Below are 57,671 nucleotides of genomic sequence, written 5' to 3' on the forward strand. Positions count from 1 at the left end.
CGCGGGGTGCTGAAAGCCTATATATATGTAGTTTTCAAGGTTCAGTTGCGCGGATGGCTTTATGATAATCCATTTCAAGAAAAGTGTCAAGGAGTAAAATAGCTGAAACTCCTGCTGTGCAAGGTGCGCGGATGGGTGAACTCCATGAACTGCATGAAAAGCTTGTGTAGACATGATTTCAGGCATTTTTTGAGAAATTGAATTTTTTACACCCACCCCCCCGCGCATTAAGCGAAGAAAATCGTCTGATCACGGGGCTGTTCACCACCGATTCTTTCTATTTTACCAAAACAGCAAGCACAAAGGAAGTAAAAGCGAATGCTGTCGGTTTCAGGTTTTATGAGTTTATTGAGACGCGATAGCAATTTAGCATATTGAGTATCAGTTAACTCACATTCAAAAATACTATACTGCACCCATTGTCCATAGGATTTGAGGATACTATGGATTTTAGTACGGCGTTTATCCTCAGAAATATCGTAAGAAACAACAACATTCATAAACTGGTAATGGGTAATAGGTAATTGGTAATTGGTAATTGGTAATTGGTAATTGGTAATTGGTAATTGGTAATTGGTAATAGGTAATTGGTAATAGGTAATTGGTAATTGGTAAAAACTCTTTTCTGTCACCTGTCACCTGTAACCTGTCACCTAAATAGCTACTTCAAAAACAAAGGGGGATATTTATCAGTTGTTCCCATTAAATATTTAGCCAGTAATCTTGCTTGCAATTCAAAAGCCTCTCGATAACTACATTTACGCCCCATTACTGGATGTTTAAACTCCGATATTTTTTTCTTTTCGTACAAAGTTAAAAAAGTTTTACGTCCTTCTGGAGTCAGAGAAACAGCACCACTTAACGGTTCAGTTACAAAATCGGCTGGAGTTAATAATTGCTTATTCAAAATAGATAAAACCACCGCATCTACTACTAAAGGGCGAAACTCTTCCATTAAATCTAAAGCTAAAGAAGGACGATTATAGCGATCGAAATGTAGGTATCCTAAATATGGATCAAAACCGACAATATTCACAGCACTTTGCAGATCATGACGCAATAAAGAATAACCAAAACTTAACAATGAATTTACTGGATCTGTAGGTGGACGACGGACACGCTTAGTAAAAGAAAATTGAGAATTACGAATTAGACTATCAAAACAACCAAAATAAGCAGCACTACCAGAACCTTCTAAACCACGCAAGGAATTGATACTTTCAGTTGAATTAATTGCAGCAATTACCTGTTCAATGCGAGGAATACTTTCAGATAGATCAATATCATTAAATTCACGCTGATAACGCATCAAAGTTTGACGATAATTTTTTAATTTTCCCCTAACAAACCCTTGCACCAGATGAATAGATTGGGGGGTTTCTCCTGCTGCTTGCCATTGTGCCTTGCGAATGAAAATATTACCAGACATTTCCGGTTGTAATTGTCCTAAATAATGTCCCATTTCATCAATAAACGATAAAGGAATATGACGATTAATCAACTCATAAACAACAGCAGGAGAAAGTGTAGAACGACCTAAAACAACCACACCATCTAACTTAATAAATGGTACATCCATGATAATTTTCTTATCAAATTTGACATTAATTCTTTCATCAACTTTACCAATAAAAGAATCTGCCTGTGAAATGTAAAGAGTACCCATGATTAAATCCTCAAAATAGGTGACAGTTTTTAGGTGACAGGTAACAGGTGACAGGTGACAGTTTTTAGGTGACAGGTAACAGGTGACAGGTGACAGGTGACAGGTGACAGGTGACAGGTAACAGGTGACAGTAAATAATTAATTTACCAATTACCAATTACCAATTACCAATTACCAATTACCAATTACCAATAATTAATTTGCTTCTTGATAACGCCCCACCTTATCAGCAAGTTGTGGCAAACATCGAGAATAAAGACTACAACCATCACAGCGTTTTGTTTTTACAGCTTTTGGCATAGCACCTGTAAACAGTAACGTTTGGATAGCTTCAATAGTAGCGATCGTACTACCTCGTAATTCTGGGGTAATTTCTACTAGTTTCCGTTGATGAGTTTGAGCATAATAGATATAGCCAGTATTGATATTTTTTCCTGTCATTTCCTCCAAACACAAAGCTTGAGCGCAAACTTGCAATTCATCATTATCCCATTCTCCCCTGCGTCCTCTTTTGTATTCAATAGGGTAAAATCCGCCATTTTCAAACTCAATCAAATCAGATTTACCAATAAGTTTATATTGCTCTGATTTCAAATAAATAGCGCGTATTTGCCAAGTTTCCTCACGATTTTGTTCTCCAACTGTGTGAACTCGTTCATGTAAACTTGTACCTTCAATTGTGTATTGATTATCAATAAATTCCCCTGCACAATGAATCAACCAGCAACGGTGAGGACAATAGGAATATTGATTTAATGAGGCAATATTAACGTAATCATCATCAGAGGTGACAGGTGATTGGTAATAGGTGACAGGTGACAGGTTACAGGTGACAGTAGGAAGAGAGTTAGTTTGATTTTGTTTAGTCATAGTTAATTAAAAAAGTTGATAAGCTGTTACGCAGCTAAATTTGATAACCATAATTTACTTGAACTTTATAGTGCGGGCATCTTGCCCGCTAGAATTATACAAACTAAATGCACAACAGCTTAGATAACAGGTGACACTAGGAAGATAACTACCTATGAATTATTTAAGATTCGATGACGAAGAGAAGTGAGCATTTTACTAATTTCTATAATCAGCGATAATGTGGGATTTGCTTGTTCTGAAGTTAGATAATTTAACCTAACTGCAAGCATTAAAAAAGTTTCGGTTTCCATTAATGAACCCTTAGCTATAGATAAAAAATGTGCAAAATCGTTTTTAGTTGTTCCTCTTGCATGACCTTCGGCAATATTGGCTGGAACAGATGCAGCAGCACGAGTAATTTGTGAAGTAAGACGATAAATTTCTGTATTTGGAAATGCAGATGCTAATTGATAGATATTTACTACCATATCCATTGATTTTTGCCACACAATTAAATCTCGATGTGATTCAATCTTCATAAATAACTCCTCTTCCCTTATTTACTTTTGCCTCTAACCTATTAACTCTCCCTCTTACCTTCTTTCCTCTTCCCTGTCACCTGTCACCTGTTCCCTGTCACCTGTCACCTGTCACATTATTACTGTCACCTGTCACCTGTTCCCTGTTCCCTGTTCCCTGTCACCTGTCACCTGTTCCCTGTTCCCTGTCACCTGTCACCTGTCACCTTCTCCTAACCATTCCCATTCCCATTGTTGTTTTTCTGCCAATACCAGCATATAAAGCAAAGTCAGCTAAGGCGTTAATTTGTTTAATTGTCGTTGTTTCTACATTGCCAAGAATGCGATAACTGATTTCACCTAAACAACCAATAAATTTATTGTCATAGTTGCTAATAACTTCAGTCTTGATATTAAAAGCACTGGCATAAATTGATTCAAAAGAAATATTGGTTAATTCAATATCGCTATATTTATGCCACCGATTTAGTAGACTATTGAATACAGATTCTTTTGTTGGTAAAACATTATCAAATGCACCTTGACGAAAAGCTACAGGTGTAGAAAAAATGAAATTAAGATTGCGTTCTGTTTCGCTTGCTTGTTGATAAAGTTGGGAATAACTACAAGCATTTGCCCAAGGTTGATTAGATTGGGGTGTACCCTGAATGCTAGTAATATATAGGTTAGCTGAACCTAAATGCCAAGGTTGTTTGGGGTTTATATTTAACCATAAAGGTGTCAGTTGACTAAATAAATTGTCATTTAATAAAGAAATACGCCACCAACAAGAAGTACCAGCAGGAATAGGATTTTGATGGGCATATTGCAAACTATAAGATTGGGTTTTATGTTTGTTTTGTATCTGCAATGGTGAGAGCGTAAAGGCTTTATCGGCGTTTGATTCGTGTAAGTAGTCTCCTAATTTTCTATCAACAGAACTCACTAGGTTAAGAAATAAGGCGTGGTAATGTCTACCTGTGAGGAAATTGGGGTAAATTGGAGATTGGGGGATGATGTTGAGGATGAGACTATGGGGCATAATTAATAATTGAAAGTAGGGTGGGCATTGCCCACCAATTACATTTTAAGCACGAAATCTGTATTGCATTTGTTTAGGAATTTTTACATTTTTGACAGCATCAAAATAGTAATATTCTCCTTGCATTTGCACATTTTGAATCAGACTTACTGGGGGCATATTTACCACATCATAACTAATAACTTGATTAGTAAACATGACATCCAAAGGATTTAAAGGATGAGTACAAGTAAATAAATCAGTTTTGATTTTTGGTTGTGGTAATTTCTCAACCGTAATTTCTGCTTTGCTCATCCATTTACCTAAACGAATCCATTTAGGTAATTTAATCTCTTTTTGAGCAATTAGAAAAAACTCAAATTGACTTTCTGGTGCAATTTCCTTTGCTCTTCCAAAACTGGGAATATTCTTTTGGGTTTTTTCCATTTCTACATGATAGTTATTATTGGCATATTTCCATGTATTGAGAATAGATGAATGTCTCAGAGAACGAGCAGGAGTTATGTAAATTCCTTGTTCATTTAAAGGAGTTAAATGTGCTTCATATTTTGGCACTTGTTCGGGACAGAAATAGCGATAAGAATCCTCTTCTGCAACGGTTGTTGAGTAGATTTGACTATCAACTAAACCGAGTGCATAACAGAGGGCGTAGTTATGAACTATTGCCTCTGTTTCGTAAAGTCTGCCAATTTCACGGGTGGCAAAATAGAGGCTGTCGTGTAGTTCTAATTTGCAGCGATAGATAATGGTCATAGTGGTGATGATAGAGTATAGATCCCCGACTTCTCAAAGAAGTCGGGGATCTGAATATTCAACTACTTAGTTTTAGTGGCTGTTTTCTTCTTGATATGTTTACTGGCATATTCTTTAGCTTCTGTATTAGCTTTTTGCAAAATTGATTTAATTCCTTCTTCGTTATTTGTGAGATTTTTAACTTCATTAATTAGAGGTATAAAAGCATCACCAATTAAATCTGTATGCACAATAAATTCATCATTCATTAAACTCTCAATTGCACTTTTAGCAGATGTAATTACATCATCTTCATCTAAGGGATCTGGAGATTTGAGAGTATTATTAGCCTTCATTTGATCATATATTTCTTGAGTCCACCGCAGGTTACTGGTAATTTCTCCATCAGCAAAAATAACACCAATTAACTCATTTCTAACGCGACCTGTACGGGTTGTTTGTGCGCCATAGTGACGAGTTCTGAGGATGTTATTCAAAACATACAGAAAACTCGCTTCTGTGGGATCTTTCAGTGTTACAATACTGGGAAAGAAAACTTGTGGTCTAATGTGATCTTGTTGATTAATTCTGGCTGTAACTGTACCTATTTCACCATCTAACTTCCCATCTGATTTCTTTTCTCCTTTTGCAGCCATTGTTCCATTTTCATAGGGTGCATTGAGAGTGAATGTTTCATGAGATTCATCAAAAGCTGTAATTGAAAATGCCGTATCTACCACAACTTTTGATTTTTCTGAACCAGAATCACCAATAGCAAAACCATAAATAATACAATCAGGATTATCCATTGCAAAAGATACGTTATATTCACATTCTTCTGCTGTCATAAATTCGTATTTTCGTAATAATTCCCGACCTACTAATCTTTCTGGTGTGGACTGTTTACGTTTGAACATTGAAAGACGGCTAATGGTGTTTCTATCTTTAACTCCGGCTCTAACTCGTGCTTTATTTAGTTCGCTATCTGTTTGAAATAAAGGGTAAGATTCGGTAACACGAATGGTTAAAAAGTGGGCATATTTTCCCATTGGTTTGTAAGGAATTTCTGATTGAAATAATTTAGCGTCAACGGTTTTTAAAAGTGCCATGATTTTCTCCTTGAAATAAATTTTTAATGGCGATGAGAGCAAATTAAATGAGAGTTTGAACGAGAATCCGCATTAAGGGGTCTAAGTCATCAGGAACACGATAGCTATCAAGTCCTTGATTGATGTGTTTATTAGTGCGATCAAGTTGGGCAAATTCCCATATTTTACCAGTAGTAACTGAACCGATAAGATGAGTTTGTTGTTGATTTTCTTGCCATTTATCTAGGGCAATTAATTCTGCAAAAAGCTGAGTCATACCATAATCTAAATCCTCTTTTTTAGCTTCAATTACTAAGAGATTATTTCGATTTTTTATCAGATAATCAAAGTAACCTTGTAGTTGTTCGCTGACTTTAATTTGATATTCAATTCTCACGTCAGATTTAGTATAGTGAACTAAATCTAAAATTATTGGAGAAATTAATACTTCTCTGCGACTTGTCTCATTAGCTAAATCAAAGTATGGAAGAATTTCATCAAGTCGTTCTTGCAACTCTTTTAATCGATCTAGGTTCTCTTGATATTGGGGTAGATTTAAACGTTTTCGAGTGAATGTATAGCCAAATTCTTGAGCAAAATCTTGAGGAGAAATGTGCATCTCAAAATATTTGCTAAAAGTATAAGACTGAGACGGATCGAGAATAGTCATAATCTAATTTTCCTCAGGTTCAATCTCAGTAATTTCATTAGGTTCATCTTGGGGTCGTGCTTTACGTTCTTCATCATCTGCTAGACGATAAAGAAATTCACAAGTATCTCGAATTAGGTTTAATTGACGACCTGCTAAACGTGCGCGATCGCCAGCAAATGATTTTTCAAAAACTTCTACAACAAAGTATCTAGCAAAATCTAAAATTGCTTCTCTTTCCTCATCACGGTGAGCTATAACCCAACGCCCCTCTGCTGTTGAGTTCCGTACTCTCTCCATCAGTTTGAAAATTTTTGCTGCAACAGTATCAACTAATTGAAAACATTCTTTTTCAGCTTTGATAATAGTATCGGCTGCTTCATCAATTGGTTTCAAGATTGCATTTGATTTAATTGGTTTTCCTTTGCTAGATTTAGCTCGATAAAAACGGCGATAAAGTTCCGTTAATTTCTTTGGATGATTCAAAGTTGATTTTTCTTCCACAATTAATTTCTCCTCAATAGAATCAAATTTTGTATAAGGGTCAAAACACGGGTAAAAATGATAGGTATAAAGTTTAACCTTATTAATGCTTGGAGCATCAATTTTTTGCTTACGCACCCACTCATTCAAGTAAGCAAAAATATAAAGTGGACTTGTCTCAAAATCTTTTGCAAGTTCGGCAAATTTACCCCAGTTAGGATCATATCCCGTCTTTCCTTGTCTAGCATTCACATCTAAATGAATAGCGTAAGCTGATGTTAACAGATTTAATGGTGATGGATAATTCTGATTTGTGTCTTTGTCTTTCCAACCTTCTAAGATATAGTCAAGGCGAAAACGCTCCTCTTTCAATAAAACTCTAAATGCTTGCGGCGCACTGTCGAGAAATACGCTTTGTTCAAATTCTGCACCATCTGTAAAGGGTGGAATTGGAGATTCTGAAACTACTGTTTTTACATCCAGAATCATCGGAAATGCTAAAGATAACCAAGCTGGCATTATCCAAGACTCTGTATCTGTTGGTTTTTTATCTTTACCTCTCACTTCTGGGGGTAAAGCCATGAAATAAAATGTTAGAGGCTGTTTTTCTGGATAAGAAATTTTGAAAGTGCGATCATTTCTGTTTTCTTTGTTTTCATCAAGGTAGAATATATCAACATTTTGATAACGTTCCAGTTCAAAGTTAGCTGTCAAGTCTTTACTAATAAAGTGATTACGAACTCCAGTATCAAAGCGAGTTTGTTTGATATTGTCATAGGCTTTATGTAAAAATGTGTTAGTTTCTGGAGTACAGTAATAGGTAGGATAAAAGTATAGATATCTATATTTAGCATCCTCAAATCTACCTCCTGTGGCTTGGGTTTGACTCATTAAAATCTGACGTAACATGATTTCAATGCCAGCGATACTGGATATATTACGTTTTGCGTTAGAACCTCCTAACATTTGCTTATTAGTATAAACTTGAGGAGCAAATAAAACTGCTGATTCCATCTGTTCTGTCACGGTATATGAAGAGTGAGAAATAGAACAAATTAATTGTCTTCCTCTACCATTTTTCTTGGCTGCTTTATAAAATTCAAACTCATCTAAAAATTTGTTCGGTAGTAAGCAATTCTCTCCTGTTTCTGGTAGCATGACAACCTGTGTCACCCAAACTCGTAAATCATGCCAACCATCAGGTAATTCATATTGATTAGCAATAGGTTTAATAAGTTGAGCAATATGGATGATTACTTCTTCACACACTGGACTAATATCTTCAATACCAGGATGCTTTTGTAGGTATTTTGCAGCTAAAAAATACCATTCATAGGCAACACCACCTGTATTTCCTTTTAGTTTGTGTGCTTTTAAAGTTTCGTTAATTCTTTGAATTTCCCTAATTACTGGTATATATTCAGATAAATTCCAGAGTTCAGCAACTTTACAAATTAAATCTTCTGCTACTAAATCTATTGCTGATATTTCTGGTAATGTTTTATTTTTTTTACGTTCATTTTGTCTTTGTTTACGTGCATCCTCAATCTTTTTAACTTTTTCTCCCCAAATCTTACGACTAACTAAATCACCAAATTCAGCAATTTGATCTATCCGAATATCATCATTAAACTTAAAGTCATACGCAGGTGATAAAATATTTTGTTTCTGAAACTTGATTAAATTATCACTACGATCTTTAGAAACAGGTTTTTTACCATCTTTCAAGATCCGTTTAGTGGCTTTCAAGCCAACTTCCATTAATTCTGGGGTATCGAAAAATAAACTGTAGTAATCAGCATATTTCATACCTTTACCATCACGACTAAATCCTGTTTGTCTAGCTTTCAGTTCACCAGCACAAAGTGATTTTATCTTCTCAACAACTCTTTCTGGTATACTTTCAATTTTTACAGGTGGAGCATTACGATCTGTTAAGTAAATGACACCTGTTGGTAGATAAAGCAGTGGTTCATAATATCTATTATCTCCTGTATTAAAATCTGTATGTGCTTCAATCAATGCGTTATTTACAACATTAGTTAACACACCACGATTTTCTGCAATACTGTGATAACTCAGTTTTAATTGTCTATTACTAAGTTGACCAACTATATTATTAATACCTGATTTTAAGGCATCTTGTGGGTGTTTAATGATAGATGCTAACCTATCAGCAAGACAAGCTAAGGCAGCAAGACATACTAATTTATCACCTTTTAATCTTGGTTTTAAGTCACTATGTTCTGAAAAATTCCAGTTTGTATCCCATCTTCTTTGGGTGTTATAAGCAGTGCAGAGTATATCATCAAGATACTCTCGATATTTCTGGTTATCTTGAGGATTAATTAAATAGTCTAGTTTTAGTTCACGAATAATTACATCAATGATTTCCCGATGCTCTAATATTGATAAATCACGGATTTTCTGAGTTTTATCTTTCTGAGCATCTTTATACTTTTGTGGCATTTCGGGAAACCGATCATAATCAAATTTCTCAAAATCATGTAAAATAAAAGATGCAATTAATAAGCGTCTTTCTGTTTCATGAATTACTCGTTTAACTGTAGTATTTAACTTTTCTAGACATTGTTGAATTAAATTTGCAGGAAATAAACCATTGAGTAAGTGAGTATTGAGAGATTGATCACCTGCATTACGTCTGTCTAAAGTTTCTCCTTGTTCTGCTAGTTCCTGTTCTTTTTCGTCTATCCATTTACCGCCTTTAGCAGTGACACCAATAGCGACTCGCAACAAATTTGGTAAAACTTCGTTGGCAAAATCTGCCATGATTTCATCATTAGGATTTTGAGTTAAAATAGCCTCTCTTAAAAGCTTGAGTGTGAGTAATTCACGCCCAATAGTAATATCACGGCTAGAAGGGCTAAAGCCAAAACCTAAATCTTCATCTTCATCATCATTTTCAGGTTCTAAATAATCTTCATCTAATTCATCCTGTAAATCTCCTTCTTCTTCATAATTGAATAATTCCAGTTGTTCTGCATTTTTATTTTCACGTTTTTTAGCCATTTTCAAATTTCCATTAAATTAACTTCAATTGTTTGAATTTATGAAAAAAAGGGAAGCTTTGACAGAATTTATTGCTTTTATAACTAGCGGTGAGTTTAACAAGAGACTTAACCAGCCATTTCTGGGGGTTGAGACTACCTATGTCTGTACTTAACGCCGCAAGCTACTGATTAGCTTCCCTTCGTACCTGTGAGACTCTCATATATATAATTGGAGAGTCTCTATAAAGACTAGGCAGTTTGCTCTACTATCATTTGGTAGCGGTAAACGTTATGAGCAATCCGAATAGTTTTGATATCGTATCCATCGTCTTTGCGGAGTGAATCAATAACAGCATTGAATCTCCAAGTTATAGGTACGAGTTCTTCTGGTGAGTGAGGTTGTCCGTCTGCCAGAAGTTGGCGTATACGTTCTTTTTTACTCATTTGCTCCTCTTAATAGGGTATTTGTCCAACGCTAACACCTCTTTTGTTACTCAGTCAAGGGATCGCTTCTCAAAATGTAGTTCAGACTTATTTAACTGTCAAATCAGCCAAAACTTAATGGTAGGGTTTTGTGAGATGTGGTACTTTTATATGTGGACGGGAGTAAGACTTGCAAAACTTGCGAGCTTCTACAACCCCTATTAGGGATTGAAATAAATACGTCTGAACTTACTGGCGTAAGCTTCTCCTCCGTCCCATCAGTTACAATCCCTATCAGGGATGGCACTTTTAACAAATCCATGCTTCACCCCCTGAACTCTTGAGCCGATAAGCAAGGGTATCTAAAAGTAAAGCTGACTGACCAAAAGCTACAGAGTAAGCAGCAGCATCATCTCTACCAGCTTCATCAATGGGATAGATTTGAAAGTGCATTGGTAGCTGTAGACGTTTTTTTGCCTCGTCTACTTGCATCCGAATAACGTAGCTAACTAAACCTCTTTGCTTTAAACGCTTGTTGATTGCAAAAATCCAGCGTGTAGGAGGTTCTTGCATTACCTGAAGCCCTAATAAAACTTGTACTTTTGCTGAATCGGCGATCACTCCCAAGTCTCCTGAATACGTAAACCGCCAATTTAATCTTTCTTCCCTGTAATCTTTTAACTCCATAAATGCTAGACAGTGTTCAAATCTTCCCTTGGGAATTGGTTGATTTATGTGTTCTGCTGTTTCTCGCAACCGTCGCATAAACTCTGCTTCTGTCATTGGTTCAATGTCTAAATTGCTTAAAATTCCCGGTAATTCATAAGTTTTAAACCTGTCAGCAATATTTTTTTCTGTCAAATCATATAAACCACACTGGAAGCCACTAGAACCTCGAAAACTAGAAGCATCTTCAGCAATTGGATTTCCTGTTTTATTCCCAGAAAGTTCTTGCCATTCTTCCTTCCATTTTTTAATACAACCTCTGACTTTACCTAAGTTAGTTCCAAATACCTGTTGACAATCTTTTGTAAATGCTTCCCGACTAGCTGCATATTCTGATCTAATTGTTTTATGATTTAATCCTTGGCTGCTACTAAGTAGAACTGATTGCACACCTGCCCATCTTCGATAATAGGCTCGAAAATTATTAATCTGGCGATATTTATCTCGAATTTGGTTATGAAAATAAGGACGATCATATATGCCGTTATATTCTAATGCTGGCTTATCTCCCTTGAATAGTTTTTCTACTAAAAATTTAGGTGTTAAAGCATAAGCAGTAAATGTATCAAAACTAATTTTATTGCCATCTTTTTCATAGCCATCATGTCTTCCTAACCTACCTAATCTTTGAATAAAGCTTCCCGCATCTGCTGATTCAAATATGAGAAAATTAATTTTAAAATCAACACCTACATCAATTGTACTTGTTCCTAATACTAAATCAGCACTTAGAGATTTTTCTTTATCTGTCTTACCTGTTAAACTTGTATTTTCCTCAACTCTTTTAAAGGGCTGTAAAAAATCTCTAAATAATGGAGTGAGACGCTTAACTGCTGCAATAGAGTTAAGAATAATTGCACCTTTAGTATTGGGATATTTTTGAAAATGCTCTAGAATAATATGGCGATTATCCCAAAGCCAAGTTTCACAAGCTTTGTAAGTAGATTCTAATTCAATAAACATCAAATCAATTTGTCTTGATACTTGTCTCCATCCATCTTTTTGTAATTTTTGACTCTGCTCTAAAGTATCTGGAAACTGATATTTATTTTTTGCACAAGGATCAATAACTTTAGGGTTAAATCCTGCTTTCTCCAAAAGTTCAATTAGTTGTTCATCCGGTGTAGCTGAAAGGAAAAGAAACTTTTTACGCCGATTTGTGTGGCGAATCAATAGCATTGTATTAATAACGCTGGCAATCTGTGGAGCAGAGAAAACATGAAATTCATCAAATATAAATAAATCAAATTTCGTATCAAGAGGACTCCATAATTTGTTAGGGCTATCTTTAGGAGTTAGGTAGGCGTGTTGATGAAGATAGTGAAAAATATCAGGATTAGTTTGGATAATTTCAGATTCATGAATGCGAGTAGCGATTGCTTCCCACTTTTTAATTCCTTCACTTTCAGCATAAATTTCTAATTCTGCTCCACTTAGCCTTGAAATACGTGGTTCATTATTTGGCTGGAATTGCTCAATATATTTATTAACTTGTGCTTCTTGATCACGCGCCAGTTCATTAGTTGGATAGAGTGCAATTGTATAACAAAATCCTTCAGGTGTGTCTCCTTGCAATGATTGTAAGTAAGCAACTAAAGTTTTGCCATCACCCGTCATTGCAACATCAATTACCACATCAATATCTGGATTTTGTAAAGCTTTTAATGTTTCAACTTGATGCCAAACAAGATTAAATCCATCTGGTAATTCTACTCCTTCAGGCGTGGGGACTGTTTGAGAATAAACTGGTTTGAGTTGAATACTGTAGTTTTCTGACATACCCTTAATAACTCTTGTGAATTTATGGTTAATTTATGTAACTATTGACTAGTGGAAATTTTTTATTTATTTTTTAGTCTTTTAATATTCTTCATTAGCTATTTCCTTCCAACTTAATTAAATAAGAGTTGATTTGTCTAACATAAAGCGGATATTGCTGTAATGCAAAACTAATTGCCATGAAAACCTGATTCGGATCTATATCATCATATTCATGAACCAAACGATTTCTTAAACCTGATGATGGTGCAATCTGTTTTGCTAGTTCGGGAGTAAGAATTTGATATTTACCCAATTCAATGAAAGCCTCAAAATTAGTGTAAGATTTTCCAGGATTGAGTTTTGACAATATATGATCATTGATGTCTATTGCGGCTTGAGTCATTAATTGCAATAGTCTTTCTGTAATTAATTGCTGTTCAAAACTACTCAAATAATCATCTAAACTAATACCTTCAGATTTTTTGAGGTGATCAAGATAACGACCTATCAACTCCAGTCTAGTTTCAATAATCACAGGTTCTATATTTGTCATACTCCCCACCTTTGTAAAAAATTCTCAATGTTTTCTAATTTAGTTTTTTCAATCTTCTTAATTTCTGTATTACTCAATAACACTCTTTGTTGAAATTTATCAAACTCATCTCCTGGTTCTTCATATAATACCTTTCCATCACGAGCTACAAAATGTGCTATGAGTTTTGAACAATGATTAAGTTCTACAATATCAATTTTGTCAGAATTTATTTTGAATATTTCTCCTAAAATTCCAGGTATTGCAAATGCAGCTAATGGATTATTTTGAATATATAAATTATATTTTTCTTCATCATATAAAACAGCAAAATCCCAGTCACTATTGGCGTTAATGTTACCTGTTGCTCTAGAACCAAACAGAACTAACATTTTTAAGTAAGATATTTTTTCAGGAATTTGTGAGGATAACTTATGAAGTTCTGTAATTGTCGGAGTATAATTTTCCATTTGTTTTTACTCTAGCTATAATAGTTATTGTACTATCTCCAAGTTTATTCAATTCCTTCTAACAATCTAGCAACCTGTTCTGGTTCAGGCAACTGATTTTTAAACTCTTGTGGCAAAGTCGAGACAATCTTATAAATTCCTTTATCTGATTCTGGTATTGCATACTTAAGAATAGTTTCATTTCGAGAATGACACATAATAATCCCAATTGATGGATTTTCATCTGGTAGTTGAGATACATCATCTAAAGCTGGTAAATACAATTGCATTTTATTCAAAAAGTCAGGTACAAATTCTCCAATTTTTAAATCTATAGCCACTAAACACTTTAATTGACGATGATACAATAATAAATCAATAAAAAAATCTTCATTATTGACTTTTAAATGATACTGGGTATTAGTAAAAACCAACATTCCTCCCATGTCTTTTAAAAATGGAAAAAGTCTTTTTAAAACTTCTTTTTCAAGCGGTGTTGCATCCTGTTTATTTTCATTACCGTAAGCAATACAAGCTAAAATGTCATCTCTTTCTATACTGGGATATGCTTCTAAAATTGTCTCTATTGTTTCTCCACCTGCAAGTAAGTCTAAAATTAGTGATACCCAAATTCTATGACCTTTAATACAAGGTTTTCCAAAACAAATATTTGGATCAATGGAAATTCGAGATAGTAAATTATTGGTCATAGTTTTTGATCTCACTAGCTGCTATGTTCAAGTAGTGGGAGTAGGAGAAACTACCCCCAATATGTCAACCCCCAATATGTCAGAAATTCTCTTTAAGCGTTGCTTATGGTGAGGGAAGCGATCGCTTTTGACTCAATTACCAGTCTATACTCATGCTGTTGTCCTTGAATACGGCGCTTATCAAACTGATAACCACGTTTCTTGAGGACGTGCATAGTTGCAGAAAAACGATGACTCACCTTTTCTACTAACTCATCTGTAGAATGCCAGCAAGCATCTGACATTACTTCCAGCATACGATCAGCTAAGTTTTCTTTCATAAGAACAAGTATCTCAATCAAATTACCCCAAAAAGTTATCTATTCACCTGGTATACAGATACAATAACTGTAAATAAGCAATATGTCAATAATGTAATTACATTTTGTAGATGTCCAGGAAAAAAGAAACAATTACACTGTCAATTCCCTCTGGTACAAAGGAACAATTGGAAGAAATCGCCCAAAAACTAGGTATTTTTTGGGGTAAGTCTCCCAGTATATCTGGACTATTGGTAGCGATCGCCCAACAAACACCAGAGGCCAAAAAACTGTTCTCCCTCAACTCTGAGCAAGTTAACGCCCTAGATCAAGCCTTCAAAGTTCTGATTGATATAGGTAAAATTGCGGAATCTCAAACTCTGATCAATTTGTTATTGGATTATGGCAATCTTGAAGCACCTTTACAACAGTCACTTATCCGGTTAGTTAACCAACCTAGTGATGCTTGGCGATTGCAAATAGATGAACTTTCTCAAAAAAAGCAGCCCTTTCAAATACTCTATGGCAACACTCAAGGCATAGACCTATCATTTACAGTTCGTTATGCGGAAATCACTTTTGAAGAAAAGCGTTTTTACTTAAATATTTGGTGTGATGAGACTCAAGATATCGCCAATACTGACTTTCCAGAACTCATACACAATCGCTGTTTACGTCTGGATAACATCAAAGGTGTTGTCCCAGTGAATGGACAATGGCGGCATGAAGGACTAGATTCCCTAAATGTATACTTACACTTTTATAGAGGTATGGTGAAAGCATATCAACCAAAATTCAATGATATCAGTAATGAAGAGATTGGGGAGGTACGTCAAGTGGTGAGAAAAGTATCAAACCCTTTTTGGTTATTGCGAGAAGTGATGGTTTATGGAAATGACTGTGAAATAGTTTCACCTGAAAACGTGCGATCGCTCATTCAAAAAAAACTCATTAACATGAGTCAAAATTATGACTTAACTGTATCACTCACCAGTTAATATCATTACATAGCCAAGGATTGAGAAATACCTTACACCACAGCGAAAACCTAGATACGCAATCCAGTAGGGGCGGGGTCTCCCCGCCCTCAATTAGATTACATCCAAACAATAACCGCTATAGTGTAGTGTGTGGAGATTCCTATTCCTGTTACAATAATCCCTATTAGGGATTGAAACTAACTGATCCTCACTACTAGCAAAATCTCTATTGGAGATTAAAAACGTAATGTTGAACATCACAAACGCCAAGTTGAGCTTTTCTGGCAATAATGCTCTTAGTGAAAACGAAGCGATGAGAGAAATTGCTTACAGCATGGACTTATTAATTCCTGGATTATACTTATGGCTACCAGGAATACTTATGCGTATTGGTGGTGATGTTCCTGATGATCAACCTTATAAATATCCAGGTAAGATTCACAGCAGAATAGGTATTGCTTTAGTATTGCCAGGGTACAAGATTTTTACATCTTACCAGGGAACTTATGACTCATTTGGAGAGGACTTGAGAAAAGGATTTCATTATTTGTCTGATTTAACCTCCAGATTTTAAAGCATCCACAGCTAAATTTAACTTTAAAACATTGACTCCAGGTTCTCCAAAAATACCAAGAAAACGCCCATCAATATTCTGATTAATTAAACTTTCCAGTTTTTGTTCTTGAACTCCCCTAGCTTTTGCCACTCTAGCAATTTGTGCCTTAGCACCTGCTAAACTAATATGAGGATCAAGACTAGAACCAGAAGTATAAACCAAATCAGCAGTAGGTTTTATACCTGCCGTCTGTAAACCCTGAAAACCATCATTTCCCTTAATCCGTTCTATTAATGCTTTATTACTGGGAGCTAAATTACTAGCGCCAGATATACCTGTCTTTAAAACTCCACTTTCATCCTTCCTTGGATCTGCTGTACTGTAATTAGTGGTACTGGGACGACCATTAAAATAGCGTTCAGAAGTGAAAGGTTGCCCAATTAAATCAGAACCAATAACTTGTTTTTGGCTATTAGTAATTAAACTACCATTAGCTTGATCAGGAAATACAATTTGACCAACAATAATCATGATCAATGGATAAATTAAGCCGCAAATTATCCAAGTGATTAAAGTAGCACGAATAGCCTGGTTAGCATCTCTAGTAAAACTCATTAAAATTTCTCCGGTTGAAACATTACAAAAAACAAATAAATAGACAGACTTAAAATTCCTACTCCTAATAGTCCTAAAGCCCAAGCTTGTGAACGAGAAAAATGTTCAGATGTAGCCGCATAAACCATTGGGGCAATAATTAAATTACTGCATATTCCTAAAAATAAATAAATCGGGAGTTGATGTTTGTGCATAATTTCTGATGTTGGGATATTTCTTTTCGTCGTTAGGCACTTGTTGATCCCCCCTAACCCCCCTTATTAAGGGGGGAACTAGAATCAAAGTCCCCCTTTTTAAGGGGGATTTAGGGGGATCTAAAAGTTCTTGATACATAACTAATAACTTTTCAAACCTCCTCTAGTTTAAAGGCAGAATGACATCAATTAATTTAATGGCAATAAAGGGCGCAATAATACCCCCAACACCATAAATAAAGATATTGCGTTTTAATAATTGATCTGCTGTGAGAGGTAGAAACTTTACACCCTTGAGTGCTACAGGAATCAGTGCCGGAATAATTAAAGCGTTATAAATTAGAGCCGAAACTATTGCTGATTGAGCGCTTTTTAAGCCCATAATATTTAAAGCATCAATCCCTGCTGCGCCAAAAATAGTGGGAATGATAGCGAAATATTTAGCAATGTCATTAGCAATAGAAAATGTAGTTAATGCCCCACGAGTAATTAGTAACTGTTTACCAATAGTCACCAAATCAATTAATTTGGTAGGATCAGAATCTAAATCCACCATATTAGCAGCTTCCTTTGCCGCTTGTGTTCCCGAATTCATGGCTACACCCACATTTGCTTGAGCTAAAGCTGGTGCATCATTAGTCCCATCTCCCGTCATTGCCACTAATTTACCTTGAGATTGTTCAGCCCGAATGACACTAATTTTATCTTCTGGAGTAGCTTCAGCAATAAAATCATCAACTCCTGCTTCCCTGGCAATAACACTAGCTGTAATGCGATTATCACCAGTGAGCATAATAGTTTTCACCCCCATTCTTCGCAGTTGATCAAATCTTTCTTTAAGACCAGGTTTAACAATATCTTTGAGATAAATCACACCATAAATTTGGTCATTTAAACAAACAGCTAAAGGTGTACCTCCCAATAAAGAAACCTGTTCATAAGCCGCATCTAATTCTGGAGGAGCTTGAGTACCACGAGAACGGACAAAACCTTTAATTGCATCTACCGCACCTTTTCTAATTTCACTACCATCAGCTAAATTAATCCCACTCATGCGAGTTTTAGCTGAAAATTCTACACCTTCAGCATGATCAACATCAACATCTAGCACTACTTGATATTTTTCTGCTAACTTCACAATTGATCTACCTTCCGGTGTTTCATCAAACAAACTGGAAATTTTTGCAATTTTCGCCACATCTTCCACAGAGTAATTATTCACAGGAATAAATTCATCAGCCATACGATTGCCTAAAGTAATAGTTCCTGTTTTATCTAAAACTAAAGTATTAATATCACCACAAACTTCTACTGCTCTCCCAGAAGTAGCAATCACATTAAATTGAGCGACTCTATCCATGCCAGCTATACCAATAGCACTCAATAAACCACCAATAGTTGTAGGAATTAAAGCTACTAACAGAGAAATTAAAATGGCAATACTTGCACCATTGCGTAAATTATTCCCTGCTTCTTCCCCAAATACCACACTAATAAAATTAGCGATATAACCAGTAAAAGGAGGAAGAGTAGAAACCACAATTAAAAACACCTGGGTAAGAACTGCTAACAGCACAGTTAAAGCAATTTCATTAGGTGTTTTACTGCGTTCCGCACCTTCTACCAGAGAAATCATTCTATCAATAAAACCTTGACCGGGATCAGCAGTAATGCGAATTACCAACTCATCGGAAAGTAAGCGTGTACCACCTGTAACCGAACTAGCAATATCCGTACCCGGTTGTTTGAGTACAGGGGCAGATTCTCCCGTAATGGCTGACTCATCAACAGAACCCATACCTTGAGTAACTTCTCCATCAGCCGGAATCATATCACCTGCAATGACTTTCACTAAATCCCCCTTACGTAATTCCGTAGAGTTAGTGGTTTCAATCACCCCATTAGGTAAAATTTTCCGAGCCATAGTATCAGAACGGGTAGCTCTGAGAGTATCAGCTTGGGCTTTACCCCTTCCTTCCGCCACAGATTCCGCAAAATTGGCAAACAAAACGGTGGAAAATAAAATCAGAGTAATTATCCCATTTAACAGTCGTTGTTGATTAAGATCAGCCTTAACAGTGCCAAATAAATTAGGGTCAAGAGTGACTAAAAAAACCACTATTGTCCCCACCCAAACAATAAACATCACCGGGTTTTTGACAGAAATGCGGGGGTCAAGCTTGACGAATGACTCACGAATAGCTCTTTGATACAATCCCCGCATATTTGCTTTCGGTGTATGCTTGCGAGATTCACGAGTTCCATGAGGAAGACGAAGATTATTTGTCATAATTTAATACTCTTAATTGCTCTCTGCGCCTCTGCGCCTCTGCGTGAGACAAAAAACATGATTTATTTAATCCCTTTAGCGATCCAAAATGCTTCACCGATAGGACCAAAAGCCAAAACCGGAAAAAACGTCAATGCACCCAAGATCAAAATTATTCCAGCAGTGACACTGGTAAATAATCCCGTATCAGTGCGTAAAGTCCCTGTAGTCAAGGGTACACTTGGTTTACGAGACATATTATCTGCTAGTAACAATAAGCCTGTAATGGGGACAAAACGCCCTGCGAGAAGACTAAAACTGGCGCTGAGGTTCCACCATAAAGCGGTAATAGTGGGTTTTGCTCCCATAGCTATGGCTAAAGGTGATGGTTGGGAGTCTCCTAAACCTTCGAGTCCAGAACCGTTGTTAGCTGCGGCTGAGGTATATTCATACAGCACTTGAGCAAAACCATGAAAACCGGGATTACTGATTCCTGCTAGTTGGTCGGGAAAAGCTAGGGTGATTCCGGCTGGTATCATGATGGCGATGGGATGTACTAAAAGAATCAAAAAACTGGCCAGGACAACTTCGCGTTTTTCGATTTTTCTTCCTAAAAATTCCGGTGTTCTGCCTACCATTAAGCCTGTAGCAAAGACGGTTAATATGAGGTAAGTAAATAAATAAGCTGTTCCTGTTCCTTGTCCGCCCCAAATGATTTGGAGAAACATATTGGCAAAGGTAACAAAACCGCCGTTGGGCATAAATGAATCAATTAAACTATTAATTGCTCCACACATTGTGGCGGTTGTCGCAACTATAAATAAGGCTGATTGCGCCCAACCAAATCTGATTTCTTTTCCTTCTAAGTTCGGTTGTGTACTTCCTAAAATGGTATTGATGGCTGGGTTGCCGTTATATTCTCCTATGGCGGTAGTGATAATAAAGATGATGAAAATTATGCCTACCATGCTGTAAACTAACCAGGCTTGTTTGCTGTTGTTGGCAAATATTCCATAGGTGTAAATTAGGGATGTGGGAATTAACAACATGGCGATGATTTCTATGAGGTTAGAAAATCCGTTGGGGTTTTCATAAGGATGGGCAGAATTGATAGTAAAAAATCCGCCGCCGTTTTCTCCTAGTTGTTTGATAATTTCCAAATGGGCAACTGGTCCGCGAGCGATCGCCTGACTAATGCTAGAATTTTCTAAGGTGGGAAATACTGCCGGTCCTGCTAATGTTTCTGGTACTCCCGCTATCATTAGGAATATTGCGCCTACTATACTCATGGGTAACAATATTCGCGTAATCGAACGAATTAAATCTACATAAAAATTGCCTAACGGTCTGCCTGTTAATCCTCTAATAAATGCTATACTTACTGTTAGTCCTGTAGCAGCGGAAGTAAACATTAAATAGCCAATTCCCCAAATTTGACTACCATAACTGAGATAAGTTTCTCCTGAATAATGTTGTTGATCTGTGTTGGTGAGAAAGGATATGGTTGTATGTAAAGCTGTATCCCACGTCATCCCACCAATTTGCGTGGGGTTGAGAGGTAGCCATGCTTGATTTATGAGGATGAAAAATATTAAACATCCCATGACTAAGTTGCTGTAAAATATAGCTGCTGCATATTGCCAAGCGGTCATATCTGGTTTACTATGAACACCGATGAGCAGGTAAATGAATCTCTCAAGTTTGTCAAATATGGGGTCGAGAATTGTCCTCTGTTCTTGGTAAATACGCGCCATATATTTTCCCAAGATAGGTGTGATGCCTACTACTATGAGTAGAGTTAATGCTATTTGTATCCATCCTTGAATCATAATTTTAGACTAAGAATATAGGCTGATTAGACATCTCCGCAAATTAAAGATGCTTGACTTGAAACCCTTGCAGAGACGTTCCATGTAACGTCTCTATCATCTTTTTTGGATATGTCTATTGAATAACCAATTTCTATAATTCATTAATTTCTGATTAAAAACAAGATTCGCAAGGTATATTTTATGTTTAGCTTAATGGATTTACTTAGCAGCGAGGAGATTCATATTTATACAGGTGCTAATTGAGCGATCGCTATTGTAACAAATCATCACTGGCTTGTTAAGCGATAGATTACGATTCAATACTTGTCAGTTAAGGAAATGTAGGTTGGGTTGAGGAACGAAACCCAACACCACCCACCAGAATATGATAATTAATGTTGGGTTTCCTTGGGTCAACCCAACCTACGGGGTAAAATCAAGATCATAAAACACAACTTTAATCACAGGATATTTATAGTATGGAATATCGCCGCGCCAATGTGGCAGGAGGAACATACTTTTTTACAGTGGTGACAGAGAAAAGACAAAAAATATTATGTTTACCAAAAAATGTTTCTTTATTAAGAGATGCTTTTGGTTATGTGATGCGGAAACATCCATTTATTATAGATGCTATTGTGATTTTACCTGATCATCTTCATTGTATTTGGACATTACCAGAAAATGATCATGATTTTTCCACGCGTTGGCGGTTAATTAAAAGTTATTTTAGTCGTCAATGTGAAACTATTTCACCAGAAAATATATCTGCATCTAGAAAAAAGAAAAAACAACGGGCTATATGGCAATATCGTTTTTGGGAACATTTAATTAGAGACGAAATAGATTTTCAAAATCATGTTGAATATATTCATTATAATCCGGTGAAACATGATTTGGTAACAGCACCAAAAGATTGGGAATATTCAAGTTTTTATCGCGCTGTGCGTCAAGGTATGTATGACATGATGTGGGGTGCGGGTGAGGAAATTATTTTTGATGATGATATTGGCAACGAGTAGGTTGGGTTGTAGCAAGATCCCGAAGGGTATGAAATGAAACCCAACATTTGGGGTATAATACCTACGGATAGTGTTGGGTTTCGTTCCATTGCTCCGCGTTCACGCAGTGTCCCGCAGGGATACGTTCACGTTCCACAACCCAACTTACGATTAAAGGTCTAATAAATTTTTATCATATTTACCAGTTACAGCAAATTGTCATCAAACCCGGAACAAGAACCCCACCCCCAACCCCCTCCCCGCAAGCGATGAGGGGGCTAAGATGTACCTCATAAGATTGGAAATTGCTGTAATAACCAGTATATTGGTGCTATTAAACCAAATGGCTTCCATATTTTACCATTTTTTATACCCGCATACTTGCCTTTACAATTTGCTTCTGAAGTATCACCTATCATACCAAATGCAGAATAAGCAAAATAAGCAACTGCACAATTCCAATTATTATTCCAAATTTGTAAGGCTAATTTTGTATGGGGAAATTTCAGGTTAACAAATTGATTAAGATAATTCTTGTAAGGATATACTTGAGGTAAATCAAAATGGGAAAACATCACTGCTATTCGATATTGACGTTTATCATCTTGATTAATTCGTAAATTTAATTCTCTTTCTAATACCGTGAGACTTTGAGCTATTTCAATATCATTTATAGCTGTAGCATCAATGATTAAAGCTAGATATTTTGTTTCTATTAATTGTTCTATACAACTATTTAACCAATCATTATATTGATTACTTTTTATATGTTCAGGTAATGATAATCTTGTCAAAAATCCTCCCGGATACATATTCAAACAACAAGAAATTTCTACCTGATTTTGATTAAATTTACTTAAATCATTATTGAGCTTAATTTTAAAGCAAAAATACCTTTCTACGATGTGTGTTCCCATAGGAGACAACATCTCTCCTTGAGCTAAAATATATTTAGCATCGTCTGCTAAACATCCAGCGTCGTAATTCAAACATTCAATTGAGTATGATGAGTTGGTTTTCAGTAAATTATTCAAATAAGCTAAAGTTGCTAAATAAGTAATTTTTCCAGAAGGTCTAGGTCCGATAATAGAAATGTGGCCTTGATAAACTTCTAATTGTGGAGAACTAGGAACATGGGAATTATCCACTAACAAATTCAACCATTGTATGATTGACTGAGGGCGAAATTTGTAATTTAACGCCATTCCCTTCATAATGGCATCATTCACTCTGTCACTGATACCAAAATTAAAATCTTTAACTGGTTTTAAGGTGAAATTTTGCAATCTAGCCGGTGCTGGCATTGGTAACTGTCCAGTCAACAAAGCGTATAATGTAGCAGCTAAAGCATAAATATCAATATATTCTCCCCGTTCTGCATCTGGTAAATACTGTTCAGGAGGTGCATAACCTGGAGTAAAATTCTGTGTATGTTGTTGAACTTCACCTGATACAAATTGTCTCGCAATACCAAAATCAATTAACACCGCTTCTTGTTTACCAGCCCGAATCATAATATTATTGGGCTTCAAATCTCGATGTAATAAACCCTTGTCATGAACTAGGGTTAATGCATCACCAATTTGTTGAATATATAGCAGTGCTTCCGCTTCTGATAACGCCCCTTTTTCAGTTATCCTTTTTCCTAAATCTTCACCGTTAATATACTCCATCACCATGCAAGGTAAATTATCTTCATCAAAGACATTTTCTACCTCCACTATATGGGGATGACGACATAATGCTAGTCTCAATCCTTCATCACGGAAATCTTGTTTTAATTTATCTTGATAAGCTATCAAATCTGGACGGTTTAAAATTTCTATTTACTCAAGTAGTTGAATTTTGTATCGTTTTATTGTGAGTAAATCTATCTATTTTTAGCTTGGTAAAAACAAACTAAGTAGGTGAACACAATAAAACCAAACTGTGTAAAGAAATGTAAAATCGCCCAAACCCTCTTCACTCTTGCCTCTTGCCTCTTGCCTTTTGCCTTGCCATAACGACAATTTTCAACGCTCACCTACTTAACTCGTAAGTTTCAAAGCAGCGGCTAAAATATCATCATCAGATTCCATCTCATCTAAATTATCCACCTTCATCTGTTCCATAATTTGACGATGAGTGATTTCATATTGAGCATCTACTAAAGTACGTGCTATTTGATAGGTGATTTTTTGCCAATCTTCAGGTGAAGCTATTATCTCTATATGTTGCAATGCTGTATAAGCCTCTGCTGGTAGCTTTGGTAAAAACTTCAAGGCTAAATTAATATTTTGTGTTGGTGTTTGTTCGGCTATTTTAGACAAATCTATCATCATCCCATCGGTTTCGTTATCAGTGTAAGTCAATCTAGTTTCCTCAGACATATAAATTCCTTATGAACTTTATGGTATAATAAAAACTGTATTTGATCTCAAGTTAGAAATTGCTAAAATTAAATACACCTAACTATATATTCATTAATAAATTATTTTATCAAATTAAATCTTATTTTGAAATGCTCCAACCACAAAACTTAATACGGTTATGTCTTGATCTTAACATCTGGTGTGCGTCTTTGCTATCGGATAGGAAAGGCAAGGAAAATTCATCCAGTCAAAGTTTAGTTACAATCATCAGGCAAGGCTATTGTGAAATAGGGTTAGTACAATTAATTATATCTTGGGGTATGATTAACCGTTTACGTTCAGTTCTTGAGGAACAGTTAAGTATTCCCATACCATTAGTTGATTCTTATCTATCTGCAATTATTAGTTATACCCAACTCGGATCAATTTATGCTTCCCCACAATTAACTCTAGGTGGTACTGGTGTAGTTGCTATTCGTGATGAAGAAGATGCTCATGTTCTAGAAACTGCACTCGCAGGTAAGGCTGATGTTTTAGTAACTGTTAACTTTAAAGATTTTATCTCTAATGATACGCGCATTATTCAGCCAGCTAGACACCTGATTTATACTGCACCTAATCATACTTTTCATATTATACATCCTGATTTAATGATGGAATGGTTACGCCAGGGTAATATCCCAGATTTGGATAATTTTAAATAACAAACCAGTCAAAAACTCATGGGTGTTGTTGGCTCAAAATGTAACACGATAATTTGTTCTGGAAGCAACCCAACACCACCCACCAGAATATGATAATTAATGTTGGGTTTCCTTGGTTCAACCCAACCTACGGGGTAAAATAAAGATTATAAAACACAACTTTATTCACAGGATATTTATAGTATGGAATATCGCCGTGCCAATGTGGTAGGAGGGACATACTTTTTTACAGTGGTGACAGAGAAAAGACAAAAAATATTATGGTTACCAAATAATGTTTCTTTATTAAGAGATGCTTTTGGCTATGTAATGCAGAAACATCCATTTATTATAGATGCTGTTGTTATTTTACCAGAAAATGATCAGGATTTTTCAAACCGTTGGCGTTTAATTAAAAGTTATTTTAGTCGTAAATGTGAAACTATTTCACCAGAAAATATATCTATATCTAGAAAAAAGAAAAAACAACGGGCTATATAGCAATATCATTTTTGTGAACATTTAATTAGAGATGAAATTGATTTTCTTTCATCATGTTGAATATATTCATTATCATCCTGTGAAACATGGTTTGGTAACAGCACCAAAAGATTGGGAATATCAAGTTTTCATCATAAAGATGGGTCAATCTCTACGAAAATTAGCATTAAAAAAAGAAAATTTGCAACTTACTGCTTAGGTGAAAATGTAACTTTAACAGAATCTCAAAAGGTATTTTTTCTTCGTTCATTAACAGGTGGTTCTCTAGTATAAAACACAATTTTATTTAAAATAAATTTACAGTTAACAAAAAATAAAGTTTTCTTATTCAATATAAAATGTTTATGATAAAATGAATTTAGTTTTATCAATTTACCAAAATTTTTGATAATGGCGACAAAAAATCTATGACTAATCTCTTACAACAAGCTTATGCTGTCGTCTCACGGCTACCTGAAGATGAACAGAATGAAATTGCTCAACTGATTTTCCAACAATTAGCACAGCGTCAACAACTACTGCATCCAAAGAATATAGATTTTATGCAGTTTGCTGGTATTGCGAATGCTGAAGAAACTATACTTTTACAAAACCTCGAACATGAGATTGAAGAACAAAGATTACTAGACTTGCAAAGGCAAATTGAACTGTGAAAAAAGCTTTACTAGATACTAATATCCTCTCATATTTTCTGCGAGGTGAAACACAAGTTGTCAAAAAATTCCGTGAATATCAACAATTTCACAGTTATCTAACTTTTTCTGTTCTTACCTACTACGAAATCAAAAGTGGATTGCTGTACAAAGATGCTAAAAATCTTTTGCAGCAATTTGAAATTCTTGCCAATAGCAGCGAGATTTTACCCCTTGATATAGATACAGCTAATGTTGCCAGTATTATTTATCAAGATTTACGTCAGAGAGGTTTATTAATTACTCCCCTTGACTTACTGATTGGAGCATCAGCAATTAATAATAAATGCGTTTTAATTACTGCTAATATTAAACATTTTCAAAATATCCCTAATTTAGAATATGAAAATTGGGTAACACCTTCAAACCTATGAATTTGTAGGTTGGCTTCAGGAACGAAACCCAACACCACCCACCAGAATATTATAATTAATGTTGGGTTTCCTTGGGTCAACCCAACCTACGGGGTAAAATCAAGATTATAAAAAACAACTTTACTCTTGCCTCTTGCCTTGCTATAACGACAATTTTCAACGCCAACCTACTTAATGGCGACAAAAAATCTATGACTAATCTCTTACAACAAGCTTATGCTGTCGTCTTACGGCTACCTGAAGATGAACAGAATGAAATTGCTGAACTGATTTTCAATGTTTCCTGCTAGAGAACTCCACAAAAAGAAATGCCCAATGTCATTCTGTTCGCGCAGCGTGCCAGAGGCATTACGAAACGAAGTGTAGCGAAGAATCTCTTGAGATGCTTCGTTTCGCTATGGCTAACGCCACGCTCCGCGAACGCTACACTCAGCATGACAAAACAGGATCATTTATTTTGTGGCTTACTGCTAGATATTTCTGTTGTTAACATTGATGTAATATACCGTAGGCATAGCTCTGATGTTGTTGCACTTTGATAAATTCTCGCTCCTGAACTGAAAATTGACTTTTTTGCCTATTTTACTTGTGTACTAATTACTAAGGAACGCAAATTTAATAACCTGCAATTCTGATGTAACCTGGAATGGTGCGTTACGCTGTCGCTAACACACCCTACTTTTGCACCTTATTTAATTCACATTCCTAAGAATTACAATGCCATCCGTAAACCAACAATTATTTTCCCAATCTGGATTAAATTTGATTGCATTCACAGTTTCTCCGTCTTGTCTTTTACAAGTTGGTACAGTGTCTATGCTGATATTAGTTATAGCTCAGAAAGCTACAAGCGAGGCATTAATCAGCCTGGGTGAAGCAAGTGAAGAATTATTACGAGGCGATCGCCTACCTGTCCTTCCTTTTCCAGATGGTTATAAATTAGACAAGGATTAGAAATCATCCGTAGAACTCAAGCGTATTTTCATGATGAATGCCCAGAATATGCCCCAATTACCAATTCCCTCCCACTTTAACCCTGCAAAAGTCGGTGAAGTTTGGCGTGTACCTTATCAACAACGTGCTGCTGAATCTGAAACTTATGCCAAACAACAAAACATTCCATCAGCAGCTTTAGATAAAAACCGCATTTGTCTATTATTAATAGATGTCCAAAATACCTTTTGCATTCCCGATTTTGAATTATTTGTAGGCGGAAAAACTGGAATTGGTGCAGTTGAAGATAATCAAAGACTGTGCGAATTTATTTATCGCAACTTGCGAATAATTACCAAAATTATTCCCACACTAGATACTCACACAGCCATGCAAATCTTTCATCCTATATTCTGGGTAAATTCCCAAGGAGAACACCCAATACCTGCCGCAACCAACATTACACCCACAGATATTGAGAACGGTATTTGGCAAGTTAATCCAGCGGTTGCTAATAGTCTCAATAATGGTGATGATGACTTGTTAGCAAAACAGGCTTTTCATTATGTTCAACAACTTAGCCAAGATGGAAAATACCCGTTAACAGTGTGGCCTTATCATTCCATGTTAGGTGGAATTGGTCATGCTTTGGTTGCATCAGTAGAAGAAGCAATATTTTTTCATAGTATCGCCCGTCAAAGTCAAACCCAATTTGAATTAAAAGGGGAAAATCCGTTAACAGAAAATTATTCTATTTTACGCCCCGAAGTTTTGACAGGATTTGATAATCAGCCAATTGGACAAAAAAACACAAATTTAATTAAACAACTTTTAGAATATGATGCGGTGATTATTGCGGGACAAGCTAAAAGTCATTGTGTTGCTTGGACAATTGACGATTTATTAACAGAAATTAAACAGGTAGATCCCACCCTCACAAAGAAAATTTATCTTTTAGAAGATTGCACTTCTCCTGTTGTCGTTCCTGGTGTAGTTGACTATACGGAACAGGCTAATAACGCATTTGCCAGATTTGCCGAAGCTGGAATGCACATTATTCAATCAACTGAAGAATTAGTCATTAGTCATTGGTTTTAGGTATACTCAAAACGGCTTGATTGTTTGATTCTAAACGTAGGGGTTTAGCAGTGATAATTGGTGTCAACTTAACGTAAAACCCATACCCCGCCTGGGAATGAATTCCCAGTCTAATAGCAAAAGTTGTCTTTTGATGACTAAAAATCCCCAGTCTAAGTAGGTGAGCGTTGAAAATTGTCGTTATGGCAAGGCAAAAGGCAAGAGGCAAGAGGCAAGAGTGAAGAGGGTTTGGGCGATTTTACATTTCTTTACACAGTTTGGTTTTATTGTGTTCACCTACTTACTTTAGAGGATGTTTGAAAAGTGGTATTCCGTAATTTTCATCACATTGCTACCCCCCTTAGTCCCCCCTTGTAAAGGGGGGAAACAATAAAAATCCAGTTCCCTCCCCTTTACAAGGGGAGGGTTAGGGAGGGGTAAAAAATATTTGATACATCAACCATAACTTTTCAAACACCCTCTTAGAGACTTCCAAGAAATAAATTATCCTAAGAAACGAACCACAGAGGCACAGAGTACACAGAGAGAGAATTTCTGTATCAGTTTTGGGACATTTTTTTATTTGGAAGTCTCTTAGTAAACTTTACTTAGGAATGTGAATTAAATAAGGTGCAAAAGTAGGGTGTGTTAGCGACAGCGTAACGCACCATTCCAGGTTACATCAGAATTGCAGGTTATTAAATTTGCGTTCCTTATTAGCCCGGAAATTCATTTCTGGGTGGGTGTGGAAGCCAACAAATAAGCCATCTGTAGCCTAAGTTGACACCTATGAGCTTATGCTTTACCCCTACACATCTGGGTTCTTTGTCATTTGGCAAAAGTTTAAATCTCATCCGTGTTTAGTATATTTTCAAAATAGCAAGCCATTTTTACTCCTGACTCCTGAATTATTATTGTATACTGATATGCTCAACAAAATTAAAGAATATTTACAATTACACTAAAGCCCATAAAGTCTTGACAAAACATAGAAATAATGTGTTAGTATAGGTAGTATTGACAAATATACCGCCCAAAATACACATCAATATACCAAATACATTAATCAGATCAAAAGGATTATGGGATGCCGACTGAAAATTTTTTTAAGTGATGAAGAAAAGTTAACTTTAGAAGAGTTGAGAAAGGCTAAGGATGTTCCTCAACGGACAAAAGACCGCGCTCAAGTTCTACTGTTGAATGCTCGTGGATTAAATAACGAACAAATTGCTCAAGGCTTAAACTGGGCAGTTTCTACAGTCCGTCAGACCCTACATCGGTGGCGAAAAATGGGTTTAGCCGGATTATGGGATGCTCCAGGTCGAGGCGGAAAACCTCGCTATTCGGAAAATGATTTAGAGTATCTAGAAAACTGTCTATTTGAAGAACCTCAGACTTATAGCTCCAAACAACTAGCCAAAAAACTAGCATCTGAACGACAAGTTTACTTGAGTCCTGACCGACTCCGCAGAGTTCTGAAAGCCAGAGGCAAGGGACAGGGGGCAGGGAGCAGGGAGCAGGGAGCAGGGAGCAGGGAGCAGGGGGCAGGGAGCAGGGAGCAGGGAGCAGGGGGAAATGACAAATGACCAATGACAAATGACCAATGACAAATGACCAATGACAACTGACCAATGACAACTGACCAATGACAACTGACCAATGACAACTGACCAATGACAACTGACCAATGACCAATGACAACTAAGTATTTATTTCTAAAAAATAGGGTATTTTAATTACAAGAAAGAGGTAAAAAAGAAAAAAAATCCTGAAATCTATATAAATTAATAGTTTCATCTATCCACTTCGGGCTACAACACCTTAGAATGATTCATTGAAAAGTCAAGTCAATCGTATTTGCAGCGGTTCTGAGTGTAAATACTCTCAGGGAACGATTTTTGTATTTCTACAAACAGAGATTTAGGTAAAGATGCTTTAATAGTGCATCTTGAGAAATAATCTCTGATAAAACTTTAGGAGTTTAACATGAACAAAGGCGAATTAGTTGATGCAGTAGCTGAAAAGGCTAACGTTACCAAGAAACAGGCTGACCAAGTTTTGAGTGCTGCCATCGAAACTATTGTGGAAGCGGTTTCTTCCGGTGATAAAGTAACATTGGTGGGATTTGGTTCGTTTGAATCACGGGAACGCAAAGCCCGTGAAGGACGTAACCCCAAAACGAATGAAAAAATGGAAATTCCCGCTACCAGAGTTCCCGCTTTCTCTGCTGGAAAACTGTTTAGAGAAAGAGTAGCACCCCCAAAAGAGCCAAAAGAGTAAGTTCAGTTATAGGAAAAACATTTTTGATGCCACAACAAGCACACGGGGGAAATTTGGCTTGGGCAGCAGCGCTGGCTGGCTGTTCCCCTGATGCTATTGTGGATTTCTCTGCCAGTATCAGCCCGTTGGGACCACCAAATAGTGTGATTACGGCGATTGTGTCTCAACTAGGTAGTTTGAGGAATTATCCTGACCCAGAGTATGGTGAATTACGACTTGCTCTGAGTCATTTTCATGAATTACCTACTGAGTGGATTTTGCCGGGTAATGGTTCAGCAGAACTATTAACTTTGGTGGGTAGAGAATTAGCACAATTAGCAGCAACGGTTGTACTAACTCCAGCTTTTGGCGACTATTACCGCACTCTTGCGGCTGATAATGCTAAAGTTCTGGAGTTTCCTGTGGATTTGGTAACGGGGAAGGGGAATATTTCTCTATTGCCAGATTTCGGGCTGGAGACTTCAGGTTTTGGGTTATTGCTGAATAATCCCCATAATCCAACGGGAAAGTTATTCTCACGGGAATCTGTTTTACCATATTTGAAAAAGTTTGCTTTGGTGGTGGTAGATGAAGCGTTTATGGATTTTTTGCCGCCAGAAGAGGAACAAAGTTTAATTGGGTTGGTGCAGGAATACGAGAATTTGGTGATTTTACGATCGCTCACCAAATTTTACAGTTTACCAGGGCTAAGATTAGGATATGCGATCGCTCACCCTCAACGTTTAGCTAAGTGGAAATCATGGCGAGATCCTTGGCCTGTGAATACTTTAGCAGCCGCCGCAGCGATCGCCGCCCTCCAAGATACAGAATTTCAAAATCTCACCTGGAAATGGCTGCCAGGGGCGAGAAATCAACTATTTCAAAGTCTAGCCTCAATTCCTGGTTTAACACCCATAGAAGGCTCTGTTAACTACCTATTGGTAGAATCTCAACGACCTACTTCCCAGTTACAACAAAATTTGCTTCGGCAACACCAGATTTTAATTCGTGATTGCTTAAGTTTTAAAGAATTAGGCGATCGCTTTTTCCGTGTCGCAGTCCGTACAAAAGCTGATAATCAATGCCTATTAACAGCACTTGAAACAATTCAAAATCAATAAGTAAGTAGGTTGGCGTTGAAAATTGTCGTTATGGCAAGGCAAAAGGCAAGAGGCAAGAGGCAAGAGTGAAGAGGGTTTAGGCGATTTTACATTTCTTTACACAGTTTGGTTTTATTGTGTTCACCTACTTAGTCGGACAAAATTAAATTCACTCGTTGAGAGAGGGAACAGGGAACTCTTAACTGGGAACAGGGAACAGGGAACAGAAAAATCAATTGTGTAATTAATTCTGTCCCATTACTTAGCAGGAGTTCAGGAGGTAGGGGCGCAAGTCCTGCGCCCATTCAGAAGTATGGCTAACGCCACGCTGCGCTATCAGAAGTTCAGGAGGAAGAAGGAAGAAGGGAGAAGGAAGAATAAAATTACCCAATGACAAATGACAAATGACAAATATTGATTACGATATCGTTATTATTGGTGGCAGTATTGCTGGATACCAAGCTGCTTTAAGTGCTACTCAGCTACACGCTAAAGTTGCCTTGATTGTCAGCGCAGATTTTACTCATAACTATAATTTAAATTATCAATACATACTCAGCGAAATTAGTCAAACTACCCAGAAATATTATAATTTAGTAAATCTAGGAACTTACGAAAAAAATATTCACTTAAATCTGGAATTTCTGAACTGGAAAAAAGGAATGTTTTATGCAAATGCTGTTGCCAAAAATATTAATCAAATACATTCTTTGGCGAATTTAGCTGCCCAAGGAGTTGATATTATTGTTGGTAATGGTCAATTTCAATCTTCTCCTCAATTAAGTTTTACAGTTAATGAAAGACGCTTATATAGTCGCACTTACTTACTCGCTAATGATTCTCGTCCATTAATTCCTGATATTTCAGGATTAGATACTATTAAATATCTAACTTTAGCTAATATTTGGCAATTTTTAGAAAAAACCACATTACCCGAAAATTGGGTGATAATTGGTGGTATTCCTCAAAGTATAGAAATAGCCCAAGTTTTAGCCAGATTTGGTTGTCAAGTCACATTAATAGTCAAATATTCTAGCATTTTGCCTAGTCTTGATGCAGAAATAGCCAAATTACTAACAGCACAATTAGAAATTGATGGTGTACGGATTTTAACACAAACTCAAGTTACCCAAGTCCGACAAATAGATCATAAGAAATGGGTACAAGCTGGAAATCAAGCCATTGAAACCGATGAAATTTTCATTTGTGCTGGACAACAGCCAAATTTAGAGTATTTGAATTTACCAGCGGTGGGAGTAAAATGGCATCAATACCGCTTGGTTGTCAATGAAAAATTACAAACTACAAATCATCGGATTTACGCTTGCGGTGATGTGCTAGGTGGTTATGATATTCAGAATATTGGTAATTATGAAGCTAATATTGCTGTAAAAAATGCCCTATTCTTTCCCAAACTAAAAGTTAATTATGAATTTGTTCCTTGGGGAATATATTCTCAGCCCAGGGTAGCACAAGTTGGTTTAACAGAAAAACAAGCTAAAAACCAATATTCTCAAAAGCAGGTTTTAGTTTTTAAGCAATATTTTAAAACAGCCACGGCGGCACAAATACAAGGAGAAATTACAGGTGTTTGTAAATTAGTAGTTTTGGAAAATGGAAAAATTTTGGGATGTTCTATATTGGGAATAGCAGCAGAAGAATTAATTAATTTAATTAGTTTAGCAATCTCACAAAATATGAAAATTCAGTATTTGGCTAAATTATCACCTATTTATCCCAGTTTTTCCGAAATTCTTATGGAAATAGCGCGAGAATGGCATAGACAGAGAATTAATCAGAACCATACTTTTTCAGAATTGCTACTAAGTTTCTTTAATTATCGTCGTGATTGGAATTTATAGTGGATTATGGTTGAGTGTAGCAAGAATGATTGAGTGTCCAATACCTAGTAAGTAGACGACCTATACTTATCAATTCACTATTTTGTTGTTCTGTCATCTGTCAATGCGTAACTTCTATAATCAAACAAATGTTAGGGAATAGGGAATAGGGAATAAGAGGTCAGGGAGAAATAATTTAATAACTAATAACTAATGACTAATGACTAATGACTAATGACTAATAACTAATGACTAATGACTAATGACTAATGGTTTTAACTCGACTGTACCCCAAGGCAAGCTAGAATATAGAGGGATAATTCCCCTATTCAAATTATTAATTAAACAGAATTTTATGGATATTCAAAATGCCCTTGATACCATTAATACTTACCAATGGAACAGTGAGCAATTAAAGGGAACTGCTATTTTATCGGTTTATGCCCTCAAGGGGATTGTTGGCTATGCAGCAAGCCAAAATAAACCAGTAGAGAAATTGTTACCTATGGAAATTGTAGAGGCTAAGTAGTGAGACAGAATTAATTACACGATGTCATTGCGTAAGCGTTGCGTGGCGTTAGCCATATGGAACGAAGTGAAATCAAGCAAACGCAAGGGTTGTGATTGCTTCCCTTCGCTCGCAATGACTGTAAATATTTTTGTCCAATTACTTATCAAATTGGTGGATCTTACAGTTCCTCAACAGTCTATTTAGTTTGAATGCTCAAAAAGTTAGTTTGAATGGGAACTAGCTTTATACCAAATAGATTTTCCTACACCAATTTCCAGTATGCTAGATATGAAACCAGAAACCCAACTAACCAGATTTATGGGGAAAAAGATTGTTACTAGGACTTACGCACTGTACAAATTAACCATGATGTGCATGAACGAAAATCCGTCGTTTCAGGCTTTTGGCGATTAACAATCCCCTGTTTTACCAGAAACATCAACCCCAAATGGCAATAACGGGGGGAAAATAGATTCTGTTGAGGATGGCACACCAGCTATGGTAACACCAGAACCAGCAGAGGAAGTTGTTAACAACGCGTTACAGAGCGCGTTTGTTGGGAATGGCACACAGCTAGATCCAGTTTCAGGAGAACCACTGCTTCAAGGTAGTAATAATGGGTGGATAAGTGGCTCTGTTGATAATTTAATACCGGATACTGAAATACCAGAACCTGCACTCCGAAGTGTTAATTATGGGCAAGAAAATACCTTTGTTGACAATTCTACTGCTGATGAGGACTTAAGAATCGAGGAACTCAAGCGGGTAACAAATTCGTCTATATCTCGACTCAACTCGGTCTAAAATCCAACCAGTAAGCTAAATACTGAATTAACTCATGAACTTAACACGAACAGAACAGTATGACTTTCTCCCTCGTTTCTACCGTCTTGCGATCGCTAATATTCTTTCAAACCTGATGATTCCTCTAGCGGGTTTAATCAGTGTAGCTTTTTTGGGTCATCTGCAAGAAATTGATGCCTTAGCAGGGGTTTGCATAGCTAATATCTTGTTTAACCTCGTCTATTTGATTCTTGAGTTCTTACGTATGGGAACCACTGGGTTAACCGCTCAAGCTGTGGGAGCAGATGATCAAGAGGCTGCACTGCTAGTGGGACTACGCAATGGCTTAATCGCCTTGGGATTAGGTATCGTACTGTTAATTTTGCAGTATCCTTTGCGAGAGGTAGGTTTTTCGCTCTTGAGTGCTGATATTGATGTTAAAGCTGCCGGCATTGACTATTTCAATGCTCGCATTTGGGGAGCACCTGCTGTTTTACTGAACTTCGTTCTCATTGGTTGGTTACTGGGACGAGAGGAGAATAGTAAGGTTGTGGTACTTTCAGTTATTGGCAATGCAGCCAAGATAATTTTAGACTACTTATTTATTATTCAATGGGGTTGGAATAGTGTGGGGGCCGGAGTATCTCAAGCATCTAGCCAATACTTAATGTTGTTTATCGGCATCCTTTTAGCTAGTCGGAAAGTTCAGTGGCAAGAAATCCGCGCAGTTAGCCCACAAATCATGGATTTTTCAGAGTTGAAAACTATGTTGGCTCTCAATAGAGATATCTTGATTAGAACTATAACTGAGATGTCTGTCTTTACTATTTTTAGTAATCTGAGTGCCATGATGGGAACGATACTCTTTACCCAAAATTCTTTATTAGGACAGATAACACATCTAAATGTTTACTTAACTAACGGAATGGGATTTGCTACCGAAACCTTAAGCGGAAACTTGAAAGGTAAAGATTCAAAAGAGAAATTGTTACCCTTGCTGAAAGTTTCAATTGCCAGCAGCTTATTGATAGGACTCACTGTAGCTACAATTTGTGTTTTCTTTCCCCAGGCTGTCTTTGGCATATTAACCAACCATACGGAAATTACTGAACATATTGATACCTATATTTGGTGTTTATGCTTCATACTTATATTCAATTCTGTTGCCTCAATGCTGGAAGGATATTTCTTAGGATTAGCAGAAGGGAAAATTGTTCGTAATGTCAGTTTGATCTCTGCTACTTTGGGATTTATCCCATCAGCTATAGCAGCTTGGTATTTTCACAACAACTATCTTTTGTGGCTATCCATTATATTATTTATGTTTGCCAAAATGGTGACAATGCTAGTGTATTTACCAAAATCTTTGAGTAGTGATACTGAAGTTAATGCAGTTTCTCTGACAACTGTTGAAAATTAAATCGGCTTAAAGAGGGAAGTGAGTTATACCAATTTTATGTAAGGCTGCACAGAATCATGAAATCCATTAATTCATCCGTATTTATCTGCATACCCTATGGCTGATGCCTCCGGCACGCTACCGCGAACGCCACGCAAGCTACGGGAAGCCGCTAACGCGGTTACATCTGCGTTTATCTGCGGTCAATTATTCTTGAAATCTTATTCTATGCAGTTTCATCTTAATTTGGTATTAGTGAGTTAATTACCACTTGCTGTCCTTCTTTTTGACCTTTGATGAAAACATTAAAGAATAAAGATTATTTTTCTAATTTTAGTTCTTGATCATATAATAATTAAAGTTTATTAAATTAGAGTTAAAATGAGAGAAGCGCCAGGGGCTGACATAATTATTCTCAACAGTCAGCAGCAAGTTTTACTTGTACTTCGAGATAATAAAAGCTCTATTCCTTTTCCTAATACTTGGGCATTCCTGGGAGGATATATAGAGAAAAATGAATCTCCAGAAGCAGCTATTCGTAGAGAATTAGTTGAAGAATTGGAACTAAAACTCGATGAAGTTAATTTTTTCAAGTCTTATTTTTGGGAAGAGTGTGATGAACACATTTTTTGGACTCGGCTGGATTTAGATATTTCTCAAATAACCCTACACGAAGGACAAAAATTAGCCTATTTTAGTCGAGAGGAAATTAATCAGCTTGAATTTGCCTCTCACTATGATCAAATTCTGGCTGAGTTTTTTGATTTCTTAGCAATTAGTTTAAAATTAAGTATTGGTTAAAGCTAATGAAAAATTCAATTTCAGAAAATTTAAAGAATACACTACCAACAAATATCGCTCAGGGATTGGAAAGTGCTTTAGCTTATTTACCTGGAGGTAAAACAGCAACAATAGAAAAACCCCAATCAGAAGGATTATTTAATCATATCTTATTGATTACAACAGCCACAGATCGCTGCGTTTTTCGTGCCAGACGGGATATTTCCACTGAAGCTGGTGATGCTTATATGCAGTATATGTATGAAGCCACTGGCTTTATCCAAAATGGCGGTTCTTTTAAACTCAGAAATATTGGAGATGAAGTTGATTTTATCAAACGGGCATTAGCTGTCGGCTTACCAGTTCCTAAATTAATCCATGCAGATCAAGATTGGATGCTGATTGAATATGTAACAGGGAAAACTTTGTTGGAATTTCTAGAAACTGGAGAAGTCAAGTTTTTGCCGAAGGTTCTACAAGAAATGAATTTAGCTCACAGACAGGGAATTATTTATGCTGATCGCTGGACTGGGAATGAAATGATTGATACCCAGGGAAATGTGCGAATGATTGATTTTGATATTGAATGGTTTTATCAAGGAGGTAATGATGGTACTCTGGAAGCATTAGAAATGGCATGGACTATTTTTAATGCCATGAGAGTAACTAGCAAACGAGATGAATTATTAACAATAGTAGAAACGGAAGTTTTACCATCATTAAAAGCATGGGGTTATGAAATCTCCAAAATCAAACAATTTATTGAAGGTTTATGCAAGTTTTATCTTGACCCCAATAAGCCCGGTAATCAATGGTCTTTACCAAAAAGTTTGTATGTGGCAATGGCTAAACCAGCGAATCGCTTGATTGCGATGTTTACTGAAGCTGATTAAGGGACTTCCAATTAAAAAAATACCCAAAAATTTCTTGTGGTGCGGGACGAATTGCCCGCTAATCATCAAGGACGGGCAGGATGACATTTTGTACATGAAGTCCTATGGGATAAGGGATTCAGAATTAACACACTAGATGGAGGCTGAAATAACGGTAAATCAAGAGTTTTCCCGCAGGGTAGCAAAAATCCCCCAGCTAGAAGCCGTGGGGATCGTCAATTTGAGAATGTACAGATGTTGTTAGAGTAGCAATCACAACATCATCGTTATTAGTTTGACCAGTTTTGGTTAGTTAAAACAGGTTTCTGTTGAGGCATTAACTGTTTGCCAAATTTGGCATAGAGCGCAGGAATGACTAATAAGGTCAAAGCTGTAGAAGTAAATAAACCGCCCAAAATCACGATCGCCAACGGTTGCAGAATTTCATTGCCAGAGCCACTCGCCAGCACTAAAGGTAGTGTTCCCAAAGCGGAAGTAAGTGCGGTCATCAAAATGGCATCAATTCTTTCCAGAGAACCTTTAACAATCACATCTTTAAGGAGCATACCCTGGGCAAACTTGTTGTTGTAGTTGTCTACCAGCAACAAGCCATTGCGAACAGCAACGCCAAATAAGGTAATGAAACCAACGAGGGAAGCGACTGAGATGACACCACCACTTAACAGAATTGAAACAATACCACCCACCAACGCCAAGGGCAGATTGAGCATGATAGCGATTGTAGCGGGGAGCGATTTAACCGAAAAGAACATTAACACGGCAATGATGATCGCTGCCAAGATGCTAAACACTAGTATGTTATTGGTAGCACGCTGCTCCGATTCAAACTGTCCGCCGTATTGGATGAAATAGCCATTGGGGAGTTTGATTTTTTGTTGAATTTGGGATTGAATATCCCCGACGACACTGCCCAAATCGCGCTCGGCAACGTTTGCCGAAACAACGATCAGCCGTGATACATCTTCCCGATTCACAACATTCGCTCCCATACCGTAGTCTACCTTGGCTACAGCCCCCAACTGGATGGTTTTTCCGGTCGGGGTAATCAGAGGAATAGCGCGAATAGCATCTAAACTATTGCGGGCTTTCTCCGTCAAGGAGATAGAAATATCAATTAGCTGCTGATTTTCTGCGACTTGCGATACCACACGACCATTCAGGGCAGTTTCCACCACGTTTGACAACTGCTCCATACTCAATCCATAGGTTGCAGCCGCCGCCCGATCGTAATAAATTTGTACCTGACGAATGGGTAGTTGAGGTTCTAGTTGCAAGTCTACAACGCCAGCAATAGGCTGAATCACATCTCGCACTTGTTCCCCAATCTTTCGCAGTTCAATTAAATCTGGACCAAAGATTTTCACAGCGATCGCACTTCTCACCCCCGACAGCACTTCATCCATCCGGTGGGAGATAAATCCACCAATATTTGATGCCACACCGGGCAATTTGTTGAACGCTTCGCGCAGTTGTTTAATGCTGGCTTCGCGGTCTGCCATCGCCCGGTCACTCAATTCTACATCCACATGAGCCATGCTCACTCCTGCCCCATCAGCATCACCAGGAGCGCGTCCAGATCGTACTTGCACCCAATCATACAGAGGATTATCCTTGAGTGATGTGTACAGTGCCATTCCTGCGCGATTGGTCATATCCAGCGACACGCCGGGGAATAAGACCATTGAGTTGACCATCGATTTTTCTTGAAATTCGGGCAGAAACACCCGTCCTAAAGCGGGAACAGTCGCAGAAGCAGCCACCAATGCTGCAAGTGCTACACCTAGAATGATTTGTGGCGATTGTAGTGAGATGTTGAGCAGTGGACGATAAAGACGCTGTGCCAAACGAGAAACAAACGTATTTTCTTGAGGCAAGGTTTGATTCGCTAGTAAAATGGCACACAGTGCAGGGGTGAGAGTCATGGCCACAAATAAAGAAGCCGCGATGGAAAGCAGATATGCCCAACCCATTGGTGCAAAGATGTTGCCTTCTACACCTGTCAAACTAAAAATTGGTGCAAATACCACAATGATAATCACCGTGGAAAAGACAACTGCTAATCGCACTTCTACAAATGCGTCAAACACTACCTTAAAAGCAGGGATGGGATGACCTTGCGCCTGATTTTCTCTGAGTTTGCGATAGCAGTTTTCCATGTAAACGATTGAGTCATCGACGAAGCCGCCTAGAGCAACTACCAATCCACCTAAAGTCATGGTATTGATTCCCAAACCAAAGGCTCTCATCAACATTACGCCAATCAACAACGACAAGGGAATCGCACTCAAAGTAATTAGGGCAGTGCGCCAATTCATCAGAAACAGCAGCATAATCACTGACACTATAACGATGCCTTCGATTAAGGAACTGCTAACATTCCGAATGGCAGTATCAATAAAGTTGGACTGCCGGAACGTTTGTTTCACTTGCACATCAGGGGGAAATGTCGCCTGCAAAGATTGCAGCACCGCTTCTACCGCTTTTGTTACCGTGGGAGTATCGACATCAGGCTGTTTGTTAATCATCATTACCACAGCCGGTTGCCCATTAAAACTAGCATCTCCCCGCTTCAGTGCTGCACCCGTTTTTACTTCTGCCACATCTTTGAGCAAAATTGGTTTCCCATCTTGCACCTTCACCACAGATTGCTGCAAGTCTGCAATTGATTTTACCTGCCCAATACCGCGTACTAACAGTTCTTGACCACCACCAATGAGAAATCCACCAGGAGCGTTAGAATTTGCGCCTTTGGCAGCATTGGTAACTTCGGTCAGCGAAACATTGAGCGATCGCAATTTTGCTGGATCAATTAACACTTGTTCCTGCCGTTCATCCCCACCGTAAACGGTGACTTGGGTGACTCCCGGTACAGACAAAATTTGGTTGCTGAGGGTGCTATCCACCAGATGGCGCAAATCCAACAGCGAGGTTTTCCCTTGCCCATTCACAGTAAAGGCATACTGTAAAATCGTACCCAAGGGCGATGCTAACGGTGAAATTTCCGGCGGATGCACCCCTTCAGGTAACTGATTTGTCACCTGTTGGAGTCGTTCTGTCACTGATTGCCGGGCTTTGTAAATGTCGGCATCCTGGTCAAATACCACCTGCACCATAGACAGTCCGACTTTGGAGGAAGAACGCACCGTAGTCACCCCCGGCAAACCATTCACCGCGCTTTCAATCGGCACGGTAATTTGTGATTCTACTTCCTCTGGAGCGAGTCCAGTCGCTTCGGTGTGAATATCCACCTGGGGAGGCGCAAATTCAGGAAACACGTCCAGTGGCATCTGTGTGGCAGTGAACACTCCCCACAGCGTTACTAAAATCGCACAGATAACTATGAACCAACGCTGGACAATTGAGGTTTTGAGAATCTGATTCAGAATGGAGTTAAACATTTCAATTAAACTCCTCCCTTGTTCTTGCGATTGCCTGCGATAACAGCGATCGCTCCACCCACAAGCACAACTCCACCACCAACTCCTGCTAAAATACCCATCGGCAATCCACCACTTGCTTGCTGAGTTGTTTCACCAGCCTGTGAGACGAGATTACCGCTGGCATCATGGCTATGAGGTATTCCTTTAGCATCTGCCTGAGCATGGGCTGTATCAGTTTTAGGAGTAGCACTCGCTACTGGACTGGTTGCTGTATTGGCGGTTTGAGTTTTACGCGATTCAGCATAGAGTGACAAACTACCTTGGGTAACGAGCTTTTCTCCAACTGACAATCCTTTGGTAACATTGATTAGTTCGCCTTTGGTCGCGCCAGTTGTAATTTTCACTGGCTCATAAAAATTCTTATACTGCACAAAGACTAGTTGCTTGCCATCAGCATCAACCAATGCCGTCACCGGAATCATCACCGCAGATCCAGATTTGGCAGAGGAGGCGATTGGCGTGACAACAATACCTAACAGTTGATCGGTTTGGGGATTGACTTTGACGCGATTAATACCGCCCTTTGCTTGAAATTCATCACCATGTCCAACGTGAGCAAATACAACTGTGGGCGCACTGATAATTAAACTGGCTGCCAGAATGGAACTCATTAGCATAAAAGGTTTCATAATCACTCCTCACAACAAAAGTTCTCCATAGTTTGCCAAAGGGTAGATGAAATCCAGGTGAAATAGCAAAAGTTTTTGTAAGATCAGAGCTTCGTGGTTGATTTCCCTGAAGTGATGCGAATTTTACTGGTGGAAGATGAAGCAGATTTGGGACTGGCAATCAAGCAAGTCCTAATTAGCGAGAGATATGTTGTGGATTGGGTGACAGATGGCACTGAGGCATGGCTCTGTCTTGAAAGCCAGTGGACAGACTATACAGTTGCTATTGTTGATTGGCTGCTGCCCGAAATGTCGGGATTACAGTTATGTCAGAAGCTCAGACTATACCAAAATCCCTTACCAGTGCTGATGCTTACTGCTTTGGGGCAGCCCGAAAATCGCGTGGCAGGGCTGGATGCGGGCGCGGATGATTATTTAGTCAAACCGTTTGTAATGGAAGAATTGCTGGCACGGTTGCGGGCCCTTCAGAGGCGATCGCCTCAACTACAACCGTCTACCCTGACTGTTGCAGGTTTTACTATGGATACAGCAAACAATGTCCTCCGAGTAAATTCAGATGGATCTACGCCCCTAATCATTCCCTTAACCACCAAAGAATTTCAGTTGCTCATGTATTTGATGCAGAACCCCAATCGGATCATTCCCGGTAGTAAATTGCGTCATCAACTTTGGGACATGGATGAAGAGCCGATTAGTAATGTAGTTGCAGCGCAAATGCGCCTATTACGGCGCAAGTTAGCAAATCATGGCTGTCCCTGCCCGATTGAAACTGTTCCCGGTGCTGGCTATCGCTTTAACTCTCAACTTGATTCTCGGCTATGAATAGCTACTCTCTTTTTCGGCGCAGTCGTCTACGGTTAGCCCTCTGGTATGCCGGAGTTATGGGCGTGATTTTGAGTGTTTCTGGTTTGGGGATGTATCGCGCAATGGTACAAACAAACTGGACAGCAATGGAGCGCGAAATTGAATCAATTGCTGGAACTTTACACGATAGCGTTGAACCACTGTTACCGCCTTCTGAAGAACCGACTGCTGTGCTGCAACAGATTTTTCCCGATCTTTGTTTGAGTGATCAACCTTGCAAGGCTACCCCAACGCTGATCCAACGGCACACCATCGGCATCAGCGATCGCACCACATATTATATTCGTCTATTCAATCATCAAGGGAAACTCCTGGCTTTTTCACCCAATCAACCGCTATCTCTGCCGCCAACTCTTAACCGCAGTTCATGGCAAACCTTTCGCACGGCTAAGGGCATTCGCTATCACCAATTCACCACAATTTTGCATAGTGCCAATACCCATCCTTTAGTTAATGAAGCCAGCACCCATTCATCCTGGGGCTATTTGCAAATTGGCCGCACTTTAGAACATTTTGATGCCGAAATCAGGCGGATTCAATGGATTATGGCGATTGGGTTGCCAATTGCTCTGAGCTTGGTTGCTACTTCCAGTTGGTGGCTTTCAGGATTAGCAATGCAGCCGATTTACCAGTCCTATCAGCAACAGCAACAGTTTACTGCTAATGCTGCCCACGAATTGCGATCGCCCTTGGCTAGTCTGTTGGCGACTGTGGAAGCTATTCTCCGCATACCGCAATCCAATCAACAAGATATACAAATAATGCTTTATACTGTTGAGCGACAAGGGCGAAGGTTGAGCCATTTGATCGCGGACTTACTCTTGTTAACCAGTCTGGAGCAAAATTCACTTGAGCAAAATTTAGGGGCAAAACCTTTTCAGCCCTGTTGCTTAAATGATTTGGTGAGCGATTTGACTGAAGAATTTTTAGAACTTGCTACTGCTGCTGATATTAACTTAACCTGCCAAATTACCACTTGCGAGATTTATGCTCTAGGTAATGAATCGCAACTTTACCGTTTAGTGTCAAACTTGATTGCCAATGCCATCCAGTACACACCCAGAGGGGGATATGTAACTGTTAGCTTAGTCAGGAGTGATTACACTGCTGTGATTGCTGTGAAAGATACGGGGATTGGGATTGGGCTTGCTGATCAGGAGCGAATTTTTGAGCGCTTTTACCGTGTTGATGGCGACCGCTCTCGTAAAACCGGAGGCACAGGGTTAGGTTTAGCTATAGCTGTGGCGATCGCCCAAAAACATCAAGCGCATCTGAAAGTTGAAAGTCAGGTGGGAATAGGTAGTATTTTTACCCTAGAACTAAAAATTGTATTGTCTAATACATAGAAACTTGTATGGTAATTTCTATTTAAGTAAGCTATAAGCAGTAATAATTAAACGCAGATTGACGCAGATAATTTTGTACTTCATTAGACTAGGAAATGCTATATGTGCATCTTTAAAGTAAAACGATATCAGAGAAAAAATATAGCTTACATTCATTAGTAAGCCATATCATTTATAAATAATTTGTGAACATTTATGGTTGAAAAAATTACATTAACAGGTTGAAAAACTTGAGAATTTGAATGTTGAACAATATTAAATATGCCTCCAAAAGTTCTTACTAATTGTTTTTAAGCTGACAACTTTTCTGTTATTACCAGATTCTGCTGTATTTTCACCTTGAACAGATTCATTTCTTAATAAAGAGTTTAGTTTCTAATGTTACGTTGAGACGGGAAATTACGGCGGTAACAAATGTTGTGGAGATGTACAATGGTTTTCTGGATTGGGTATTTTTTGGTAAGCAAGGGATGATTACTGAGAATGATCCAATTGAGCAGCATTGTCTCTCCCGAATAAATTGCGATCTTGACGTTCTTGTAATTCTCTTAAATCTGGATCAAACCCGATATAGTCAGAAGTGCAGGGACAAATCCCAGTTCTTGCTTAATTTTTTCTGAAGAAATATGGTATGAACGCAGATCGTCGGTGGGTGTAGTCATAATTTCTACAGATTCTCCCACTACTTGACGGGTCATCTCGGCAATTTCCATCAAGGTATGATTTTCATAGCCAGCGTTAAATATTTTACCGTCAATCGCTTCATCTGACCATTGTAGAGATTTTAGATACAGATCGGTCATATCTTCAATATGGATATTGGGACGTTTTTGCTGACCACCAAAAACTGTAATTTTACCATTATTAATTGCGTGGTTAGTGAGAATATTCACCACTAAATCTAGTCGCTGACGGGGGGAATAACCGCAGACTGTAGCAGGACGCAAAACTAAGGTAACAAAACCTGGTTCTCGTTTACTCAATAAGACTTCTTCGCATAAAGCCTTATAACGAGAATAGTCTGTTAAAGGCATTAAGGGTAAGTCTTCTGTGACATTTTCTATTTCTTTGATGCCGTAAACACTGGAGGAAGAAGCATAAATAAACCGCTTCACTCCGGCATCTTTGGCAACGTCTACTAAGTCAAAAAAGGCATCGTAATTAATCGAACGGCCTAAGTCTGGATCTAATTCAAAGCTGGGATCGTTGGAAATACAAGCTAAATGAATGACAGCATCACATCCTGGCATGATTTTTTCTAGAAGTTGGCGATCGCGGATATCGCCTTCAATCTCTTCTAAATGAGGATGATCTTTAACGGCATTTAATACATCTTTGCCATAAAGATACAAGTCTATTACCTTAACTCCATATCCAGCTTGCAGAAGTTTAGGAACTAAAATAGCTCCTACATAACCAGCACCACCGGTCACTAAAACTTGTTGAATTGGATTCATTGATTTACTCCTTAATTATCTTTTAAAATGTGGAAATTGTTTTAGCAAACTTTAATAAGCGTCCCTTGTCTACAGGCTTTTCATTTCCTAAAACATTGGCAGCGATCGCTCCGGCCAAATTTCCTAAAAATGATCCTAACTGCACAGGCAAATCTAACTTAGCACTCAAACTGGCTAGGGCAAAAAAGGCATCTCCAGCCCCGGTGGTATCTTTGACTTGTTGTGTCATGGCCGGAGTAATTTCCATCTCTCCATGAGTATTAATTCCCAAAGAACCAGCAGATCCTAAAGTTAACCAACCTTGTTGCGCTCCTAAATGATATTGCAACCGTTTTAGTAACTCTTCTCGATTACCATAACGATTAGAAAATGCCAGACGAATTTCCTGTTCATCTACACAAAATGTATCGGCTCGCTTATATTTACTAATTAGGTTATAACCGTAATTAGCACTATTAGTTTGACAGTTTAAGGCTAAAAATGGTGCTTGTGATTGAATTAATTCAATTGCCTCAGCATCAATTAATCCATGACCATAATCCGCCAAAACCACTAAATCGCAGTTTTTTAACAGTTTTTCCCAAGCATCTAAAAGTTTTTCTCGTTCTTGGGGTCCTAGTCCTTCTTCGTCTATCGAATTAATCGCAAATAATTGGGTATAACCCTTGGTTTTCCCTTGTTGTTCAATATAACGACACTTTGTTACTGTAGAATAGTTTTCTACACAATGTAAATTAAGATGCAGCGTACCATCAATATGATTAGCAATCAAATGATGTACATTTGGTTCATCACCAATGGTACTAGCTAGGGTGACAGATTTGGCAAAACTACTGAGATGGTTAGCGATCGCAAAAACTCCCCCCAAATGTTGTTCTTTTTTCACAAAGCGGGTTGATGGCGCTCTTCCTTTTGAGGTTAATCCCTGAACTGTACAGTGAACAAACTCATCAATAATAATATCCCCCAACACCAAAACATTGAGATCCTGCATTGCTTCTATCGCATTTCTAATATCCTCAAAAGCATATTGTTGACTAAAATCATTGGCATAACGTTTTAATTCTGGAGGGATAACATCAAGATAATTATTAATCAGTCGTGTAGAGCTAAAAGTAATTTCTTGAGTATAGCGAATGTCACCTCCGTAAGCTCTTACTTGAGCGATTTCTTTATCAATATTGTGGGTTACATCTTTCTCTGTTTCCGCATATTCATCTCCCTTGCAGTAAATATGAGGACGCACTTTCTCAATTACTTCCAAAGCTGTGACGGCGGGAGTTAAAATTACATAATCAACACAAGCTAAAGCAGCTATAGAATTAACACGCAACTCATCAGAAAATATTGGTCTTCCTGGTCCTCGGTTAATATAAGGAGTAGCAGTTAGGGAGATTACTAATAAGTCTCCCATTGCTTTAGCCGCTTGTAAATGAGCAATGTGTCCGGGATGTAGTAAGTCAAATACCCCATTACAGAGAACGATTTTCCGTCCTTTTTGATGGTAGACAGTGAATACTTCTGCACAAGTTTCAAAGTCAATAATTTTTTCTCTATATATTTCTAATTGCATCTTTATTTCATTGCTAATCTTGGTACAAAAGTTCACAGAAAAATCGAACAATTCAGAACTAGAACATCATTATTTACTTGATGATTCTAGGTTTAGATATCTGACAATTTTTGAAGAAAGAGGTCTACAATTCTAGTTCTTGTCACATATATTTAATATGCAATCATTAAATCTTGTTGTTTACCACAGATAGAATTTCTTCTAAGTAGGTGAACACAATAAAATAAAACCAAACTGTGTAAAGAAACGTAAAATCGCCCAAACCCTCTTCACTCTTGCCTATTGCCTCTTGCCTTTTGCCTTGCCATAACGACAATTTTCAACGCCAACCTACTTATATATAAATGGGATGAATATTTTAGGATACTTTTAGTTCATTTAAACTGAGATAGTTATTCACATTTGCACTAGGTAAAGCACCTTCTACCAAGCCATCAATAATGCAGTGACAAATACATAAGTGCATGATTTCTGCAAAACCATAGGACATCGTGGGAACATAAAAATTTAGATGTCCAAGTTGACGTAAGGGGTTGTTAGGTTGAAAGGCTGAAAGTGTAATCACATGACAATTCATTTTTAGTGCTTGGTAAACACCAGCAAGAATATTTTGTGATTGTCCAGAACTACTAATTGCAAACAAAACATCTCCAGACTGAGCAAATGTAGAAATGGGTTTGCTAAAAACTTGTTCGTAGCCAAAGTCATTACTAATACAGGTCACCAAAGCACCATCGTTAAAGCAAATCGCGGGAATATTACCATTACGCCAGTAGTCAATAGCCTGATGACTAGCTACGGCTGCACTTCCTCCATTACCGATAAATATCACTTTTCGACACTGCTGATTTTGCTTTTCTACTAAAGCCGCAGCCATATCAATACAATATTTAATGGCAACTTTACAGGGTGATCTTGATACAGAAAATCTGCTGCATTATCGAGAAGCCTATTCATTACTACTTGCACATCCAGAACGAGGACGCACTCCTGGTGTAAAATTTAGTTCGGGAAGATTAGGACACCTCTGGGCTTATGTGAATGGAGTAGCGATCGCACATCCTCATCAAGTAGTATTCTGTTTAGGTTCAGATGGTTCACAGCAAGAAGGAAATAATGCCGAAGCCGCCCGTTTAGCTGTGGCTAAAAATCTCAATATCAAATTAATTATTGATGATAACAATTCCACCTGTAGCGGATATCCAACAGATTATCTCAAGGGTTATAACGTCGGTCAAACTTTAGCTGGACATGGATTAACTGTATTAACTGGAGCAGGGGAAGATTTAGATGATTTATATACTCGTCTCTGTCAAGCTGTCACTATTAATGGACCAGTAGCAGTAATTAATAAACGTCCTATGACTCCCGGTATTGTTGGAGTAGAAGGCACACCTTTAGGACATGATGCCCTATCACCAGAGTTAGCGATCGCCTATTTAGAAACTCGCGGACATACATCAGCCGTCAATTACCTCAAAAAAGTTATTCCCCTCACACATACCTACTCTTTTACGGGTTCTAGCAGCAAAACACGCCATATTTTTGATGCTACCGTTGTCTCTCTTCTCAGTCAAATGACACCCACAGAACGGCGAGAAAAGGTAATGTGTATTGACAGTGATTTAGGAGAATCCTGTGGTATCAATAAAATTAGTCAAGCCTATCCAGAGATTTTCTATCATGGCGGCATCATGGAAAGAGGAAACTTCTCTGCGGCGGCAGGATTTGGCATGGAAGCAGGAAAACAAGGCATTTTCAGCACTTATAGTGCCTTTTTGGAAATGTGTATTTCTGAAATTACAATGGCACGGCTTAATAAATCCAACGTTCTTTGTCAATTTTCCCATAGTGGGATAGATGAATTAGGAGATAACACCTGCCATTTTGGGTTAAATAATATGTTTGCCGATAACGGTTTAGAAGACGCTTATCAAACCCGTCTCTATTATCCCGCCGACGGACATCAAATGAAAGCTTGTGTGGAAACTGTATTTGATCAACCAGGGTTAGAATTTGATAATGTAAATTAGATGATCATAAAGCTTGATGAAAATTTAAATTTTGACTAACAGATTATTAATTTTGTATGAACAGTAAATTAAATTCTCCTAAACATTGCTTAGTCACTGGTGCTGCTGGTTTTATTGGTAGCCACTTGTGTGATCTCCTCCTCAAATCAGGTCATAGTGTCGTTGGTTTAGATAATCTGGTGACAGGAAGAACAGCTAATTTAAAAGTGGCTCAAACCTATTCCACATTTACATTTATTGAGCAAGATGTTGCTGATATTTCCCCATCCATATTAACAGATATTGACTGGGTATTTCATTTAGCAGGATTAGCTGATTTAGTTCCCTCAATCCAAAATCCAGGAGCATATTATCATGCCAATTTACATAGTACATTCGTCCTTTTAGAAGCTTGTCGTACTGCTAAAATCCAAAAATTTATCTACACAGCTTCTTCCACTTGCTATGGTATTCCTAATCAATATCCCACATCAGAAACCTATCCTTGTCATCCTAAACATCCATACGGCTTAACAAAATATTTAGGTGAACAATTAGTCATGCACTGGGCGCAAGTTTATCAACTTCCAGCCCTTTCTTTACGATTGTTTAATGTGTATGGACCAAGATCCAGAACCACAGGAGCTTATGGTGCAGTATTTGGCGTATTTTTAGCTCAAAAACTAGCGAAAACCCCTTTTACTGTTGTTGGAGATGGAATGCAAACGAGAGATTTTACCTTCGTTAGTGATGTAGTAGCAGCCTTTATCAAAGCTGCTGAATCGGATATTACCGGGGAAATTATTAATATTGGTTCTGGTAAATCTGAAAGCGTTTTAACACTGGTGAAATTATTAGCAGGAGAAATTACTCACATTCCCAAACGCCCAGGAGAACCGGATTGTACTTGGGCTGATATTACTAAAGCTACGACTCTTTTAAAATGGCAACCTCAAGTACCTTTAAGTCAAGGTGTAAGTGAAATGTTAGCCAATATTGAACTTTGGCGAGATGCTCCAGTTTGGACACCAGAAACAATTCAGCAAGAGACAAAATCGTGGTTTGAGCATTTAGGAAAGGAATAAAAATGACCAACTCATCTATAAGACTTGACCAACAATCAATCAAGGTACAAACTACTGGTAAATCTCTATGTCAAATTACGCCCCAAGTCCAAGCAGTCATTACAGAATCAGGAATTACAGCAGGAATTTGTAACCTTTTTATCCGTCATACTTCCGCCAGTTTATTGATTCAAGAAGAAGATGCCAAACCCGACGTGGAAACCTTTTTTGCGAAGTTAGTTCCCGAAAATGGTCAATATCTTTTAGCCGGACAAGGTTTAGATGATATGCCGGCACATATTCGCTCTGCCCTTACCCATACCTCTGAACAAGTTCCGATTGCTCAAGGTCTTTTGCAGCTAGGACGTTTACAAGATATTTATATCTGGGAACATCGTCAGTCTGGTTACATCCGTGAAGTCGTTATCAATATATTGGGATATTAAAAATGTCACAACTATTAACCATTAATCAAATACCCTTCGTTAATCTTAAAAGTCAACACGCTGCCATCAAGTCTGAGTTACTAGCAGCAATGGGTGAAGTCCTTGATGATGGCAACTTTATTTTAGGCGAGCAAGTTGCAGAGTTTGAGCGTCAGTTTGCTCAATTGTGTGGCGTTCGTTATGCAGTTGGTGTTAATTCTGGGACAGATGCCTTAATTTTTGCACTCAAAGCACTTGGTATTCGTTCTGGTGATGAAGTTATTACTGTCCCTAATTCTTTCGTGGCTTCAGCTACCTGTATTCGCATACTTGGTGCTAAACCTGTATTCGTTGATGTGGGCGATGATTACAATATTGATCCAACTAAAATCGCCGCAGCTATTACTCCCAAAACAAAGGCAATTATCCCTGTACATCTGACGGGAAGACCTTGTAACATGAAACCAATTTTAGATATTGCCCAGGAAAATGGAATAGCTGTAGTGGAGGATGCCGCCCAATCTGTACTGGCTGAGTATCAAGGTCAACGAGTAGGTTCTTTGGGAATAGTGGGTTGTTTCAGTTTACACCCCCTGAAAAACTTAAATGCTTGTGGAGATGGAGGAGTAATAGTAACGGATGATTCCGAACTGTATGACCAGTTAAAAATTATGCGGAATATTGGTTTACGAACTCGTGATGACTGTGTGATGTGGTCTCATAATTCTCGCTTAGATACTCTACAAGCAGCTATTCTGTTAGTTAAATTGCGTTACCTCCAGGAATGGACACAGCAACGTCAAGAAAATGCTCACTATTACCAAAGTCAACTTGCGGGTATTCCTCAAATCATAATGCCATGGGAACGAGAGTGGGAAAAATGCGTTTACCACACCTTTGTTATTCAAGCTGAACGGCGTGATCAATTGCGTCAATTTTTGAGCGATCGCGGTATCGGTACAGCAATTCATTATCCAGTGCCAATTCATCTATCTACAGCAGGTAAAGAATTAAGCTATCCAGCAGGGAGTTTTCCTGTCGCAGAAATGCAAGCAAGCCGCATCCTGAGTTTACCTATTTATCCAGGACTAACCGTTCAGGAACTTGAGCAAGTTTGTGAAAACATTAAGTTATTCTATCAATAAATAAGCCTCAAATTTTCTTCACTTTTGATTTGCTGTTGTGCATTTTGAATGCACGACAGCTTACCCTCTAAGCTATACACATCATTTCTAAAATCCAAAATCTAAAATATGCTAAAGTCTAACATTAATTCACTAAATATTGGCTGTGCTGCTTGGGGCTGGAGAGAAGTGGAAATACCTGAATATTTCCACTGGATAGCTAACCAAGGCATTCGTTCAGTAGAAGTGAATGCTCATCCCCAAGCACCCAAACATCTTTTACATGATGGTGATGATCAAGCAGTATCTAAAATTGCTGATTGGGCTAAAGAAGCAGGAGTAGATATTATTTGTATAGCAGGAAGAAATAATTTTACACTCTCAGATGCAAATGAGTTAGAAACAGAAATTAAAAGAGTAAGTAGGTGAGCGTTGAAAATTGTCGTTATGGCAAGGCAAAAGGCAAGAGGCAAGAGGCAAGAGTGAAGAGGGTTTGGGCGATTTTACATTTCTTTACACAGTTTGGTTTTATTGTGTTCACCTACTTAGAGCGTTTTGTTGATAGTGCTGAAAAATTAGGGGCAAAATTTGTCAGATTATTGTCTGGTGATCACAGAAATGATTATATTCTCCCAGATGTTTTTCCTCTGTTGCATTATGCTTTTAATAAAATCGGTGACTACGCCGAAGAACGAGGAATTCAAATAACGATTGAAAATCATGGTGGACCAACTGCAACCGGACAAAGAGTGGCCAGAATGATGGAAGGTATTAAAAGTCCTGCTGTTGGTATTAACTATGATCCCGCTAATTTTTTGAATCAGGGAACTGATCCTTTGATGGCACTCCGCTATATTCTTCCTTGGGTAAATTATAGTCATTGGAAAGATGTGCAATGGGTTAATGGTAGTCCTCAATTCTGTGCTTTTGGAGAGGGAGAAATTGTCTGGGAACCGATTATTAAAGAACTATTAAATGCAGGTTATCAGGGATATTGGGTGGTTGAATATGAAGAAACATCAGATGTTGAGCAGGGAACGAAAGAGAGTTTAAATAACTTGTCTCAAGTATTACAAAAATTTGCCGTTGTCTAAGAGGATGTTTGAAAAGTTTTTAATGTACAAACAAACCCCTCTCCAAACCTCTCCCCTAAGCGGGGAGAGGCTTTGAAACCCCCCTTCCCTCGTAGGGAAGGGGGGCTGGGGGGTTAGGTTTTTGGAGATTATGGGTTTCATATAATACTTTTCAAACAACCTCTAAGTTTATTTCATTATTTTCATCAGGGGTTAGTAATTAAATGTCATTTTCTTTAGATGGTCATGTGGCCTTAGTTACAGGAAGTTCTGCTGGTTTAGGGAAAGCGATCGCTCTCAAATTGGGACAAGCAGGTGCTAAGGTAGCAATCAATTACAGCAATAACGAATCACGGGCTAAACAGGCTTTAGCTGAACTTGAACAACAAGGTTGCCAAGCTATTTTGGTTCGTGGGGATGTTACCCAAGAAGAAGATGTAGCAGCAATTTATGAAGCGATCGCCTCTCAACTGGGTGCAGTAGATATTTTGGTGTTAAATGCCACAGGAAACCAACCCCAGATCCCCTTTGAGGAATACACCTGGCAAGATTTCCAAACCATGCTGGATTTTTTTATCAAAAGTCCCTACTTATTAACTCGTATTTGTTTACCCTCCATGAAACAAAAACAATGGGGACGAATTATTAATATTAGTAGTGACGTTTGTTTCCGCTCAGTTAATAACTTCAGTGCTTACGTTACTGCCAAAAATGGACAACTGGGATTTACACGCAGCATGGCCACCGAATTAGCGCCTTTTGGTATTACAGTTAATGCAGTTGCTCCCGGTTGGATACCCGTAGAACGCCATGAAAACGTTCCTCAAGAAAAAAAAGACGCTTACCAAGTCAGAATTCCCATGCAGCAATGGGGTACTCCACAGGATATTACTGAAGCAGTGCTTTATTTCGCCAGTCATGAGTCCAGATTTGTTACAGGGCAATATTTATGTATTAACGGTGGCTTTACTCTTATGTAAATATGATTAAGACTGATTGAGTTATAAACAATTCAGCTTTTTCAGGATTACACAAAAAATACCAAAAATATGGCGTTTCATAATTGCGGAATGTGGGATGTAATATATCAAACATTCTGACTCATGACTCTTGATTATTTAATAAGTGTTTTTAATACAGATAATATTCCTTTAGCATATTCATTTTCTGCTATTTGAAAATGTAATTTCCTAGCTTCGCTGGTTGCATTTCCAACTAAATAACCATGTCTAACAGTTTGCAGCATTTCAATATCATTACCACTTTCACCAAAAGCTATGGAGTTTTGATAACTTACATTTGTCTGCTGTAAAATAAAATTAACTATATGTTTTTTACCTGTCCCTGATGGGATAAAATCAACATCATAGCAATTGTTTGGATCTCCAGATAAAGGATTTGCTTGACTAATATTTACTTGAATACCAGCTTGTTTCACTAACTCTTTTATCTTCAAAATTGCCTGATTATCAATTAGATCATTTTGTTGATGGTAATAGTAATTCTTTAAAAAAGGACAATCTGCTATTTGAGGTTGTGGTGTCAAATGTATATTATCTAATTTTAAAAAACTAACTAAGTTATTAACTAAATTCTCAGAGAATCCAGTTTTCATGAGATTGTTTTCCCATATTTTATCTTTTTCAGCGTATTGGTTTTGATTGAAGTAGATTAGTTCAGTCCCTAAACTACTAGCAATAAAATGAGGTAATAATGTCAAACCACATTTATTTATTTTATCAAAAACTGAAGTTAAACTACTACCAGTAACCCAACCAAAAAAGATTTGTTTCTGATATGTTTCATTTAATAAATACTCCTCAAGTTCTTTGAGATCATTTTTATAATCCTCTCTATTTTGATGAGCAAGATAAGTTTCATCAAAATCTGTAAAAACAACGTATTTTGGTTCTGGGACAGAAGGTAACAGTTTTATATTATGTTTGCAATATTTCATATAATGCTTATACATATTATTTTATTTTTTGTGAGATTCGGGCGAAAAGACTTTATATTTTACATTCTATTATAGCCCACATTCAGCAGGTAAAACCAGAAAAAAGGTATTTTAATCATTCTCATCAATTGACAATTAAGTTTTTTCAGCGTGCCCTTCGTTAGGTATAAGCAAGTTTTTTAGCTTTTATTGTTATCGTAGTAAGTAGGTTGGCGTTGAAAATTGTCGTTATGGCAAGGCAAAAGGCAAGAGGCAAGAGGCAAGAGTGAAGAGGGTTTGGGCGATTTTACGTTTCTTTACACAGTTTGGTTTTATTGTGTTCACCTACTTACATACGCGAACAAAATATTTTTGAATTCACCCCCTATATCCCCTTAACCGAGCAGTATTGAATGACTAATGACTAATTACCTATTCTTCCGTTGTCCTTTTTCTGACAAAGAAACACTACCAATTCCTTGCAAAATACCTCTACCAACTAAACCTAAACCCTTACCGACTATTTGAGTAAGGACGAAAACAATTCCAGTTCCTAAAAACCCTACCAATGATTGGATACGTGGAGAAATAGCATCCCGAAATTCCAGTATTAATGTTACCCCTAAAGGAATACCAGAAAGTTGAGCTAATTCTTGATTTCGAGGAGCATAAATTGATATTTTCGTAATTCCACGAGGGGAGAAAACAAAGAACTCATAGCGACTTTCAAAAATAGTTTGTGCTTCAGTTATATATTGATATAATTGATATTTCCAAGATAGATTATTTCTGAACTTCTCAATTTCCCTAGTAGAAATCATTTGCCAGTTATAAAAATTTTGTTTAATACTTTCCTCATCTGCTAAGTTATTTAGTAATGGTTGAATTACAGCATTAGCTATATGAATCAATAAATTCTCTAAAATTAATAATGCTTGTGATTGAGATTCTTTAGTTCCTGCTGGGTAAGAAACATTATCAATATATAAATCTGTCAGTAATAGTAAATAAGACAATAACTCAAATAATAACGGCACTTTATTAATAATTTCTGTTTGCAAATCTGTATTTTTATCTAATAAAAACTTGACTAAATTTATTTCTTGTTTGTCTAAAATAATCCGAGAATAATTACCAAAAAATTCCGTAATAGCAAATTTCCATAAATCTAGAGAAATCTGATTTTGTAAATTAAATAGCTGATTTTTATCGAAATTAAAAGTATGTATTTCTTCCACCTGGGTAAAAAATTTCCTCAGAATAATATAAAGCAACTCTCGCTTTTTATTTTCTCGGAGAATATCAATTTCTAAAGGTGTATTAGTAAGATTTTCTAAAGAAAATTGCAATTTATTTAAACATAAAGTAAATAATTCAGATTGCAGTTGTCGAGAACTAACTATAGGTGGTATATTAATTGATGGTCTTACATCCGCATCTAGTTTAATGATATTATCCTGATTCTGAATACTGAAGGATAGTAATTGGTTTTCTGGGGGTGGTTTTTGTCTTTCTTTCGGTATTGTCAATAAGTGATTAACAACCCAGCGAGCGGCTAGAAGTTCGCGTCGCTGTCCTGCTAAAATTGCTTTATTTAATAAAGGTATTCCTGGTATTTTTAATTTTTCTGTGACTAGATTAATAGCTTGATCAATATTATTAATTCCTGAATTTTGTAAATTATTTCGCAACTTAGCAAATGGCAAAGGAGAATTAATGATTACTGGTTCTGTGAACCAATAATAACCACCATTAGCAACTTCTTGAAGAATGGGGACTAATTGAGAAATTGATATCCCTTTAGGACAATAACCATTTATTCCTATTGCTTTTGCCGCAATGAGCATTTCTGGTTGGGATTTTGAACTTAAAAGTAATATAGGTATGTGGGGATATAAAGCTTTTAGTTGTTTACAGAACTGCAAACCCAATTGTTCATTCCCTAATTCTAAAATGATTAATTTAATTTGCTGAGAATTTACTTGCGCTAAAACCTGTAAAGCTGCGGTATCTGTGGCAACGTCTGCTATAACTTGTAAATTAGGAATAGCTTCCAGTGTTACCTTTAGTCCTAAACGGAAAATTGGATCTGGGTCAATTAATAAGAATTGTAAAAGGCGATCGCTCATTTTTACAAGAGATTTGATTCCTGATTTTTAGGCTAAGTAGGTTGGCGTTGAAAAT

56 protein-coding genes and 1 pseudogene are annotated in these 57,671 nt (G+C 37.5%); 29 read left to right on the top strand and 28 right to left on the bottom strand.

What is annotated here, in order from left to right:
- Positions 1–227: 227 nt before the first annotated feature.
- From cas2 to FJR37_RS00075, 15 genes are all read right to left on the bottom strand, one after another.
- Positions 228–500 (bottom strand): CRISPR-associated endonuclease Cas2, encoded by a 273-nt coding sequence (gene cas2 / locus FJR37_RS00005; RefSeq protein ID WP_039205135.1) that lies wholly within the window; start codon positions 498–500, stop codon positions 228–230.
- 161 nt (positions 501–661) lie between these two features.
- Positions 662–1,666, bottom strand: coding sequence for a type I-D CRISPR-associated endonuclease Cas1d (cas1d, locus tag FJR37_RS00010; protein ID WP_168464913.1), 1,005 nt, complete (start codon positions 1,664–1,666; stop codon positions 662–664).
- A 195-nt stretch (positions 1,667–1,861) separates the two neighbouring features.
- Complete coding sequence (cas4, locus tag FJR37_RS00015) at positions 1,862–2,536, bottom strand: CRISPR-associated protein Cas4 (RefSeq protein ID WP_039205108.1); 675 nt, start codon at positions 2,534–2,536, stop codon at positions 1,862–1,864.
- A 152-nt stretch (positions 2,537–2,688) separates the two neighbouring features.
- The gene (locus tag FJR37_RS00020) at positions 2,689–3,057 is read right to left on the bottom strand and encodes a four helix bundle protein (RefSeq protein WP_168464915.1); all 369 of its coding nucleotides are present in this window, start codon (positions 3,055–3,057) and stop codon (positions 2,689–2,691) included.
- 202 nt (positions 3,058–3,259) lie between these two features.
- Entirely contained in the window at positions 3,260–4,078 is an 819-nt protein-coding gene (cas6, locus tag FJR37_RS00025; RefSeq protein WP_168464917.1) for a CRISPR-associated endoribonuclease Cas6, read from the bottom strand.
- A 45-nt stretch (positions 4,079–4,123) separates the two neighbouring features.
- Positions 4,124–4,831, bottom strand: a complete 708-nt coding sequence (gene cas5d / locus FJR37_RS00030; protein WP_168464919.1) for a type I-D CRISPR-associated protein Cas5/Csc1 — start codon at positions 4,829–4,831, stop codon at positions 4,124–4,126.
- A gap of 62 nt (positions 4,832–4,893) precedes the next feature.
- Positions 4,894–5,919, bottom strand: a complete 1,026-nt coding sequence (gene cas7d / locus FJR37_RS00035) for a type I-D CRISPR-associated protein Cas7/Csc2 (RefSeq protein WP_168464921.1) — start codon at positions 5,917–5,919, stop codon at positions 4,894–4,896.
- Positions 5,920–5,962: 43 nt separating this feature from the next.
- Positions 5,963–6,568 (bottom strand): type I restriction enzyme HsdR N-terminal domain-containing protein, encoded by a 606-nt coding sequence (locus FJR37_RS00040; protein WP_168464922.1) that lies wholly within the window; start codon positions 6,566–6,568, stop codon positions 5,963–5,965.
- A 3-nt stretch (positions 6,569–6,571) separates the two neighbouring features.
- Positions 6,572–10,060 carry a type I-D CRISPR-associated protein Cas10d/Csc3 gene (gene cas10d, locus FJR37_RS00045; protein ID WP_168464924.1) on the bottom strand — a complete coding sequence of 1,163 codons (3,489 nt, stop codon included), beginning with the start codon at positions 10,058–10,060 and terminating at the stop codon, positions 6,572–6,574.
- A 230-nt stretch (positions 10,061–10,290) separates the two neighbouring features.
- A complete protein-coding gene (locus FJR37_RS00050; protein WP_168464926.1) occupies positions 10,291–10,485 on the bottom strand; it encodes a hypothetical protein in 195 nt (64 codons plus the stop codon).
- Between the two features lie 288 nt (positions 10,486–10,773).
- A complete protein-coding gene (gene cas3, locus FJR37_RS00055; protein ID WP_168464928.1) occupies positions 10,774–12,969 on the bottom strand; it encodes a type I-D CRISPR-associated helicase Cas3' in 2,196 nt (731 codons plus the stop codon).
- 94 nt (positions 12,970–13,063) lie between these two features.
- The gene (gene hepT / locus FJR37_RS00060; RefSeq protein WP_168464930.1) at positions 13,064–13,504 is read right to left on the bottom strand and encodes a type VII toxin-antitoxin system toxin tRNA nuclease HepT; all 441 of its coding nucleotides are present in this window, start codon (positions 13,502–13,504) and stop codon (positions 13,064–13,066) included.
- Positions 13,501–13,953, bottom strand: a complete 453-nt coding sequence (locus FJR37_RS00065; RefSeq protein ID WP_168464932.1) for a nucleotidyltransferase domain-containing protein — start codon at positions 13,951–13,953, stop codon at positions 13,501–13,503. The genes hepT and FJR37_RS00065 overlap by 4 nt, the downstream gene beginning before the upstream one ends.
- Positions 13,954–13,997: 44 nt before the next feature.
- Positions 13,998–14,642 carry a PDDEXK nuclease domain-containing protein gene (locus FJR37_RS27345; RefSeq protein ID WP_168464934.1) on the bottom strand — a complete coding sequence of 215 codons (645 nt, stop codon included), beginning with the start codon at positions 14,640–14,642 and terminating at the stop codon, positions 13,998–14,000.
- A 92-nt stretch (positions 14,643–14,734) separates the two neighbouring features.
- Positions 14,735–14,962, bottom strand: a complete 228-nt coding sequence (locus tag FJR37_RS00075; protein ID WP_168464936.1) for a hypothetical protein — start codon at positions 14,960–14,962, stop codon at positions 14,735–14,737.
- Positions 14,963–15,072: 110 nt separating this feature from the next.
- On the opposite strand from FJR37_RS00075, the gene FJR37_RS00080 reads away from it, so the two are divergent.
- On the top strand, positions 15,073–15,939 hold the full coding sequence (locus FJR37_RS00080) for a WYL domain-containing protein (RefSeq protein ID WP_168464938.1): 867 nt from the start codon (positions 15,073–15,075) through the stop codon (positions 15,937–15,939).
- 229 nt (positions 15,940–16,168) lie between these two features.
- Positions 16,169–16,495 carry a hypothetical protein gene (locus tag FJR37_RS00085; protein WP_052150108.1) on the top strand — a complete coding sequence of 109 codons (327 nt, stop codon included), beginning with the start codon at positions 16,169–16,171 and terminating at the stop codon, positions 16,493–16,495.
- On the opposite strand, the gene kdpC is transcribed toward FJR37_RS00085, so the two are convergent.
- The 4 genes from kdpC to kdpA all read right to left on the bottom strand — a co-directional run bounded on the left by kdpC (position 16,478) and on the right by kdpA (position 21,384).
- Positions 16,478–17,092: a K(+)-transporting ATPase subunit C gene (gene kdpC / locus FJR37_RS00090; protein WP_039205089.1), complete on the bottom strand. Its 615-nt coding sequence runs from the start codon at positions 17,090–17,092 to the stop codon at positions 16,478–16,480. The two genes, FJR37_RS00085 and kdpC, sit on opposite strands and share 18 nt — an antisense overlap.
- Positions 17,092–17,286 carry a potassium-transporting ATPase subunit F gene (locus FJR37_RS00095; RefSeq protein ID WP_039205087.1) on the bottom strand — a complete coding sequence of 65 codons (195 nt, stop codon included), beginning with the start codon at positions 17,284–17,286 and terminating at the stop codon, positions 17,092–17,094. Before FJR37_RS00095 ends, kdpC begins: the two co-directional genes overlap by 1 nt.
- Before the next feature lie 163 nt (positions 17,287–17,449).
- Entirely contained in the window at positions 17,450–19,576 is a 2,127-nt protein-coding gene (gene kdpB, locus FJR37_RS00100) for a potassium-transporting ATPase subunit KdpB (protein ID WP_168464939.1), read from the bottom strand.
- Positions 19,577–19,638: 62 nt separating this feature from the next.
- A complete protein-coding gene (gene kdpA, locus FJR37_RS00105) occupies positions 19,639–21,384 on the bottom strand; it encodes a potassium-transporting ATPase subunit KdpA (protein WP_168464941.1) in 1,746 nt (581 codons plus the stop codon).
- A gap of 461 nt (positions 21,385–21,845) precedes the next feature.
- Between kdpA and FJR37_RS00110 the strand changes: the two genes are divergently transcribed.
- Positions 21,846–22,388, top strand: a complete 543-nt coding sequence (locus tag FJR37_RS00110) for a transposase (RefSeq protein WP_168464943.1) — start codon at positions 21,846–21,848, stop codon at positions 22,386–22,388.
- 269 nt (positions 22,389–22,657) lie between these two features.
- Here FJR37_RS00110 and FJR37_RS26675 read toward each other — a convergent pair whose 3' ends face one another.
- A complete protein-coding gene (locus FJR37_RS26675; RefSeq protein ID WP_254434470.1) occupies positions 22,658–24,169 on the bottom strand; it encodes a serine/threonine-protein kinase in 1,512 nt (503 codons plus the stop codon).
- 225 nt (positions 24,170–24,394) lie between these two features.
- Positions 24,395–24,736, bottom strand: coding sequence for a hypothetical protein (locus FJR37_RS00120; RefSeq protein WP_039202992.1), 342 nt, complete (start codon positions 24,734–24,736; stop codon positions 24,395–24,397).
- A 131-nt stretch (positions 24,737–24,867) separates the two neighbouring features.
- Between FJR37_RS00120 and FJR37_RS00125 the strand changes: the two genes are divergently transcribed.
- From FJR37_RS00125 to FJR37_RS00195, 16 genes are all read left to right on the top strand, one after another.
- Positions 24,868–25,422, top strand: coding sequence for a PIN domain-containing protein (locus FJR37_RS00125; RefSeq protein ID WP_039202999.1), 555 nt, complete (start codon positions 24,868–24,870; stop codon positions 25,420–25,422).
- A gap of 183 nt (positions 25,423–25,605) precedes the next feature.
- Positions 25,606–25,902: a hypothetical protein gene (locus tag FJR37_RS00130; protein WP_254434471.1), complete on the top strand. Its 297-nt coding sequence runs from the start codon at positions 25,606–25,608 to the stop codon at positions 25,900–25,902.
- A 31-nt stretch (positions 25,903–25,933) separates the two neighbouring features.
- Entirely contained in the window at positions 25,934–26,101 is a 168-nt protein-coding gene (locus FJR37_RS26680; RefSeq protein ID WP_254434472.1) for a hypothetical protein, read from the top strand.
- A 208-nt stretch (positions 26,102–26,309) separates the two neighbouring features.
- Positions 26,310–26,555, top strand: coding sequence for a hypothetical protein (locus FJR37_RS00135; protein ID WP_039203001.1), 246 nt, complete (start codon positions 26,310–26,312; stop codon positions 26,553–26,555).
- Positions 26,552–26,968: a type II toxin-antitoxin system VapC family toxin gene (locus FJR37_RS00140; protein ID WP_039202994.1), complete on the top strand. Its 417-nt coding sequence runs from the start codon at positions 26,552–26,554 to the stop codon at positions 26,966–26,968. Before FJR37_RS00135 ends, FJR37_RS00140 begins: the two co-directional genes overlap by 4 nt.
- Positions 26,969–27,685: 717 nt before the next feature.
- Positions 27,686–27,922, top strand: a complete 237-nt coding sequence (locus FJR37_RS00145; protein WP_039202995.1) for a hypothetical protein — start codon at positions 27,686–27,688, stop codon at positions 27,920–27,922.
- Positions 27,923–27,955: 33 nt separating this feature from the next.
- Positions 27,956–28,999 carry an isochorismatase gene (locus tag FJR37_RS00150; protein ID WP_039202996.1) on the top strand — a complete coding sequence of 348 codons (1,044 nt, stop codon included), beginning with the start codon at positions 27,956–27,958 and terminating at the stop codon, positions 28,997–28,999.
- A 1,061-nt stretch (positions 29,000–30,060) separates the two neighbouring features.
- Positions 30,061–30,564 carry a helix-turn-helix domain-containing protein gene (locus FJR37_RS00155; RefSeq protein WP_174763368.1) on the top strand — a complete coding sequence of 168 codons (504 nt, stop codon included), beginning with the start codon at positions 30,061–30,063 and terminating at the stop codon, positions 30,562–30,564.
- Between the two features lie 400 nt (positions 30,565–30,964).
- Positions 30,965–31,258, top strand: coding sequence for an HU family DNA-binding protein (locus FJR37_RS00160; RefSeq protein ID WP_027401744.1), 294 nt, complete (start codon positions 30,965–30,967; stop codon positions 31,256–31,258).
- Between the two features lie 26 nt (positions 31,259–31,284).
- Complete coding sequence (gene cobD, locus FJR37_RS00165) at positions 31,285–32,358, top strand: threonine-phosphate decarboxylase CobD (RefSeq protein ID WP_168464945.1); 1,074 nt, start codon at positions 31,285–31,287, stop codon at positions 32,356–32,358.
- A 383-nt stretch (positions 32,359–32,741) separates the two neighbouring features.
- Positions 32,742–34,199 carry an NAD(P)/FAD-dependent oxidoreductase gene (locus FJR37_RS00170; RefSeq protein WP_168464947.1) on the top strand — a complete coding sequence of 486 codons (1,458 nt, stop codon included), beginning with the start codon at positions 32,742–32,744 and terminating at the stop codon, positions 34,197–34,199.
- Between the two features lie 241 nt (positions 34,200–34,440).
- Complete coding sequence (locus tag FJR37_RS00175) at positions 34,441–34,707, top strand: hypothetical protein (protein WP_168464949.1); 267 nt, start codon at positions 34,441–34,443, stop codon at positions 34,705–34,707.
- Positions 34,708–35,187: 480 nt separating this feature from the next.
- The gene (locus tag FJR37_RS00180; RefSeq protein ID WP_039203218.1) at positions 35,188–35,493 is read left to right on the top strand and encodes a hypothetical protein; all 306 of its coding nucleotides are present in this window, start codon (positions 35,188–35,190) and stop codon (positions 35,491–35,493) included.
- A gap of 34 nt (positions 35,494–35,527) precedes the next feature.
- Entirely contained in the window at positions 35,528–36,892 is a 1,365-nt protein-coding gene (gene gntT, locus FJR37_RS00185; RefSeq protein ID WP_039203217.1) for a guanitoxin biosynthesis MATE family efflux transporter GntT, read from the top strand.
- Between the two features lie 360 nt (positions 36,893–37,252).
- On the top strand, positions 37,253–37,672 hold the full coding sequence (locus FJR37_RS00190) for an NUDIX domain-containing protein (RefSeq protein WP_027401737.1): 420 nt from the start codon (positions 37,253–37,255) through the stop codon (positions 37,670–37,672).
- 5 nt (positions 37,673–37,677) lie between these two features.
- On the top strand, positions 37,678–38,544 hold the full coding sequence (locus FJR37_RS00195; RefSeq protein ID WP_168464951.1) for a hypothetical protein: 867 nt from the start codon (positions 37,678–37,680) through the stop codon (positions 38,542–38,544).
- Positions 38,545–38,813: 269 nt separating this feature from the next.
- Here the strand turns inward: FJR37_RS00195 and FJR37_RS00200 are convergent, their stop codons facing one another.
- Complete coding sequence (locus tag FJR37_RS00200) at positions 38,814–41,942, bottom strand: efflux RND transporter permease subunit (RefSeq protein ID WP_168464953.1); 3,129 nt, start codon at positions 41,940–41,942, stop codon at positions 38,814–38,816.
- Between the two features lie 5 nt (positions 41,943–41,947).
- Positions 41,948–42,595, bottom strand: coding sequence for a cobalt transporter (locus tag FJR37_RS00205; RefSeq protein ID WP_254434473.1), 648 nt, complete (start codon positions 42,593–42,595; stop codon positions 41,948–41,950).
- Positions 42,596–42,727: 132 nt separating this feature from the next.
- Between FJR37_RS00205 and rppA the strand changes: the two genes are divergently transcribed.
- The 3 genes from rppA to FJR37_RS27565 all read left to right on the top strand — a co-directional run bounded on the left by rppA (position 42,728) and on the right by FJR37_RS27565 (position 45,443).
- Entirely contained in the window at positions 42,728–43,435 is a 708-nt protein-coding gene (rppA, locus tag FJR37_RS00210) for a two-component system response regulator RppA (protein ID WP_168465002.1), read from the top strand.
- Positions 43,432–44,823, top strand: a complete 1,392-nt coding sequence (gene rppB, locus FJR37_RS00215; protein ID WP_168464957.1) for a two-component system sensor histidine kinase RppB — start codon at positions 43,432–43,434, stop codon at positions 44,821–44,823. Before rppA ends, rppB begins: the two co-directional genes overlap by 4 nt.
- 425 nt (positions 44,824–45,248) lie before the next feature.
- The gene (locus tag FJR37_RS27565; RefSeq protein WP_371416079.1) at positions 45,249–45,443 is read left to right on the top strand and encodes a hypothetical protein; all 195 of its coding nucleotides are present in this window, start codon (positions 45,249–45,251) and stop codon (positions 45,441–45,443) included.
- Here FJR37_RS27565 and FJR37_RS00225 read toward each other — a convergent pair.
- The 3 genes from FJR37_RS00225 to FJR37_RS00235 all read right to left on the bottom strand — a co-directional run bounded on the left by FJR37_RS00225 (position 45,372) and on the right by FJR37_RS00235 (position 48,730).
- A complete protein-coding gene (locus FJR37_RS00225; RefSeq protein ID WP_168464961.1) occupies positions 45,372–46,280 on the bottom strand; it encodes an NAD(P)-dependent oxidoreductase in 909 nt (302 codons plus the stop codon). The two genes, FJR37_RS27565 and FJR37_RS00225, sit on opposite strands and share 72 nt — an antisense overlap.
- A gap of 22 nt (positions 46,281–46,302) precedes the next feature.
- Positions 46,303–47,853, bottom strand: a complete 1,551-nt coding sequence (locus tag FJR37_RS00230) for a PfkB family carbohydrate kinase (protein WP_168464963.1) — start codon at positions 47,851–47,853, stop codon at positions 46,303–46,305.
- Positions 47,854–48,211: 358 nt separating this feature from the next.
- Positions 48,212–48,730 (bottom strand): SIS domain-containing protein, encoded by a 519-nt coding sequence (locus FJR37_RS00235; RefSeq protein WP_168464964.1) that lies wholly within the window; start codon positions 48,728–48,730, stop codon positions 48,212–48,214.
- On the opposite strand from FJR37_RS00235, the pseudogene FJR37_RS00240 reads away from it, so the two are divergent.
- The 7 genes and pseudogenes from FJR37_RS00240 to FJR37_RS00270 form a co-directional block, all read left to right on the top strand.
- Positions 48,708–49,871: pseudogene (locus FJR37_RS00240) on the top strand (transketolase); the annotation flags it as partial. The gene FJR37_RS00235 and the pseudogene FJR37_RS00240 overlap by 23 nt on opposite strands.
- A 71-nt stretch (positions 49,872–49,942) precedes the next feature.
- On the top strand, positions 49,943–50,950 hold the full coding sequence (locus tag FJR37_RS00245; protein WP_015078122.1) for an SDR family oxidoreductase: 1,008 nt from the start codon (positions 49,943–49,945) through the stop codon (positions 50,948–50,950).
- 2 nt (positions 50,951–50,952) lie between these two features.
- Positions 50,953–51,375, top strand: a complete 423-nt coding sequence (locus tag FJR37_RS00250; RefSeq protein ID WP_015078121.1) for a secondary thiamine-phosphate synthase enzyme YjbQ — start codon at positions 50,953–50,955, stop codon at positions 51,373–51,375.
- A gap of 2 nt (positions 51,376–51,377) precedes the next feature.
- The gene (locus FJR37_RS00255; protein ID WP_015078120.1) at positions 51,378–52,499 is read left to right on the top strand and encodes a DegT/DnrJ/EryC1/StrS aminotransferase family protein; all 1,122 of its coding nucleotides are present in this window, start codon (positions 51,378–51,380) and stop codon (positions 52,497–52,499) included.
- A 108-nt stretch (positions 52,500–52,607) separates the two neighbouring features.
- Complete coding sequence (locus FJR37_RS00260) at positions 52,608–52,907, top strand: hypothetical protein (protein ID WP_168464966.1); 300 nt, start codon at positions 52,608–52,610, stop codon at positions 52,905–52,907.
- Positions 52,904–53,572 (top strand): sugar phosphate isomerase/epimerase family protein, encoded by a 669-nt coding sequence (locus FJR37_RS00265; protein WP_168464968.1) that lies wholly within the window; start codon positions 52,904–52,906, stop codon positions 53,570–53,572. The genes FJR37_RS00260 and FJR37_RS00265 overlap by 4 nt, the downstream gene beginning before the upstream one ends.
- Positions 53,573–53,775: 203 nt before the next feature.
- Positions 53,776–54,531: an SDR family NAD(P)-dependent oxidoreductase gene (locus FJR37_RS00270; protein WP_015078118.1), complete on the top strand. Its 756-nt coding sequence runs from the start codon at positions 53,776–53,778 to the stop codon at positions 54,529–54,531.
- Between the two features lie 134 nt (positions 54,532–54,665).
- Here the strand turns inward: FJR37_RS00270 and FJR37_RS00275 are convergent, their stop codons facing one another.
- Together FJR37_RS00275 and FJR37_RS00280 are read right to left on the bottom strand one after the other, a co-directional pair.
- Entirely contained in the window at positions 54,666–55,523 is an 858-nt protein-coding gene (locus FJR37_RS00275) for an HAD-IIB family hydrolase (protein WP_168464970.1), read from the bottom strand.
- A gap of 392 nt (positions 55,524–55,915) precedes the next feature.
- Positions 55,916–57,616, bottom strand: a complete 1,701-nt coding sequence (locus tag FJR37_RS00280; RefSeq protein WP_053539651.1) for a DUF3685 domain-containing protein — start codon at positions 57,614–57,616, stop codon at positions 55,916–55,918.
- Positions 57,617–57,671: the final 55 nt, after the last annotated feature.

The sequence above is a fragment of the Aphanizomenon sp. UHCC 0183 genome, from assembly GCF_009712065.1.
Classification (GTDB): Bacteria; Cyanobacteriota; Cyanobacteriia; order Cyanobacteriales; family Nostocaceae; genus Dolichospermum; species Dolichospermum heterosporum.

Bases quoted from the DNA above. Each gene is read 5' to 3' on its own strand.
- cas2 (WP_039205135.1), bottom strand. From the start codon at position 500: ATGAATGTTGTTGTTTCTTACGATATTTCTGAGGATAAACGCCGTACT.
- cas1d (WP_168464913.1), bottom strand. From the start codon at position 1,666: ATGGGTACTCTTTACATTTCACAGGCAGATTCTTTTATTGGTAAAGTT.
- cas4 (WP_039205108.1), bottom strand. From the start codon at position 2,536: ATGACTAAACAAAATCAAACTAACTCTCTTCCTACTGTCACCTGTAAC.
- FJR37_RS00020 (WP_168464915.1), bottom strand. From the start codon at position 3,057: ATGAAGATTGAATCACATCGAGATTTAATTGTGTGGCAAAAATCAATG.
- cas6 (WP_168464917.1), bottom strand. From the start codon at position 4,078: ATGCCCCATAGTCTCATCCTCAACATCATCCCCCAATCTCCAATTTAC.
- cas5d (WP_168464919.1), bottom strand. From the start codon at position 4,831: ATGACCATTATCTATCGCTGCAAATTAGAACTACACGACAGCCTCTAT.
- cas7d (WP_168464921.1), bottom strand. From the start codon at position 5,919: ATGGCACTTTTAAAAACCGTTGACGCTAAATTATTTCAATCAGAAATT.
- FJR37_RS00040 (WP_168464922.1), bottom strand. From the start codon at position 6,568: ATGACTATTCTCGATCCGTCTCAGTCTTATACTTTTAGCAAATATTTT.
- cas10d (WP_168464924.1), bottom strand. From the start codon at position 10,060: ATGGCTAAAAAACGTGAAAATAAAAATGCAGAACAACTGGAATTATTC.
- FJR37_RS00050 (WP_168464926.1), bottom strand. From the start codon at position 10,485: ATGAGTAAAAAAGAACGTATACGCCAACTTCTGGCAGACGGACAACCT.
- cas3 (WP_168464928.1), bottom strand. From the start codon at position 12,969: ATGTCAGAAAACTACAGTATTCAACTCAAACCAGTTTATTCTCAAACA.
- hepT (WP_168464930.1), bottom strand. From the start codon at position 13,504: ATGACAAATATAGAACCTGTGATTATTGAAACTAGACTGGAGTTGATA.
- FJR37_RS00065 (WP_168464932.1), bottom strand. From the start codon at position 13,953: ATGGAAAATTATACTCCGACAATTACAGAACTTCATAAGTTATCCTCA.
- FJR37_RS27345 (WP_168464934.1), bottom strand. From the start codon at position 14,642: ATGACCAATAATTTACTATCTCGAATTTCCATTGATCCAAATATTTGT.
- FJR37_RS00075 (WP_168464936.1), bottom strand. From the start codon at position 14,962: ATGAAAGAAAACTTAGCTGATCGTATGCTGGAAGTAATGTCAGATGCT.
- FJR37_RS00080 (WP_168464938.1), top strand. From the start codon at position 15,073: ATGTCCAGGAAAAAAGAAACAATTACACTGTCAATTCCCTCTGGTACA.
- FJR37_RS00085 (WP_052150108.1), top strand. From the start codon at position 16,169: ATGTTGAACATCACAAACGCCAAGTTGAGCTTTTCTGGCAATAATGCT.
- kdpC (WP_039205089.1), bottom strand. From the start codon at position 17,092: ATGAGTTTTACTAGAGATGCTAACCAGGCTATTCGTGCTACTTTAATC.
- FJR37_RS00095 (WP_039205087.1), bottom strand. From the start codon at position 17,286: ATGCACAAACATCAACTCCCGATTTATTTATTTTTAGGAATATGCAGT.
- kdpB (WP_168464939.1), bottom strand. From the start codon at position 19,576: ATGACAAATAATCTTCGTCTTCCTCATGGAACTCGTGAATCTCGCAAG.
- kdpA (WP_168464941.1), bottom strand. From the start codon at position 21,384: ATGATTCAAGGATGGATACAAATAGCATTAACTCTACTCATAGTAGTA.
- FJR37_RS00110 (WP_168464943.1), top strand. From the start codon at position 21,846: ATGGAATATCGCCGCGCCAATGTGGCAGGAGGAACATACTTTTTTACA.
- FJR37_RS00120 (WP_039202992.1), bottom strand. From the start codon at position 24,736: ATGTCTGAGGAAACTAGATTGACTTACACTGATAACGAAACCGATGGG.
- FJR37_RS00125 (WP_039202999.1), top strand. From the start codon at position 24,868: ATGCTCCAACCACAAAACTTAATACGGTTATGTCTTGATCTTAACATC.
- FJR37_RS00130 (WP_254434471.1), top strand. From the start codon at position 25,606: ATGGAATATCGCCGTGCCAATGTGGTAGGAGGGACATACTTTTTTACA.
- FJR37_RS26680 (WP_254434472.1), top strand. From the start codon at position 25,934: ATGAAATTGATTTTCTTTCATCATGTTGAATATATTCATTATCATCCT.
- FJR37_RS00135 (WP_039203001.1), top strand. From the start codon at position 26,310: ATGACTAATCTCTTACAACAAGCTTATGCTGTCGTCTCACGGCTACCT.
- FJR37_RS00145 (WP_039202995.1), top strand. From the start codon at position 27,686: ATGCCATCCGTAAACCAACAATTATTTTCCCAATCTGGATTAAATTTG.
- FJR37_RS00150 (WP_039202996.1), top strand. From the start codon at position 27,956: ATGAATGCCCAGAATATGCCCCAATTACCAATTCCCTCCCACTTTAAC.
- FJR37_RS00155 (WP_174763368.1), top strand. From the start codon at position 30,061: ATGGGATGCCGACTGAAAATTTTTTTAAGTGATGAAGAAAAGTTAACT.
- FJR37_RS00160 (WP_027401744.1), top strand. From the start codon at position 30,965: ATGAACAAAGGCGAATTAGTTGATGCAGTAGCTGAAAAGGCTAACGTT.
- cobD (WP_168464945.1), top strand. From the start codon at position 31,285: ATGCCACAACAAGCACACGGGGGAAATTTGGCTTGGGCAGCAGCGCTG.
- FJR37_RS00170 (WP_168464947.1), top strand. From the start codon at position 32,742: ATGACAAATATTGATTACGATATCGTTATTATTGGTGGCAGTATTGCT.
- FJR37_RS00175 (WP_168464949.1), top strand. From the start codon at position 34,441: ATGACTAATGGTTTTAACTCGACTGTACCCCAAGGCAAGCTAGAATAT.
- FJR37_RS00180 (WP_039203218.1), top strand. From the start codon at position 35,188: ATGGTAACACCAGAACCAGCAGAGGAAGTTGTTAACAACGCGTTACAG.
- gntT (WP_039203217.1), top strand. From the start codon at position 35,528: ATGAACTTAACACGAACAGAACAGTATGACTTTCTCCCTCGTTTCTAC.
- FJR37_RS00190 (WP_027401737.1), top strand. From the start codon at position 37,253: ATGAGAGAAGCGCCAGGGGCTGACATAATTATTCTCAACAGTCAGCAG.
- FJR37_RS00195 (WP_168464951.1), top strand. From the start codon at position 37,678: ATGAAAAATTCAATTTCAGAAAATTTAAAGAATACACTACCAACAAAT.
- FJR37_RS00200 (WP_168464953.1), bottom strand. From the start codon at position 41,942: ATGTTTAACTCCATTCTGAATCAGATTCTCAAAACCTCAATTGTCCAG.
- FJR37_RS00205 (WP_254434473.1), bottom strand. From the start codon at position 42,595: ATGAGTTCCATTCTGGCAGCCAGTTTAATTATCAGTGCGCCCACAGTT.
- rppA (WP_168465002.1), top strand. From the start codon at position 42,728: ATGCGAATTTTACTGGTGGAAGATGAAGCAGATTTGGGACTGGCAATC.
- rppB (WP_168464957.1), top strand. From the start codon at position 43,432: ATGAATAGCTACTCTCTTTTTCGGCGCAGTCGTCTACGGTTAGCCCTC.
- FJR37_RS27565 (WP_371416079.1), top strand. From the start codon at position 45,249: ATGTACAATGGTTTTCTGGATTGGGTATTTTTTGGTAAGCAAGGGATG.
- FJR37_RS00225 (WP_168464961.1), bottom strand. From the start codon at position 46,280: ATGAATCCAATTCAACAAGTTTTAGTGACCGGTGGTGCTGGTTATGTA.
- FJR37_RS00230 (WP_168464963.1), bottom strand. From the start codon at position 47,853: ATGCAATTAGAAATATATAGAGAAAAAATTATTGACTTTGAAACTTGT.
- FJR37_RS00235 (WP_168464964.1), bottom strand. From the start codon at position 48,730: ATGGCTGCGGCTTTAGTAGAAAAGCAAAATCAGCAGTGTCGAAAAGTG.
- FJR37_RS00245 (WP_015078122.1), top strand. From the start codon at position 49,943: ATGAACAGTAAATTAAATTCTCCTAAACATTGCTTAGTCACTGGTGCT.
- FJR37_RS00250 (WP_015078121.1), top strand. From the start codon at position 50,953: ATGACCAACTCATCTATAAGACTTGACCAACAATCAATCAAGGTACAA.
- FJR37_RS00255 (WP_015078120.1), top strand. From the start codon at position 51,378: ATGTCACAACTATTAACCATTAATCAAATACCCTTCGTTAATCTTAAA.
- FJR37_RS00260 (WP_168464966.1), top strand. From the start codon at position 52,608: ATGCTAAAGTCTAACATTAATTCACTAAATATTGGCTGTGCTGCTTGG.
- FJR37_RS00270 (WP_015078118.1), top strand. From the start codon at position 53,776: ATGTCATTTTCTTTAGATGGTCATGTGGCCTTAGTTACAGGAAGTTCT.
- FJR37_RS00275 (WP_168464970.1), bottom strand. From the start codon at position 55,523: ATGTATAAGCATTATATGAAATATTGCAAACATAATATAAAACTGTTA.
- FJR37_RS00280 (WP_053539651.1), bottom strand. From the start codon at position 57,616: ATGAGCGATCGCCTTTTACAATTCTTATTAATTGACCCAGATCCAATT.